Below are 57122 nucleotides of genomic sequence, written 5' to 3' on the forward strand. Positions count from 1 at the left end.
ATGGTGTCGTCACTGTTGGATGTGATTGTTGCGCGGTCAGGATTGTTCGGGGAGTTCCACGTGTCGTTGTGCCCGAATTGAATGAGGACAAAATCGCCGGGCTGCATCCGTTCGAGCACGTGCGCCCACGATCCTTCCTCGATGTAGCTGCGACTGCTGCGGCCTCCGCGTGCCTCGTTGTAGACGTGGATCCGCGCAGGATTGAAAAACGCCTCGAGCTCGGAGCCCCACCCCCACGGACCGCGTTCGCCGTTTCCCGTGCCGGTCTTCATGATTGAGTCACCGACAAGGAACAAGGCTGGATGTCGCGTGGGTTCTGCAGGGAGTGATGGAGCGAGCTCGCCGGCATGAATCGCACCGGCCAGGAGCAGGACGCCAAGGTAATGGACCACGGAAGGACGCATTGCCTTATGCGGGGACACCGGCAGCCGAGGCGGGCTCGATCTGACGAAGCTTTTTCCGTTCAAGTTCGCGGTAGCAGTCCGGCAGGTCGAACGATTGCAGCACTCCTGGGACGAACGTGGAGAGGGGCCACTGGTAGCGCTCGGTTTCCGCCACGTCGGCGAAACTCGTGAGGGCGTGCTTCAAGGTCACCTGCTTCACGCGATCGTGCAGCACTGCGGCAAACGTGCCCGGGATTGCGCCCCAGCCCCGTGCTACGAGGTGAATTTCCTCGTGGCCATAGGCCCCCATCCAGTCGATCACGCGCAGCACATCGAAGGTGCGCTGGCCGGCGGACGGGTAGTCGAACATGAGTCCGATGCCCGCGTGCAGGTAGTCGGTGCCGCCCTTGCGGGGATTGCCGGGCGTGGAGAGCACGGGATGGGACTCCCCGATGCCGCGCACATCGCAGGCGTAGAACGCCGATTCCGGGTTGGAGGTGCACAATTCCTTGAGCCAGGGCTCGGTGCGCAGCTCCTCGTCCGCCGACTCATGGGAGACATAGAGAATCGCGTGCTTGGGTCCGCGTGGAGGGCGCGATACAATGGGGGTGTCATTCAAGCGGTAGGCGTAGACATGGACGTCCGGCTCGGTCTCGAGGAGGTATTCGCCCTGACTGCGCCTGGGGTAGCCGCGCGGGTGCGGCTGGCGCATGATGCGGAATTCACACACACCCTCGCGGGCGGGCAGCTTGAGCGACGCCACGAGCTGTTTCCGCAGTGCATCGCCGCTCAACGACGATCGCGACTTGCGCAGCGTTCGAGACAGATCGCTTGCATATGAAAACTCCGTGATTGGCTTGAGCTCGGCCACCTGCCCGTGGGGCAGACATCGGAGGTCCTCCCAGTTCTCACGCTTGAGCTCCGGTTCCTTCTGCACTTGGGGCATGCCCGCGTGGTGGTTGAACCACCGATACATTGCCTCGCGATTGGGCTGGGCGAAGCCGTGTCCACCCGTGCCCAGAAAGAAGGAGAAGTTCTGCGGCGCACCCAGGAGCGAGTAGAGGCGTCGCAGACGGGCGCAGGCCTCTTCAAAGCCGCGGGCATCGAAATAGTCGCCTTCCTGTCCGACCAGGAGCACAGGCTGCGGCGCCATTGCAGCGAGAAAATCGGAGTGATCGAGACCGCGCGCGAGCAGACCCCACGGCCACTGCTCGGGATCCTGCGAGTGCTCGTTCTCGATGTTTCGACGCACCGAGGTCACATTGCAGCTCGGTGCAGCCATCGTCAGACGGAAGTCGAATCCGCAGAGCTGCATCGTCTGATTGCCGCCGCCGGAACTGCCGGTCATGCCGATGTGCCTTGGATCGACCTCCGGCCGTGAAAGCAGGTAGTCCAGGGAGCGGACGCAATCCCACATGAACCAAGTCGGCAGGTTTTCACCGACCAGGGGCATGCGGACCCCGCTGTACGTGTGTTCGCTGGTGCCGGCGCCGACTGTCGCCTTGAACTGCGCGTCCACGTATTGCACGCGTTCGCCCTGTCCGATCGGGTCGAAGGCAAGCGCCACGTAGCCTTGTTTGGCGAGTGCCTGGGCGATCGATGCCGAGCCGGCCTTGCCCGAGGAAAAATGGCCGACTGGAACCATCACGCCTGGCGCGGGGCCTCGGAGGTTCGCCGGGACGTAGAGATTGGCCGTCACAGGAAAGTTGGGGCGGCTTTCGTAAATGACTTTTTCGATCCGGTAGCCATCGCGTTCGAGCACACCCATGACACGGGCTTTGAGCGGGGTTTTTTCGGGAAGGGGACCGTAGCATTCCCTCAGGCGTGAGCGTACGTCTCTGACGTATCGTTCAGCGTCCGCCTTTGTGCGCAGGGCCGCGCGTCGCGCGTCGGCTTCGCGCATCATTTCGCGCACACGCCGCACATAGTACTCCTGCACCGAACGCGGTGAACGATTCTGTCGGACAAGATTCGCAGAAACCGGTTCGTTGGGATCTGCGCCTCCGTCTTCGCCAGCCCCTTCGGCGGGCGGGCGGGAGCGCCTGCCGGGCCGGACTGGCTCGGCGGCGGCTGCGACAGAAGGGAGCGCCACGCTGAAGAGGCCAAGGCCACTTCGCGTCAACATCTCGCGCCGGGTGAGGTCATTCATGGGAGGAATCAAAGCTCGAAGGTTGTGGTGAAGACGAAGGTGCGCGGATCGATGATGCGGAAGGTGTGACCCTCCCCGTTGGGATATGCTCCGACAGCCTGGAGACGTGCGTGGGACTCCTGGATGTTCCGGACGTTGAGCTGGAAACGGGCGCGAATCTTGTCGCCGAAGAAACGAGCCTGGTACGTGACAAAGGCGTCGAAATAGGTGTGCGCCTTGTCCCAGATCGGCCGGCTCGGATCGTACTCTTCCGCGATGTCGATGTTGCCGTTGATGGGTATGCCGTAGTAGCCGATGGCTCCCTTGCTTTCGTAACGCACTCCACCGCCGACCGTGAAATTGCGGGCGATGCGATGATCGGTGATTCCGGAGAGCTTGAAGCTTGTAGCCAGGTTGAAGCGCCATTCGCGGATCTGCGGACGCGCCGTGCCGCGGGTTGCCCTGTCGATCCTGAGCGGAGAGATGATGGTCCGGGTAATGTAGCCCCGGGCCGTTTCCGCTCCGGGTGACGGAAATTCCCCGACGTAGGAGGTGTCGAGCCACTTGGTGCCTGTGCGCGGATCAACTATGGTCTCCCATTGCTTGAACCGCTGTTCAACCCACTGCGCATTGCTTGGCGATTGAGCTCCGTCAATCGACTCGGCTCGAGTCACGTTGGCACGGAGCGTCCAGAAATTGTTCGGATTGTAGTTGAGCTCATATTCCTCGCCCTTGGCATCGATGTCGGTGATGTCGGCAACCGTCTGGCCCGCATACGCGTCCAGATCAGCCTGGGTGAGGCCCATGATGGCGTAGACCTGCGTCTCGCGGGCGGCGTCGGAGGTTCCCGGGTTGAGCTGGGTGATCCAGTTGCGTGCCTGACGCTGCAGGGTGAACGGCTGGGTGGTGCGTGTGTCCGCGAAGTCAACCTGGAGTGTGCGATTTGCTATGTTCGTGCTCTGATCCGCGCGGGCATTGATCTGGTGCGTGGTGTAGTGGTTCGCACGCAGCATGAATTTGCGGCCGAAACTGATTGTGAATCCATAGGGCGTGTGCAAAATTTAATTCCCACTTTCGTTTGGCAGGAGAGTGTAGTTCCAATCGGGGAGCACAGGGTGTCGATGAAGACTGATTTTGTCGATTTGGTCCGGGGCGAGTTTGATGCCGGTCAGGTAACGCTTGGGATTCAGTTCGCAGGCGACGGTGAGCCCGGAATCGGTGCGGGTCTGGCGGATGAGACGCACGATCGTCGCATGGTCGCGCAGCGGCTGGCCGGCCCATTGTTTGCTGATTTCGGAGAACAGCCTGTGTTCGATGGGATTCCACTTGGAAGCGCCGGTGGGATAGTGGCAAACGGTGACGCACAGCGCGAAGGGGTCGACGAGCTTCGTTTGCAGGGCGTGTTTCCAGAGCCGGCAACTGGCGCCGTTGCTGCCGCCATTGTCTGCGAGGATGAGCAAGCGGGATGCGTTGGGATAGCGGCGACGGCCGTCGTGCAGCCACCAGTGCCGGATCGACTCGGCGGCGAAGTCAGGGGTGTTGCGGGAGGTGCCGATCGAGACGTAACCGCGATTGGCCGCGCCATCGTAGATGCCATAAGGGATGGCGATGCCCAAGCCGAGCGAAGGGAAGTCGTGGTCGTGCACCGGCAGTGGCGCGCGACTCCACACGCGGCCCGGATTCTTGAACTGGCCGACCAGTTCGCGTTTTTTGGTGTCGACGCTGATGATGGGAGCGTGCTCCGCGGTGAAGCGGCGGCGCTGCCGGGTGAGATAACGGAACTGCCGATCGCGCTCAGGACAGGACTGGCCGAGGCTCTTGCGGTTGGCGTGCAGTGCGTAACCAAGTTTTTCCAACAGGCGGCGCACCGTGTTTGGACAGACCCGCAGGTGCAGCCGGCGCAATTGCCGGCTGATCTGACGCAAACGCAGACCGGTCCACAATCCGCGCCGGCCCATCGGATCGCCGGCGGTGTCGGCGGTCAGCAGCGAGCGGAGGTTCGTCAGGATCTCCGCCGTTTTTTTTCCACCGGCTGGCGTCCGGCTCCGGCCCGGCGGACGCGCCCGTGCAATACCTGGCCGGTGAGCAGTTCGCGCCGGCCGCGTGCCACGGTCGCCGCATCCAGGCCCAGCAACCCGGCCATCCGTCGGTCCCCGCCATGACCGCGCTGCAGGCTTTCCAACCCGGCGTAGAGCCGGCGCTGCTGCTCGTCGAGCAGGCCGTAGAAAAGGGCGACTGCCGCCGGCAGTTCGTCGTCCCGGCCCTGCCTGGCCGCCCACTGCTCCTGCCAGCGGGCGCGCTCGGCGGCGCCGTGGAGGTAACGGTCCGGACAGGGCCGGCGCTGCAAGCGGTCGCGTTGCACCAGCTGGCGCAACGCATCCTTGCACGGCACGCCGACGACGGCATCCAACTCCTCGGTGAAGTACCCGGCCGGCGCCTGAGTGGTGAGCACGGCCACGGTGTCGAGCAAAGTGCCATGCCGGGAAAAACGAACGTCCTGATACGACCAAAGTCCCTGAGCATCATAACGAGCGATCGAGTGGAGAGTGTAATACGCTCCCCGATGCGAATAGCTGGTGGTGTAGTCCAGCGTGGCGAGTTTGCGGAAAACCGTGAGGTCAACCTCGGTCCCCAGCGCCGCTTTCAGTTCAGGCAAGGTGGCCACGGCCTGACGTTGGAAAACCTCGACGAGTCGCTCCGCAGAATAGTGAATCCGATTCATAATGTTAGCTTAACGCCAAAACCCGGCGAGTCGAGCGTTAATATAACATCCACTCCATCTCAATCACCACACGACCGGCCCTCGTGTTTCTCCTCTAACCGGATCCATAGATCTGCCCAGTCTTTCTTCCGAGCACGCCCGTCCAATTGTACTCTTTACGCTCCATTGAATGAAGTTATTTTTGCACACGCCCATAGTCCTTCCCGTTTGAGGTGGGGTTGGGCAAAACCTGCTGGAGGATATTGATGGCCGGATCCTCGGGACGGAAGCTGTTGGACTGGTTGTAGTACAGGCCCGTGCCCTGCAACACGGAGGCAAGTTTGGCCGTCCATCCGGTTCCGTTGCTGGCATTTTCAATGTATCCCCAGTCGCGGAACGGCCGCACCACTGCGCCGCTCGTCTTTGTGTCGCCCTCGCGGATATCCCAGTCTCCACGCCAGCCGTCCATTCTCGCATAGTCGAAATCGTAACCATTGGGCATGAGGAACGCCCGGTTCTGGCGCTTGTTTCCGCTTTGGTCATGACGGCGTCCGAAAGTGGTTACGAGGCGGCCTCCGAAGAAGGTGCTCTGCAGCATGGCCCCCTTCGTCTGGATCAGATTGACCGTAGAATCGGCATTTTCACCCGCGCTTGCCTCCGTGATGCCGGCCTGGCCGAAAGTCGCCGGGTCAGTCACCCACTTCTTTGCGATCGGATCATACCAGACAAAATTGTAGTTTCCATACTCGGCCCGCGAAGGAGCGTAGTCCACATTCTGGCCGTTGGCGTCTCCCACATAGTAGTGGTAATAGGGTCGGGTGGCCAGTTGGGAGGTGACGAATCCGTTGGTGTTGGCCTGGTTTCCCTTCGGCTGGCCTGCGGGCGCGTAGATCGGATGGTCCGAGATCATCGCATCGCGAAAACGATAGACGTGATTCTTGGACTTGCGCTCTTCATAGTATCCGAGCACCTGCTGCTTCCCAAGAAACCGGAGCCATTTCGACTTTTCCTTCGTCAAATCGAGGATGTAGGCGAGCTGTGCGCGGTAGCTGTCCTGTTCGTAGGGTGTTTCGGTCCAGACCGGTTCAGCGATGCCGAGATAAGGTTTCAGGAAGAAGGGATTGGCACTGCCGTCGAGCAGGCGGCTGTTGGGATCGACGTAGAGGTAGCCGCTTGTGCCCACGGGCGTGGTTGAGCCCACGGTGGTCTTGCGGGTGCGGTCGGCGTCCTCCCTCTGCCAGGCAAACTGGAACGCAGCCGTATGGCGGCCAGTGTCGAGGAGGAACTGTTCGAACTCGATCGTCGATGTTGCAACCTCCTCCCGTTGATAATTGGGACCGGCGAGATTGATGTTTGCGTAGTCGAAGATCGAGCGATCGGAGATGCCTCGGACGACCGCGAACAGGGGCCGCCCATCGCGAACCGGCTCCGCTATGCTCTCGAGGAGGCGGTTGACTCCTGCGATGCTGCTGGGACCGTTGGTGGCGGTGGCGCCGGGCATCCGGCTGATTTCCCAGAGCTTGATTCCTCCGTTGTCGACGAAGAGAACCGGCCCGGGCCTGTTCTGATTGCCGAGCCCCGGGGGATTTGTCGTGCCCGTGAAGGGTGTGGCGACGCCGTTGATTGTGGCGATCTGGGTGACCGGATCCCATGTGGGGCTGCCGAGATCGCGCCAGTAGGAGACTCCATCACGGGGAGTCAGGGTATTGGCCCGGGTGCCGTCCGCCAGGTACGACTGGAAGGAGGCGCGCAGCGAGGTCCACTTGAAGGGCTGGACACGCATCATCGCGTTGAGCCGCCGTGTATTGTAGCCGGAGGGCTTCTGGTGATATTCGTCGTGCTGGTAGACGGCGCTGATGCGGGCGGCGAGTTTCCCCGGAATGAGCGCGCGGTTGAGATCGAGCGACGTGCGCCACCCGCCAGTGTCGTCGAAACGGAGCTGTGTGGTCGAGATCGCCCGGTTCAGGTTGGCGGAGGACGCGACCATGTTCACCGTGCCCGAGCCTTCGCCGAGGCCGAAGATGCTGGAATTGGGACCTCGGCTGATTTCGACGGCGTCAATGTCGATGGGGTCGACAGGCACCCTGCCGCTGGTGGCGAAACCGGATCGCGTGATGTTTGCGGAGCCAATGCCGCGGACTCGATTTGCGGACTCGCGATCAGACAGCACGCGGTCAGTGACGCGGCCGTTGCGATCGATCGAGAACTCCGTGTAAGTGCCCGCACCTTCGGCCCCTGCCTCATAGGCGAAGATGTCGTTTATATCGAGCATCGCGAAGTCCTCCATCTGCTGCTTGGTGACAACCGAGATCGAAGAGGCGAGATCCTCGAGGCTGGAATTGAGCCGGGTGCCGGACATGGTGTTCGTCGCGAGGTAGCCGGTTGTCGATTCCGTCACCTCGAATGGGGAGAGCTGGATGACATCCGGCTTATCGGGTGGTGTGTCGGTTGACTTTGCCTGCGCGTGAGAGTCGTTTCCTGAAAGCACGCCGAGCAATGCGGCGAGCAGGGTGAGGGATAGTTTGGGTTTCATGGTTGTCGGTGGGGAGTCAGGGGAAATGGACGGTGGCTCAGTCGCGGGCGGTCGCCGTTCTTTGCCGGCGCCGCCCGTCAGTCGTTTGGGTCGGGGGCCCTTGTCACGGCGACGGCCCCGCGGTTCCTGCCGGGGGTTGCGATGAGCTTTGTGCCGTTCAGCATTCTGTTGAGGGCCTCGCGCGGTGTGAAATCGCCCTTTATTGGATTTGTCCGGGTGCCTTCAATTTCTCGGGCGGAATAGAGCAGCTCCAAGCGGGCTTGCTGGGCAAACTGCTTGAGCGTGATGTGGGCGTCTCCGGCTGGAACATCGAACGCTCGTGTGGCTGAATCGCCGGTTTCCGGCGATTCGCCATTGAGGGCCGCGCCTGCACTGAATCCGAAGCACAGGATGCAGGCGATGTGGATGGCGCGTGTCAGAATTTGATGGCAGCGTAGGTTGGGCATGAATTCATGGGCGCAGAAGCCCTCGACACACCCCACTTAGACGAACCAACCCGGATGGCCTAACTAATCATGGGCGCGGGTTTCCCAAAAAATATGGGAATGCAGGTGCGGCTGCCTTCAATCCTATCGCGCCGCGATCGGATTCCGTCGCAAAAGTATCTCATCGCCCTGGCGTTCGGCGACTATGCCAAAGCTCTGCTCAAGCACTTCGATGAAGGCGTCGTAGCCGTGCGGTGCAAAGCTCCCACCGAACAGTTCGGCGCCCAGTGACGCATCGCCGATCACGATCTGGCTGCGATTGTAGCGATTGAATTCAGTGACGACGTCCGCGAGAGGCGTGTCGGAAAACTCGAGCCTGCCCTCCTGCCAGGCCAGGGTGCTCTCCAGGCGTTCTGCGGGCAATGTGGCGACCCGTACGATGGGAGCTTCGCGTGTGTCATTGGCGGGAAGGGAAACGGTGGCCTGCTCGCCGGCGACGAGCAGATGTGCGGAAACAGGATCACTTTTCTCTTCGGCAGCAGTGTTGGTTGGCGCGGCCTTTGCCGCAACCGCCTGTTTCAGGCTGACTTTGCCTTCCTTGACGAGGACCTCGACGGAGCTGGGACGGTAGCGCACGTTGAATGCGGTGCCAACTGCACGAACGGAAACCGCGCCGACGTCGACCCAGAAGGGTCGCTGGGGATTCTTCGCCACCGAAAAGAATGCCTCGCCCCGTTTGAGATTAACACGCCTTTCCGCCGCAGTGTAAGCCACCTCAACCAGGCTGTCGGTGTTCAGTCTTAGCACGGAACCGTCCGGCATCTGCATGGTTCGCGTGGCTCCAATCTCTGTTGCCAGCGATGCGGTGTAGTTCTGTGGCGCGCGATCCGGCCGCAGGCTGAAAATTCCGCCGGCGATCATCAGGCAGGCCGCGGCGATGGATAGCGCGATGACCCCGCCGCGGCGTCTGGACTGCGAAACAGGTTCGGGGATGGCCGAAGTCTCGAATGGAATGACGTTGGTTGCGAGCGGTGGGGACTCCCGGAGCTGGTCCAGGAGGCGGGAAGTCTTGTCCATCTCCGCGAAGACCGCAGGATGCCGGTCATCGCGCTGCAGCCATTCAATGAATTCCTGCTGCTGGTCGTCGTTCAATCCTGCCCGCAGCTGCAATGTCCATTCTGCCGCTGCGCGTTCAATCGCGTGGGCATCATCGGAGGACGGGAATGGACGGGGTGTCATCACGGGACTCTCCCCAGCACGCCCCGCTCGCTCAGGTAGGTGCGGCAGCGCATGAGACCGATGACCATCTGTGCATTCACCGTATGGATGGAGAGTCCCAGACGTTCGGCGATCTGGCGATTGGAGAGCCCCTGAATCCTCTGCAAGGTCATGATTTCGCGGCAGCGGGCGGGCAGCTGGCGGATTGCCTCGCGCAGAATCTCAATCTCCTGCGAGCGGCTGACCTGCTCTGCAACGTCGCTTCCTTCAGCTAAGACGTACGAGGGCTCCCCGCTAACTAAGGGCTCGGTTGAGACCACGCGGTTTCGGCGCACCAGATCAAGGGCGACATTGCGCGCCGTTGTGAAAAGAAAGGCCCGGGTATTCGCTATCGCCCCGGCACCGCGGGCGCGGAGCAGCCGCAGGTAGGATTCCTGAACCAAATCGTCCGGATCAACCAGCGAGGGAAATCGCGCCCGCAGCCACGCGCGCAGGGCGTTGGCATGAGGACGGACTTCCTCTTCGAACCAGCGGGCGGTTTCCAGATCTTGGGATGACACGGGGTGCGGAAGCCTGCCGCCACCGAGGTTGAATGTTCAAGAAAAATGATTGCCGCCGGAGCCCGCATGCTGGGCGAGGATATCCGTCTTGGGACAATCCAATTGGGCGTTGAAGCCGGACGCGGGGTGGATGACGCTTGGACGTGAGCCAAAGTACCGAGCACCTGATTCGATGAAACTGCATTTTCTTCCGCTGCCTGTGCGCCGATTGCTTGGCGTCAGGGTTCCGTCTCCCAAACCAGCCTTTCATCTGCTCGATCAACCCGGTTCGCTTGGACCCTTGATCGCCGCGCTGGACCGGGTGGATGAGGTGACGCTCGATACGGAGGCGGACAACATGTATCACTACAAAACGCGGATCTGCCTGCTGCAGTTCTTCGTCGATGGGGAGATTTTTCTCGTGGACGCTCTGGCGCCAGGTGTGGACACGAAGAAAATCTGGCCGCGTCTGGCGCGCAAACATCTGGTGATGCACGGCAGCGACTTTGACCTGCGCCTGCTTCACTCGGCATGCGGCTTTCGCGCAAAGAGCATTTTCGACACCATGCTTGCGGCACAGTTGCTCGGCAGGCAGCGGGTGGGTCTCGCCTCGCTTCTTGAGGAGCATTTTGGCGTCGCATTGGACAAGACGGGCCAGAAGGCAAACTGGTCGAAGCGTCCGATTACACCCAAGCTTCGGGACTACGCCGCCCGCGACGTCGCCCATCTGCCCGCTCTTCGTGATCTGCTCACGCGGGAGTTGGTGAAACGAGATCGATTGGAATGGCTGGACCAGCAGTGCCGGCGTCAGATCGATGCGGGCTCCGAAGGTTTCGCGCCGCCTGACGAGAATGACTGGCGCATTGGAAAGTCGGAACGTTTGCGCGGCAAGGGCCTGACCGTGCTGCATGCCGTCTGGCACTGGCGGGAGCAGACCGCGCAGCGCCTCGATGTGCCGCCTTTCAAGGTGTGTTCGAACGACGTGCTGATTCACTATGCGCAGGCGGCGGAGGATGGCGGCGGTGAGGCGGCGATTCTGGCCGCGCACCATCTGGGAAGGCGCCATGACCGGCTCATCACCTCGCTCACCGCCGCGGTGCGCTCGGGGCTTCAACGCGATCCGCATTCGTTGCCAAGACGCCGGGGGCGCGATCCCAGCCATGTTCCGCTGACGCCTGAGGAGATGTCGCTTCAGGACCGTCTGAAGGCCGAAAGGGACCGGGTGGCAGCGAAGCTTGAGATTGAACCGACGCTCATCGCCAACCGCAGCCAGCTCGCACAGATTGCGCGCACTCCGGACAGGATCGGCGATGTGCTGCTGCCCTGGCAGGCCGGGCTAATTTCGGTGCCATCGGAGTAGGGCGAGATTTCCGCGAGGGCTACGGAGTGGGATTGACGATCAGGACCGTCGTCACGTCCGTACCGTTGCTTTCAAGGCGGCCCTTGTTGTTTTGCGCCGGCTCAAAGCGATTGTGGGAGTCAGTGCCGGCTGACATCAGCACCTTGCCGACGCCTGAAACTTCGATGGCCCGGGCATTCGGCTGCTCGAGATCTCCGCCGAGAATACGCAGACCGTTCTCCGGATTGGGAGTGCCCCCGAGCAGGAGAACGGGGCGGGCGTTGTCGAACGCACTGATGTCGCGCACACGAATGTTAAAGGAAAATGAGACGCCGGGCGCATAGATGCCGGTGTCGCCGGCGATGTCATTGAACGCGCCATTTCCGATGAAGAGACCCGCAAACTGATTGGTGGGGCTCTGGATCGCCAGGCGTGCGAGGTCCGCATGGCCGTCGTAGGTTTCGCCGTCCTTGAACAGTGCCTGATTCACCGCGGTCAAGCGGCCAATGGAGAATGCGGAGAAGAATGAGTTGGGTCCTGTTCCCTGGAGAATGACGGAGGCGTGGCCCTTCATGTACTGCACGTTTTGATTGTACTTTGCGGGCAGTGCAGGGCCGGATGCATTGTCGAGAGTCACAGTCAGGGAGCCGGGTCCGGAGAACTCCAACTGAACAATGTCGTCCTGAAGATCAATGTACGAGATTCGGGTGGTTTTTCCCGGATCCGCCGTGACGGTTGCAGCCGGGCCCGTCAGCAGCACCTGCGTGTAGACGTTGCCATTCGGATGATTGATTGTCCGCCAGGAAGGATCGGAGAAGGCGGGCCCCGCAAAGAGCTCCGCGGTGGAAACTGCAACGATGGCGCCGATGCTTCTCACGGTGCCTTCCGAGTTGCTGACCGCGACCGTGTAGACGCCGGCGACATCGGGACCGGCGTTGCTGCGGGTCAGAACGGAACTCGTCTCCCCGCTCAATGCTCGACCATTTCTCCGCCATTGGTAGGAAGGTGCGGGTGTGCCGCTCGCGGTCACCGACAGAGTCAGCGTGCCTCCGACATTAACGACGGTCGTCGCGGGCTGGGAGGAAATGGAGGGCGCGACGCTGGCTGGTCCCGACACATTGATGGTGAACGGATAGTTGGTCGTGTCGCCCCCTATGGCATCGTGTGCCTGGACAGAAAACGTGTAGCTTCCCGTGGTTGTCGCAACGCCGGTAAGTTTCAGCGTCTCGGAATCCAGTCCGCTGAAGGAAAGGCCCGGCGGCACCGAACCACTGTGTGTCCATGAGTCAGCGCCCGACGTCGTGCCTGTGATTGCGAAGCCGATCGTGACATTCGCACCCACGGAGACGTTCAGCGGGCTTGGCGACGTCGTGGCGAGCTGCGTCGCGCCGGCGAGCGTGTGAACCGCGCCAAGTGCTGCGGCGCTGGTGAACACTGAGCGGAGAATCGCACTTGCTGGAGAGAGGGTGGCTGCAGCGAATGAGAACGATCCGAAACGAAGCGCCGGCATGCGTTGAAGCAAGGCGACCAGCAGCATTGCGGGAACGTTGAACCAGACAAAGCGGCGTTGAAAGGCGTGGGAAAGTGTCATGATGACTGCGTTGAAAACGTGCCGTGAGTGGAGCACCTCGATCTGAGGCTCCGTTCTTGAAGGGACCCTTCCCCATCCATGCGCACCTGAAAAGCGAAAGACGGTAACAGCCCTGTTACCGCCTGGATTTTTCAAGCCATGGTTCGCGGGAATTTCCCGGTGCCATGGCCGGCGAAAATTCGACGGGCCATTACGTTCGCTGTTCAGAACCTCATTGAAAGCTGGGCGGCTCCGGTGTGCTGCAGGCGGTTTCGTCCTGCCTCCTCTTGAAGCGAATACTGCACCTTGACCTGAAGGTTGGCTGTGAAGCGGAAGCTTGGTGCAAAATCGAACCGCCAGATATCACGACCCCACGGAACCAGAGCACCGCGACTGTCACGAAGTCTGTCAAACGTCTGGCGATTCACCCGCACAGCCGCGGCCAGCCGGGGCGCGAGTCTGTACTTCATCTCAAGGAACGAGGACACGGTGTCCGCCAGGCCGACCCGCGGGATCTCAAATCGCCCATGGATGATTTCGACCCATGCCTGCAGATGTCTCCACGCGTAGGTTGCGTCGATCGCAACCACCGTCTGACGATAGTCGGCAATGCTCGCCCGGGCGACGATGCTTCGGCGCGCAGTGGGCAGCAGGTACCCGCCCGTGCTGGCGGAGAAACCGAAATTCCAGATCAGCGAGGGACGATAGCCGATGCGCGCGCTGACGGTGGGATTCTCCCAGGCATCCCGATGCAGATTCCAGGCTTCGGGACGTGAGGACAGGGAAGCGTTCTTGAATTCGGCCGCGAACTCAAAGTGGTTGGAGACACCGAAGATGGCTGCGCCCGTGGCATAGTTCGGACCCCAAATAAGCGGAAGCCGAAGAATTCGATCGGCGTTTTCCCTGGCGGCTGTGGAACTGCCTCGCAGGTGCGCCCAACCGAGCAGGATTTCGGTTGAACGGGCGGCTGCGGAGTCCCACATCGCCGTCAGGTGTTCGTAAGCCAGCGGAGCTGTGACAAAGGGGCTCTCCCAGGAGCCGTGCCGGAGATTCCAGCGTCCGACCACGGTCGAGAACTGGCCGAGCTGAACCCCGAGCCGTCCGTTCCTGCGAAGCTTCACGCGCAAGGCAAATTCATCGATGCGCCCTTGGAGATGCTTGTCCGAGGGATCAAATCCCCGGTCAAGACGCGCCTGGGCAAATGCGTAGAGGCGCGGGCCCCAATAGGCATCGAGGTTGAGTGAAAGACGGGGGCTGAAGAGCCTCCTGCTTGAAGTGACGATCAGGCCGGGTGGCAGGGAGGTGAAGGCGTAAGCCTCAAGATCGAGCGTGCCGCTCAAGCGGGCGGTGGCGGTCCCGGAGGGCGATTGAACCGTGAGAGCCTGCGAGATCCGTTCGAAAAGCTCCTCGGATCTCGACGGTGCCGCCGCGAGGAGAAGTCCGAGAAGGAGCGCGTTGCGGATTGCCTTCATGCAGGCCTGGTGGATGTGGCGGAAGGATGCTCCGCCTGGAAGCACACTTCAAACATTGTCCAATCCTCCGAGGATTGAAGCAGGCGCAGGTCCCCACGGTGAAGCCTCGCGAGTTCCCTGGCCAGATTCAAACCGAGCCCGTAGCCGGGGATGTTTTCGCCAATCGCGGCGCGATGGAACCGCTCGAAGATGTGACTCTGCCCTTCGCCACTGATTGCGGGTCCGGTGTTGCCTATTCTGACGCGGATGGCGTCGCTCTCCTGATGCGCCGAGACACTGATGCGGCCTTTCGGGCGGTTGTATTTGCGGGCGTTGTCGAGCAGGTTCTGGAGGATGAGGGCAATGTACTTCCGGTCTCCTGAAACAGCGAGGCTTCGCGGGTAGTTGGATTCGATGGTCAGGCTCGCGACCTCCGGCTGCACACCCAGGTCGTCGAGGGCGGCATCAATGACAAGGCTGATGTCAACGGGTCGGAAGTTGAGTTTGAGCCGGCCCGCATCCATGCGGGACAGGAGCAGGAGATCCTCGATCACGCCCGACAGTCGATAGGTCTGGTGGATGAGAGCGCTGATTTCGTCGACTGTCTCCGGTGCGAGTTCGCTGTTCAACCGCAGCTCTTCCAGCCCCGCGCGGAGAACGGCGACGGGTGTTTTCAACTGGTGCGAGGCGTCCGCGGAAAACCGCGCCGCGCGCTGGAGCTCCTCGTGCGTCGATTTCAGCGCGGCTTCGGCCTTTTCCCGACCGACTCGATTCTGGGCCGAGTCGTCGGCGAGGCGCTCAACGGGCAGGGTCAGCCTGCGGGAGAGAAAGTGACTTGTCGTCAGCCCTGCGGCGAGAAGAAGAAATCCAACGCCGATCACCTGCCATCGCACGCGCGACTTCTGCGCGGCCAGTGTGGACAAGGGGTACACGTAGACGTCATGAGCGGGAGGGTAAAGGGATCCCGCATTGAGCTGCCTGACAAGAACCAGGTGGGCCTCACCCGCGAAGGTTTGGCGGAGGCCGTTTTCCGGAAACATTCCTGCACGAAGCGCTTGCCGGATCGTGGCGGCCAGTGCGGACCTCTGCTCCGTGCTGATCGACTCCATGTGCAACCTGTCTCCGAACCAGAGCCCGCGCCGGAGCTCCTCTCCGGGTGTGCGCACTGCCAGCGCGCTGGCGTCAAAACCGAGCACGAGCGCGGCGATTACGTCCCCGTGTTCAAACGAGACTATCGGCGCGGCTATGACTTCCGCGAGTGACGTGGAGCCGTCCGCCTCATGCCGGTCGATGTAGCCGATTTGAACGGAATACGCAGGCGGCTGGGGAAGCTCGAGCCTGAAGGCATCCGCGGTCGTGAGAGTGCCGGCTCCGCTGGCTGTGAGAGCGGGAATAAGTTTCCCGTTGCGATCCAGGAAGCGATAGAATCTGGCGCGCAGGGAATGACCCGCCCGGGGCCCGGATTCACTGTCGCGGCCCAAATCCATGACATCCCGGAGTTCGTCCTTGGCGCTTGGATACAGGAGATCCAGGGCGTCATCCTCGATCGCTGCGTGGATCCGTGCCCGGCGCACGAGCGTGCGCACGCGTTCAAGCAGCGCGGCCTGGCGCAGCTCCTGCGAGCGATGCAGGTTCGCCATCTCGCTCTGGAAGGACTGCCGCAGCTGCTCCTCCACCCGCTGCGTCAGCGCATGCTCGGCCAGGACGATGGCGATCGCGGTCAGCGCCGTGACCACGAGCATGATTGTGATCATCACCCGGATGCGGTAGCCGACAGCTCGGAATCGCGCGTCGGCGGGGGCGGGGTTCACGGGAAATCCACGCGATGCACGCTGCCTTCGATGATTTCGACGGGCTGCTCGCGCATTGTCCTGCTGTCCAGCCATGCCTTGAGCACGTACCTGCCCGCCGGCACGCCCTCCAAGCGGAAGAGTCCAGCCTCGTCCGTCAGGGTGAAATGCGGGGTGTCCAGGATGATGATCAAGGCGCGCATGTGCTCATGGATGTCGCATCGCAGGGTGACGAGTCCCGGAGTGTCAAACACCTGCGACGGAATGGGGCGCTCGTCGGGGCGGTAGCGGCCAAGGTCGAAACGCTTGGGAGACGAGTAGGAGAAGATGTTGTGGTAGGTGTCGTCGAGATTGGGGAATTCGACCCGCGTGCCGGCACGGATCGGAAGAATCGCCGGATGAAAGGCCAGGTCTTTCTGTTCCATGCGTGCCGTTGGCTGGATGGCGGGCGGCGGAAAATGCCCTTCGAGGAAAACGACGGCGAGCGGTGGACTCACCGCGAGGATGCCGCTTTTCGCGACGATCTCGTAGCGCTGGCTGGGTACGGAGACTGTTCGCTTCTGTGGAAGGGCAACCCGCCCCTCAATCGCGGTTCCGGCCAGCAGCGCGGAACCCGCGGCCAACGCGCTGGCGGCGATCTTCAGCATCCTCGTCAATGGGATGTGGTGGCCGTGCGTCACCGGGAACGGGGTTGCGGAGGGCTGCGCGTGGGTTCGGTTGATTCGGGCGTTTTCATGCTTTGTTGCACGCGCCCGGCCTCGTGATTCTCGCACACGGAATAACCGACCCCCCGCATGGTGTGTATCAATGGAGCCGAGAAGGGCAGGTCGATCTTCTTGCGGAGCCGCGTGATGAATATCTCGACTGTCCTGGTGTCGTAGGTGTGTTCACGCTGCCATACTCTTTCACAGAGTTCCGTGCGGGAGAAATAGCGGCCGGGTTCCTGCATGAGAACCTGAAGCAGCTCAAATTCGCGCGGGGACAGCGTGATGGTTTCGCCTGCGCGGGTGATGCGGCGATGAGGAACGTCCATGACAAGATCCGCGGTTTTGAGGATGTCGGATGGCGCTGAAGCCATGCCGCGGCGCCCCATGGCTTCAATGCGCGCGATGAGTTCGTCGAGTGAGAATGGTTTCGGCAGATAGTCGTCGGCGCCGGCTTTGAGGCCCTTCACTCGGAGTTCGACCTCGCCGCGAGCGGTTAGAATGATGACCCGGCTGGGATTTCCCCGGCGCCGCAATTCCGCAAGGAGGGAGAAACCGTCCATGCCCGGAAGTCCAAGATCCAGCACGATCAGGTCGGGCAGCAGACTCAATGCGGCCGCGAGGCCCTCCCTGCCGTCGTGGCGGATCGTGGCGAGATGCCCGGTGCGGATGAGCGCCCGTGAAACATGCCGGGCGAGTTCCGCCTCATCCTCTATGATCAGGACATGCATGGGGAAGGCCGGGCACTATCCGTGGGATGAATGGTGAGCGGTCCGATGAACGCATCGCTCGTGCACAGGAATCTCCATCAGTTGCATCCGCACCCGCTGCCGCCGACTCCCCTCCCTCCAGTCGTTGATTCACGGGAGAAGTAGATGTGTTCGTTCATCGCGGTGGCCAGCGGATCGCGGTCCGGCCGCATGGCGTAGCTCGCCAGCGTGCCGCGTTCCCAGGGCTGGACCGTCGTGGTCGTGCATCCGGACGCGAGCACGGCGGCGATGGCAGCCAGCACAAGGAGGGCGATCCGATCGATGGATGGACGATTCATGAGGCTGGGGGCTTCTCCTTGAGGAATGCGGATATCTCGTCCCGGAGTTGATTCTCGGACTTCTGGCCAAAGTAGCCGACATGAATTGACCGCACCCTGCCGTCGCGGCCGATGACATATGCTGTGGGCATGGATTGCACCTTCACCGCTTTGACCAGGGATTGAATGCGGTCATGTACCACGGCGAAGCTGGGCTTGAGTCGCTGGACAAATGCATTGTAGGCGGCGGGCGAGTCATCCACGCCGACAGCTATGACAACCAATCCTGCGTCGCGAAACTCGCCTTGAAGCCGCGAGTATGCCGCGAAGGAGGCCTTGCAGGGCACGCACCACGAGGCCCAGAAATCCAGCAGGACGACCTTTCCCTCTGTGGGTGGAATGGTCGTTGAGTTGAGGTCGTAGCTTCCCCAGAGAGGCATGGCATCGCCCACCTTCAGCTCGGCGTGGAGCGAGCCGGCCAAGGGCAGGACTGATGTCAGGAGTGCAAGAGCGAAAAGGGTTCGAATGATCGACATGAAGCGCGAGGCGATCCTTTCAGACAATTGACGGGTCGGGGAGTTCATCGCGAGGATTGATCAGAAGTTGAACCGCACTCCCACGGTCGTGACGGATGCTGCCGGATAGGCGGACGGCGAGGTTACCCGGTCGCGGCCGCTCATTTCGTAGCGTTCGAATGCGGCATCCAGATGGATCGATTCGCTTGGCATCCACACAAGCTTGAGGCCATAGGTCGCCGTCTGCAACGCCGAGAGTCGATAGTCGGCTGAGTAGTGGGGTGCGTTTCCCGCAGGCCTGCGCAGGGGAGTGATTGGGGTGTCATCGAGCGAGACATGGTAGAAATCAGCCGCATCCTGCTGGAAAAGACGGATATAGGGGCGCAGGACGACATGCTCGCCCAGGTTCTGAAACCATTCGACCTGCAGCAATTGCGAATCTGTCCCGTAATCGTCCGCATGGATTCGAACGCTGGCGTCCAGCGCCGCATGCAGCCTGGGGAAGGCGCGGTTGAATCCGCCCAGCAGCACCCACTTGGTCCGCGAACGGGGGCGGTTCTCCGCGAAAGTCAGCGGAAGGAAGAAGCCTGGAATGATTTCCGTGTCTTTTTGGATGAGCTTGTACGGATCGCTCAGGTAGCCGGACGCCTTCCCGTAACTGAGATTGACGGTAAACGAAGTCAGTGGGTTGAGCAGCCGGGTTAAACCGAGGATCGCATCGAGTGAGCGCTTCTTTTCCCAAGGCACCTGCAAGGGCGACTTCACGTCGTCATCAGTGGCAGCCAGACCCAGCAGCAACGCCGTGTTTTTCTGGTTGAAATCGAGAAGTGCATTCAACGAACCTCCGATCGAATGGTAGTCGCTCTCCCGGCTCTGCGCGACGCCGGCCATGAGATTGACGCGCTGGAATTGATGGCCGAGTTCGAACGTCCACGCACGGCGCTCCTCCTCGAGATGTGAAAACGGCACCGGTTCGCCCGGGGCCGGGGGCGGCCGCCCATCGGGTGTGGCGCCGGAGATCGCATCGAGCACGCCGGAAGCCTTCAAAGTGGTCGAGGACCCCACGTGCGCCTCCACTGCAGCGCCGTACACTTTCACGGCAATTCGCCCGTCCGACTCGCGATAGTCCTGGAACTTGCAGTAAATCGAATTCTCAGCCCGGGAGTTTCGCGACAGAAGATTGACGAGGAACGCAGCGAACAGGGCGCGGGCCAGCGGCAGTGCGAGGCTGCGGGGAAATGACGGCTGCTGCATTGCCGGGCAGTTTCGCCGGAGCACCGACCACCGAAAAGTGGCGAACGGTAACAGCCTTGTTACATCTACTTGCCGCGGTTCTCCGCCGCCGCCTTCGCCACCGCATTTTCCGCAGCCTCGAATCGGATGAGCGCCATGGGATCCATGATGCGGATGTCCGACGCCAGGCGCTGGTAGTGTTCAATCTTGGAGTGTGCCACGTAGAGCATCGCCTTTCGATCGTCGTCGGTGCGATACCCGGGAGTGAGCTGGAGCGACTCCAGTTTTCGAGCGCTCTCCTTGTAGAACGGCACGACGGTCCCGGTGATCCAGTCGGCGACCTCGGGTGAGAGTCTTCCGTTCTTCATCTTCGCAAAGAGAATGTTCTGTTCGGCGCGTATGGCCATTTCCCTCTTGTGGGCAGCGGCGCCGTACGTCCGCTCAAGTGCGACACGATCGCGGAAGATGTAATCGTAGCGTGGAGCGACCGCGACTGCGATGGCGCTGAGCGAAGCTGTCGCGCCTGCGGCAAGCAGCAGACGGCCGCGCTGTCGCAGCGCACGCACCGCGGGGTCCGGCGGGAGCGCGAGGATCCAGCCCAGGCCGAAACCCGAGACAAAGCCGCCGATGTGGGCGGCGTTGTCAATGCGCGGGTGGATCAGGCCATAGACCAGATTGTAGCCGGCGAAAATGAGCACGCTTTTCAGGATCGGCCGCAAAATCAGCGAGGGCGTGGACGCCTTTTCCTTGAGCAGGAATCCGAGGAGCATGCCATAGACGCCGAACACTGCGCCCGAGGCGCCCGCGCTCCAGGTTCGATCCTGATTCCAGAGAAGCGAGGCAAAGCTGGAGAGGATGCCGCTCGCCATGTACCCAAACGCGAACGGAAGCCGCCCGAGGAGGCGCTCGACCACTCGTCCCGCGTCGAGCAGCGCCCACATGTTCAGTGCGAGGTGAACAATGCCATAGTGGACAAACATCGCCGTGACGAGCCGCCACCATTCCCCCTGCGTCGTGGCCGCGCCATTGTTGGCCGCAAAGTCAATGTAGGGCTGCATGCTGGCGGTCTCGATCCAGCCCGCGCCCAGGAACCCCATGACAACAAAGGCGAGCGCGTTCAGCGCGATCAGAATCGTGGTGACCCCCGGGCTCGACCGCCCGGCGCGATCGAGCGAATCCAGTCTCGCGTGGAACGCAGAGATCTCGTGAAACGCCGCGTCCGTCTCCGCGGGAAGTGACCGCCGGATCATGCCGGCGTCCCCGGGCGTCGCGCATGTGAATCGAATGCTGCGACCGGAGGGCGAACCCGGAGCGCCACCTGTATCAAATTCCAGGATACAGCCGTTTCCCCGCAGATTCCTGATGTCGGACGAGGCGAACACCCGGCGCATGGCGCGCGGAAACAGTCCGTTCCGCCTGCCCCGAAGCTCAAGAATGGGCTCCATCGGAAAAATCTCCAGCTCACCGCGCCCGATCAGCTCCTGCCCGCGGAGGCTGAAGAAGCTCCCGAAGTCGACCGAGTAGGTGCCGGGAGAAATGTGTCGTGGCGCGGATTCTGGCATGAGGGCGGGAAGCATCAACCTGACTGGGATCGACGCTGCGCGGGCGGAAGGATCAGGAGGCGGGCGCTTCCGGTGCGGCGTCGCCCGGGTCGTCTCCTCCATGGGCATCCTGCTCCTCCTCGGTTTCGACGATTCGGGCGATGCTCAGGAGCTTGTCGCCTTCCGCCAGCGTGAGCAGCTTCACGCCCTTGGCGCCGCGGTTGGTCTCGCGGATGTCCTTCACCGGACAGCGGATGCTCTGGCCCTTGACGGTCAGGAGCATGACCTCGTCATTGTCCCGGACACTGAGGGCGCCGGCGAGCTTCACCGAGCCGTCCTCCGGCAGATCGATCGCCCACACCCCGCTGCCGCCGCGGTTGATGAGGCGGTAGTCCTCGAAACGCGTGCGCACGCCGAGTCCGGCCTCGCTGGCCACGAGGAACTTTGCCTTGTGGTCGACGACTTCGATGCACTGGAGGAAGTCGCTTTCGAGTTTGAAACGCATGCCCGTGACGCCTCCAGTTGCCCGGCCTGTGGGGCGGAAAAGGTCGCTTCCGGTTTCAGGGTCGCGCTCGCGAAAGCGAACGGCCAGGCCCTCGTGCGAAACGAGAATCAGTTCATCGTCGCCGGTTGTGAGGACCGCATCGATGACGGTGTCGCCTTCCGCAAGGTTGATGCCGATCAATCCGCTCTCGCGGGTTGCGTTGGTGAAATCGGAGAGGGCGCTTTTCTTTATGATTCCGCGCTTTGTGGCCATCACCAGGTAGCGATCCGCGGCGAAATCCTGCACGCAGAGCATGGATGCGATCTTTTCGCCCTCATCGAGCCGAAGGAACGACGATACGGACTTGCCCTTCGACGTGCGGTTGCCCTCCGGAATGTCATACACCTTGTTGGCCAGGCATTGGCCGCGGGTGGTGAAGAACAGGATGTAGTCGTGTGTGCTTGCGGTGAACAGCCGTTCGACGAAGTCGTCCTCGTAGGTTTCCGTGCCGATGACACCCTTGCCGCCGCGCTTCTGCGAGCGGTATTCGGCGACGGGTGTGCGCTTGATGAATCCGAGATGGGAGACGGTGATGACGCAGCCCTGGTTCGGGATGACGTCCTCCATGCGGAAGTCACCGAGCGCGCCGACGATCTCCGTGCGGCGGGGTGAGGAGTACTTCGCGCGCATTTCGAGCAGTTCGGACTTGAGGATTCCGTTCAGCTTTTCGGCGGACTCCAGAATGCTCCGCAGCTCCTCGATCAGCTTGATGAGCTCGAGGTACTCGGCCTCGATCTTGTCACGTTCGAGTCCGGTGAGCTGATAGAGGCGCAGCTCCAGTATGGCGATCGCCTGACGGTCGGTCAGGGGATACTTTGCCATCAGCTTTTCCCTGGCGTCATCGCGGCTGGATGAGGAGCGGATGATGCGGACAAAGTCGTCGAGGTTGTCGAGGGCGATCTTGTAGCCCTCGAGAATGTGCGCGCGGTCCTCGGCCTCGCGGAGCCGGAAGCGGGTGCGTCGGGTGATGACTTCCCGGCGGTGCTCAAGATAGCAGTCGATCAGTTCCCTGATGTTCATCTGCTTCGGGCGCTTGTGGTCGAGCGCAAGCAGGTTGACACCGAAGGACGATTCGAGGGCTGTCTTCTGGAAAAGCTGGTTGATGACGACGCGGCTTTGCTCGCCGCGCTTCAGCTCGATGACGATGCGCGTGTTCTCGTCGGATTCGTCGCGCAGGTCGCGGATGCCCTCGATCTGCTTGTCGCCGACGAGCTCGGCGATGCGCGAGACGAGGTTGGAGCGGTTGACGTTGTAGGGGATCTCCGTGACAACGATCTGCTCCATGCCGCCCTTGAGCTCCTCGGTGTGGGCCTTGCCGCGGATGCGGACGATGCCGCGGCCGGTGCGCAGGTAGCTGTCGATCCCCTCGCGGCCCGCGATGACGCCGCCGGTGGGAAAGTCCGGTCCGCGGACGATCTGGACAAGCTCGTCGAGGGTCACGCTTGGGCGATCGATGATGGCGCAGGTGGCGTCGATGATCTCGTTGATGTTGTGCGGCGGGATGTTGGTGGCCATGCCGACCGCGATGCCCGTCGAGCCGTTGAGCAGAAGATTGGGCAGGGCGGCGGGAAGGACCGTCGGCTCGGTTGTCTCCTCGTTGTAATTGGGAACGAAGTCGACGGTCTCCTCATCGATGTCGCGCAGCAACTCCTCCGCGATCGCCGCCAGGCGTGACTCGGTGTAGCGGTAGGCGGCGGGCATGTCGCCGTCGACTGAACCAAAGTTGCCCTGCGGATCGATCAGCGGGTAGCGCACAACCCAGGTCTGGGCGAGACGGACCAGCGTGTCGTAGACCGAGGCGTCGCCGTGGGGATGATAGTTGCCGAGCACCTCGCCGACCACCTTGGCGCACTTGTTGAAGCTGCGATTGTGCAGCAGGCCCAGGCGCAGCATGGCGTAGAGGATGCGGCGCTGCACGGGCTTGAGTCCGTCACGGGCATCAGGCAGCGCGCGGGCGACAATGACCGACATCGAGTAGTCGATGTAGGCTGTCTGCATGATGTCGGTGATGTTCGCCGTGAAAAGTTTCTCGTTGGACGCGTACATGAAAAATTGGAAGGAGAGGCAGAGTTAAACGCGAAGGCGCGAGGGCGCGAAGGAACGCGGGGAAGTTGAGGTGGCCATTGCGTCGGATTGGAAGTCCAGGTTCAGGACTCTGTGGATGCCATCCTTGAGCAGGGGTGCGTTGAAATTGATGAGAAGGCCGAGGGGAAGCTGGAGCAATTTAAGGTAGGTGAGCACCTGCACCCGGTGGATCGGATCAATCACCTCCACGGCCTTCAACTCAACGAGGAGCAAACCGTCGATGATCAGGTCCAGTCGGTAGGCGTGAGGGATTGTTTGCCCGCGATAGACAACGGGGACCTGTTTTTCGCGTTCGATCGGAAGTCCAAGATAACGAAGCTCAATCGCCAGACATTCCTGATAGGCGCTTTCGAGCAACCCTGGACCAAGCGCACGGTGAACTGCCAGCGCCGCATGGCAGGTCTGGGTGACCAGCGCCTCGATCCTTTCAGGAACCAAAACCCGTTTCATCACTTCGCGTTTCTTCGCCTCTTTGCGCCTTCGCGTTTGATCCGCATGTCAGACGTCGAGGTACTGGACGTTGAGGGCGTTGTCCTCGATGAACTGACGACGGGGCGGCACCTCGTCGCCCATCAGCAGGGTGAACAGCGCATCGGACTTGGCTGCGTCGTTGATCGAGACCTTGAGCAGGCGCCGCTTTTCGGGGTCCATGGTGGTTTCGAAGAGCTGCTTCGGGTTCATTTCTCCGAGGCCCTTGTACCGCTGGATGCTCAGGCCCTTTCGCCCGTTGGCGCGAATCTGGGAAACAATGTCCAGCGGCGAGTGCAGCTCGATGCGGTTTTCCGATTTCTGACCGGGATTCTCGACCATGAGGAAGCGGGCTTCCTCAGTCGGGCCGAAACGGCGCACATCGAGGCCTGATGCGGCGATGGAGTTGAGAAGCTTGGACATCTCGGTGCTTTCGAAAATTTCGTGCACAGTGATGCGCCGGGCGGGCGCGCCGCTTTTTTTCTCGCTGACGGCGGTTGATTCCGTGGATTCCGAAAGGCCGGCGTCGAGTTCATGCTGCTGCACAAACAGCGCGCGGGCGTTTTCATCGTTCAGGAATTCATGGGCCTCCTTGTTGCCTTCCCGGATGCGCGCGATGTAGCGCGGCAGCGCGCGTGTGGTGCGATCATGGCTGCCGAGATAGTCGGCAAGGTTGGCGCCGTATCGTGTGACGCCTGCGCCGAGCTTTTCCAGGGCCGCCAGCGCTTCGACGATTCTGTCAATCTGCTCCGGCGAAAAGACGTGCTGGTCCTTCAGGCGGGTGAGTGTGACGTCCTCGGAACCGAGCTCGAGGAGGATGCGGTTGAGCTGTTCGTCGTTGTCGACGTACTGCTCGCGCTTCTTGCGCTTGATCTTGTAGAGCGGTGGCTGGGCGATGTAGACGTAGCCGCGCTCGATGAGCCCACGCATCTGGCGGAAGAGGAACGTGAGCAGCAGCGTGCGGATGTGGGATCCGTCAACGTCGGCGTCCGTCATGATGATGATCTTGTGGTAGCGTGCGCGCTCGACGTTGAATCCGCCGACCGCTTCGTCGCCCTCGCCGATTCCGGTTCCGCAGGCGGTGATGAGCGTGCGGATTTCCTCGTTGGCGAGCACCTTGTCGATCCGGGCCTTCTCGGTGTTGATGAGTTTGCCGCGCAGCGGAAGGATTGCCTGGAACCGACGGTCGCGGCCCTGCTTGGCCGAGCCGCCGGCGGAGTCGCCCTCGACAATGTAGAGCTCGGTGAGGGCCGGATCGCGTTCGGAGCAGTCGGCCAGCTTGCCGGGCAGGCCGCCGCCGGAGAGGGCTCCCTTGCGCACGGTTTCGCGCGCCTTGCGGGCCGCTTCGCGCGCGCGCGCGGCGTTGAGGGTCTTTTCGATGATGCGCTTGCCAATGGCGGGATTCGCCTCGAGGAAGAATTTCAGCTTCTCACCGACGATGCGCTGCACGATGCCGTCGACTTCTCCGTTGGAGAGTTTGGTTTTCGTCTGCCCCTCGAAACGCGGCTCCGGCACCTTGACGCTGATGACGGCGGTCAGGCCCTCGCGAACATCGTCGCCGGTGATTGAAGGGTCCTTCTCCTTGATCAGATTGTTGCCGCGGGCGAAGGTGTTGATCACCCGGGTCAGCGCGGTGCGAAAACCGCTCAGGTGGGTGCCGCCCTCGATGTTGTAGATTGAATTGGCGTAGGCGAAGACCTGGTCGTTGTAGCTGTCATTGTACTGCATCGCCACGTCGACGACAATGTTGGGAAGGCTGGCGTTCACCTCGTTGGGCACGCTGTCGCCGAACGTGATCGGTTTCTCGTGAACAACGTTTTTGTTGGTGTTCAGAAAGCGCACGAACTCGGTGATGCCGTCCTTGAAGAAGAAGGCGTCGGTCTTCTGGGCGCGATCGTCATTCAGCTCGATGCGGATGCCTGGATTGAGAAACGCCAGCTCGCGCAGCCGCTTTGCCAGAATGTCGTATTGAAACTCACGGGTGGTCTTGAAGATCTCGGGATCGGGCTTGAACGTGATCTTTGTCCCGGTTTTCCTTGTATCGCCGATCACCTGCATTTTTTGCGTGGTGATGCCTTGGGCGAATCGCATTTGGTAGACCTTGCCTCCGCGACGGACCTCGGCTTCGAACCATTCCGACACGGCGTTGACGCACTTCGCACCGACGCCATGCAGGCCGCCGGAAACCTGATAGGCGCCCTTTCCGAATTTTCCTCCGGCATGGAGATTTGTCAGGACCAGCTCAAGGGCGGGAATTTTGTAGACAGGATGGATGTCGACAGGGATGCCGCGGCCGTCGTCCTCGACTGAGCAGGATCCATCCAAGTGAACCGTGACCCGGACTATGGTGGCGAACCCAGCGAGCGCCTCGTCGATCGAGTTGTCGACGACCTCAAAAACGCAGTGGTGAAGGCCGCGCTCGTTGGTGTCGCCGATGTACATGTCGGGTCGCTTGCGAACCCCTTCCAACCCCTCCAGTTTCTGGATTTTTGATGCGTCGTAGTCGGCGGCGCCGGCCTGTGCCTTGGAAAGTTTTTGCTCGTCGGAGGAATCGGACATGTGGCTGGGAAAAGATGAAAATGGCAGAGGTAAATTGCATCCGAAAACGGGAGCGGGGACAACGACTATTTACCCGTTTTTGTAGTCCGAAATGAGGCTGCGCCAAAGTCGTCAAATGGGTCGTTTTTTTGCGGACTGTTCATTTTAGGTTGCGAGCCTAAGATTTTGCAGAAGCCTCGGCCTGGTGAAGCTTTCAGTGAAAGTCGACTATGCCTGCCGGGTTCTGGCCCACATGGCGCGTTTGCGGGGAACCGAGACGCTGGCTCACATTGAACAGTTGGCCCGAGTTGAAGCCGTTCCTGCAAATTACCTGGTTCAAATTCTTACGGAATTGCGCAATGGCGGGCTGATTGTCAGTCGTCGCGGGAAGCAGGGTGGCTACGCGCTTGCGCGACCGCCTGAGGAAATCAGCCTCTACGACATCTTGAAGGTGATCGAAGGAGATGTTTTGGAGCTCAATACCGCCAGCGTCGGGCAATCAGGGCGTCGCGTGACGGAAGTCTGGCGCGAGGTGCGCACGAAGCTTGAGGAAAGCTGCCGGGCGTGCACGCTGGACAAGTTTGCATCGAAGGCAGGTGATGCAATGTACTATATCTAATTGATCTGCAATTATCTGAAGGTTGGCGATCCTCCCAGCGTTCCATGACACCCCAACTCGAAAAACTCCTCATCCTCCAAGGGCGCGATCGTAGACGTCTCGATTTGGAGAAGGAGTTGAAAGGGGTGCCCGGCGATATTGCAGCGATTGAGCGGAAGATTCTGGTTGAGCGCACGGCGATCGACACGGCCAAACTCGAATGGCAAAAGCTGGAGTCGCGCAGGAAGGATCTCGAAAACGAAATCGCCACCGCCGAGCAGAAGGCAGCCAAGTATCGCTCCCAGCAGATGGAAGTTCGCAAGAACGACGAGTTTCGCGCCTTGGGTCATGAAATTGAGACAGTTGAAACACAGATAGGAGCGCTCGAAGAGGCAGAGTTGAATGTCCTCTATGAAATCGAGGCGGCGAAGGCGAAGTTTGCCGGTGCGGAGCGGGAGTTGAAAAATAATATCTCGGGGCATGAGGCGCGAATCCGTTCCCACCGCGACCGAGAAAGCGTACTCGCCGCGGAGCTGGAGGCGGCGAAGCGGGACGTCGCCGAGGCGCGCTTGCCGCTTGGCGAGCCCTTGCTTAGGATTTACGATCGGATCGCTTCGCGTCACATGCCCGTGTGCGTGCCGGTTTCTGGAGGAAAGTGTGGAGGGTGCCACCTCAAGGTTTCGTCCGAGGTGGAGTCAGCCGTGCGCCTCAAGGCCGATCCGAACGGCCAGATGCCGGTGTGCGACCAATGTGGGCGGATAGTGTACGCGGAATGACGCGGTGACGAGCTGCGCCACCGAACTGCAACGGACGGGCGGGAAATTGCGGTTGGAGTTGCTTCGGATGTCTTGAATTGGCTGCTGACTTGCCATTTTGGATCTCTCGTGTGATCGCTGTTCTTCCGCGGTTGCACTGCGAACGCGGTCTTGGTTTTGGGGCCTAGTCGTCGCTCCAGGTTCTTTGATCCCATGTGGGCGGAAAACGCCGCCCGCTGATTTGCATTCCTGGAGAGGAAAGTCCGGACACCACAGGGCACGATGCCGCACAAGCCTTACCGCAAGTGCGGGCGTCACGTTTCAAGGCGTGGCGACGGAAAGTGTCACAGAGAATCAAACCGCCGGTTCAGAGCTTCGGTTCTGGGCTGGCAAGGGTGAAAAGGTGGGGTAAGAGCCCACCGCGCCGAAAGCAATGGAGGCGGCACGAAAAACCCCATCGGGTGCAAGGCAAAATAGGCAACTGAGCGGCCCGCTCGATAGTTGCGGGTATGCCGCACCCCGCGCAAGCGGGGCGTCGGTGAAAACCGGCGAGAGAAATGACGACTGAAGCGCCGCGAGGCGTGGAACAGAATCCGGCTTACCGGCCCCAAAACCAAGCCGCATGCGCCTTCCCAACACGTGAAAATCTTGGTCGACGCATTCATGGTCATGACACCCGCGAGGGAGTCTCAACGGCGAGTTTGGCTCCGGAGAAGCGATTTCGAAAATTGAGAATCTCGGAATTCAACCACAAAGATTAGGGGCCGACCCCTTCGAGGTTCGCGAAGCTATGGAGCTATGGGGTCAGCCCCTAATCTTTGTGGTTGATGGAAGTCGCTGTCGAGATCCTCTTTGTCGAGAACGGCATTTTTCGATGGTGTGGCTAGCCGGGGAGTCAAAACCTGGGGCGTAGACTTGTGACGAATGGTTGCGCGTTTCATCGCTGAGGAATACATCGGTCCGCGTGGCTTCGGGGTCGATGCCATGGCGCGTGCGGTGTGAACCGGATCTCCGGGGGAGATTGCCCGATGCATCGGTTTTGGGACAGCGGCCGTCGGATTTCCCCCTTGACTCAGGACGCTTCGTCTGGGTTTTTGGCCGGCTATCAATCTCACTTTCTGCTATGGCCAACACCAAATCCGCCATCAAGGCCGCCCGTAAGTCCGCCCGTCTCACCACCCGCAATCGCGCGGTTCAGACTCGTTTGAAGACGCTTCACAAGAAGTTTGAGCAGGCGGTGGCCAAGGGAGACCTCGAGGGAATCAAATCGGCTGGAAGCCTTTATGCCTCGGCCATGGATCGTGCGACCAAGTCCGGCGTCGTGCATCGCAACGCCGCCGCCCGCGCGAAGAGCCATATCGCCAAACATTCCCGTCCCAAGGCCGCTGCCGCAAGCGCGAGCTGACGCAGTTTCAAGTTTGAGTAGAAATCGCGCTCCGGGTTGAACAACCCGGAGTTTTTTTGCGGGGATTTTCTCCCGGGTTTCAGGAGATTCGGATTTGCGTTCTCCCAGTTGATTCCGCGGTTCGCGGTGATCCTGAATCCAGCAGGATCACGCACAGGTCCATGAGGCGCGCGCGCAACGGTTCAGCCCGGGCTGCGAAACGACGCTGATGCTGCTCAAACTCGTTTCGTCCCGCGGCTGTCTCGATGGGAATCGGTTGAAAACCCAATTCGCGCAGGTCGTAGGGGCTCGCGCGCATGTCGACTTCCCGGATGTCGCACGCCAGCTCAAAACAATCCGCGATCAATTCTGATGGCGTGAACGGTGCCAGCTTGAACGCCCATTTGTAGAGATCCATGTTGGCATGCAGACAACCGCGTTGTTCAAGAGCGGGAGCGGTTTCCCGGGTCGGTTTGTGGCGGTTCAGCGGAGCTGCGGATCCAGTGAAAAATCGGAATGCGTCGAAATGCGTGCAGGCCAGCGCACCGCGCTCGACCACTGCAGCGATGCCATCCGCATCGAAGCGCAAGGGCCAGGCGTTGTGGCGGATTTCATCCGGAGACTGCCGGTAGACCATGGCCCACTCGTGCAGGCCGTGACAGCCGAAGTACGCCGGCCGCGCGACCATGGCCGCGAGAAGTCCGTGTAACCAGGAAACGAATACACGGCGCTTTTCCGGGAGGTGCGTCGGATCGAGGAGGACTCCTCCCATGGTCTCCTCATATTCGGGCCAGCGAAGGAAAGCGCGCGCCTCTTCCCCCTCGAGCAGAACATCCGGTCCGGGATGCCACTGCCGCAGCCATGCGGGTCGGAACGCGTAGTAGCTGAAAAGAAAATCCCACACTGGATGCTTTTCCCCGCGTGCAGCCCGCTCCTGGTGTGGATCGAGCCATGATCGCAGGCGCTGTTCATGCGCATCACGGCGCCGCTGCCACTCCGGGGTTGGGATGCGGGTGATTTCGCGGCGTGAATTTGCTGCTGCCACCATGGCGAGACAGGTCCGGTCGCCCGTTCAGGCTTCGTCCGGGGGACTTTCGCGATGGAAAAGTGCGGTGGCGCCGACCGATCCCACGCAACTGCTGCCGGTGGAAGCCGCAAGCAACGCCGTGAGGGACCTGCGTTCGCTTCTATCCGCCGCGGTGAAGCGCACCTTGACGAGATCATGCGCGGCCAGCAGGCGATTGAGGGATTGGACGACCGCGTCGGACCCCCCTTCGCGTCCGATCTTGAGGGATGCATCGAGCGTCTGGCCTCGACTGCGCAGGCGGCTCTTTTCGGCACCGGTCAGTGAGGTGCTCATTTTAGACGGAATGCATTGGGCGGCAGGTTTTCATTGGAAGTCGATCAACTCGACGTGGAAAATCAGGCCGGCCTTGGGTGGAATCAGTTTGCCCTGACCGCGCTCCCCGTAGGCGAGCCAGTAGGGGATCACCAGGGTGCGCTTCTCGCCGCGATGCATGGTCAGGAGCGCCTCGTCCCAGCCCGCGATGACCCGTCCGATGCCAACTTGGAATCGCAGTGGGCCCTGTCCGCGATCATAGCTGCTGTCGAACTTGGTGCCGTCGAAGAGGCGGCCCTCGTAGTGGGCGGTGACCCATTGGCCCTTCTTCGGTGTCGCGTCGCCCGTTCCGGGATCGCGTATGACGTAGCGCATGCCGGATTTTGTCTCGTGCGCGCTCGCGAAATCCCGGGCGAGAACGTCGGCTTCCGCACGGCTCCATTGCGGTGTCCTGGCTGCGAGGGTCTCGCGCATTGCGCTGTTTATCGGTGTGCCGGGATCCTTGCGCGCAAGCCAGCCCTGCCGCACGACAATGGCGATGGTTGCAAGAATCAGGCCGAGGCCGCCGAGGACGATGAAGTTGCGCATGAGGAGGAAAGGACACGAAGCGGCGGGCGTATCAACATGGAAAATGAGAACGTCTCCTTGCCGGACTCAGGCACGGAGAGGCCATGAGGGCCCGATCATCGGGCGTGGCCATCATTGTTCAATGAGGATTGGGCGGACAAGAATGTCCGCCCCACAGTGTGCACGAGCAATCGCGGTCGACGAAGCTGAGTTAGTTTAGTGATCGGTGGGTTTCTCCCAGTGTCTTGCGCGGGAAAGGGCCTTTCTCCAGCCGTCGAGAAGACTGTTGCGATGGGATGGTTTCATCGCGGGAGCAAAGCCCCGGTCGACCTGCCATTGTGCGGCTATTTCGGCGGTGTCCTTCCAGTAGCCGACGGCGAGTCCGGCGAGGTATGCGGCTCCAAGCGCGGTGGTTTCAGCCACGCGCGGACGCACGACGGGCACACCGAGCACGTCGGCCTGGAACTGCATCAGCAGATTGTTCGCGCAGGCGCCTCCGTCCACCCGCAGTTCCTTCAGGCGGATGCCGGAGTCCGACTGCATGGCATGGAGCACGTCGTAGACCTGGTAGGCGATGCCTTCGAGCGCGGCGCGCGCGAGGTGCGCGGCTGTCGTGCCGCGTGTGACACCCGCCAGCAGTCCGCGCGCATATTGGTCCCAATGCGGAGCGCCGAGCCCGGCAAACGCGGGCACCAGGTAAACGCCGCCGTTGTCGGCGACCTGTGCGGCGAGTGATTCGACCTCGGCGGACGACTTGATCAGGCCGAGTCCGTCACGCAGCCACTGCACGACGGCACCGGCGATGAAAATGCTGCCTTCGAGCGCGTATTCCGTGCGGCCGCCGATGCGCCAGGCAACGGTCGTGAGCAGATTGTTCTTCGATACGATGGGCTTCGACCCCGTGTTCATCAGCATGAAGCACCCGGTGCCGTAGGTGTTCTTGACCATGCCGGGGCGCGTGCAGACCTGGCCGAAGAGAGCGGCCTGCTGGTCCCCAGCGATGCCGGCGATGGGAATCGCGCCGCCCCACAGGGTGCATTCGCCATACACCTCGCTCGAACCCCGCACCTCCGGTAGCACGGCGCGCGGCACGCCGAGCAGCTTCAGGAGTCCGTCGTCCCAGGCGCAGGATTTCAGATCGAAGAGCATCGTGCGCGAAGCGTTGGAGACGTCGGTGGCGTGGACTGCTCCTCCCGTGAGATTCCAGACAAGCCAGGAGTCGATGGTTCCGAAGGCGAGCATTCCGGCGCGTGCGCGGGCCATCGCGCCCGGGACGTTTTTCAGAATCCATGCGAGCTTTGTACCCGAGAAATACGCGTCGAGCACCAGACCGGTCCTGCGGCGAATCCCGGCGGCATGACCTGCCTTCCTCAGACGGTCACAGGCACCGGCGGTGCGGCGGTCCTGCCACACGATCGCGTTGCAGATGGGCTTTCCTGTCGCTCGATCCCATACGACGGTGGTCTCGCGTTGATTTGTGATTCCGATGGCTGCGATGTCCGATCCATTGAGACCGGCCTTGCGCAGCGCCTCGGCGGCGACGGCGGCCTGGGAAGCCCAGATCTCACTGGCGTCGTGTTCGACCCAGCCTGGTCTGGGAAATATCTGGCGAAACTCCTGCTGTGCCACGGCGACGATGCCGCCGCTGTGATCGAAAATGATGGCGCGTGAGCTTGTCGTACCCTGGTCGAGAGCGAGGATGTATTTCATGGGAGTGCTGACCAAAAGATCTTGAAGAACATCGCGCCCGCCACGCCGCCGATGATCGGACCGAGGACGGGAATCCAGGCGTAACTCCAGTCGCTTCCGCCCTTGTTTGCGACGGGAAGCCAGGCGTGGGCCAGCCGCGGGCCAAGGTCGCGCGCGGGGTTGATGGCGTAGCCGGTGGGTCCGCCGAGCGAAAGGCCGATGGACCACACGAGCAGCCCGACGAGAAACGGTGCAAAGCCCATTTCGAAGCCGCTGTTTGGCTGAAGGTTCTCCGGTCGCAGTATCGCCAGCACGCCTCCGACGAGGACCGCGCCGCCGATGATCTCGCAAAGCAGGTTGGCGAACGGGTGGCGAATCGCCGGCGCTGTGCAGAAGACCGCGAGCTTGCCGCCCTGGTCCGTGGTCGCCGCCCAGTGCGGAAGATACGCCAGCCACACGACCACTGCGCCGGTGATCGCGCCAAGCATCTGGGCGCTGACGTAGCCAGGCACGAGCGCCCACGAGAATTTTCCGATGGCGGCGAGGCCGATGGTCACAGCGGGGTTGAGGTGCGCGCCGCTGAAGGAGTTCACCGTATAGACGGCGATCGTGACGGCCATCGCCCAGCCGGTCGCGATGACGATCCAGCCCGAGCTGTTGCCCTTGGTTTTTCCGAGAACGACGTTGGCAACGACGCCGTTGCCAAGCGTGACGAGGAGAGCGGTGCCGATCAACTCGGCGGTGAATGGAGTCATGGGTGGTGACTTTTTTGGGGTTAACCAAGCGCCGTTGGCGGAGGCGGCTTCCGATTGGAGCGGGTGGACGGAATCGAACCGACGATACCTCTTTGGAAGAGAGGAGTTTTACCACTAAACTACACCCGCAGGAAGGGCATCACGATTTTCAAGGTCGTTGCGGACGTCAAGCCTGGTTGACGCAGGCCATTGGCGGGCTGTGAGCAGTCGATTGCATCGCGTTCTTGTCGAGGTCGATGTCGCCCGGCAGCGTCGCATGGCCGGCTGCATTGCCGGATCGCTTGAACCTTGTCCTTTTTGATTCGATTGAAATCGCCGCGCCGCTGCCTCGCACGGATGCGCGTGCGATGCACGTGCTCGAGGTCCTGCGCAGGGCGGAGGGCGACTCTTTCGATGTGGGGCAGGTGAACGGTCCGAGGGGAAGAGCGGTGCTGCGACGCATCACTCCGGAGCACCTCGAATTGGAATTTGCCTGGGGTGTTCCGATGCCCCCGCGGTTGCCATTGGCACTGCTGGCTGGCCTGCCGCGGCCCCAGACTGCGCGGAAGATTCTGGTGGATGCGGCGACCCTTGGGGTGACGACGCTGCAGTTTGTCGCAACGGAGCGCAGCGATCCGAACTACGCGGCAAGCACGCTGTGGACATCCGGAGAGTGGCGACGTCACCTGCTGGCAGGCGCAGCGCAGGCGTTTGACACACGTATTCCAGACGTGAGCTGGGACAAGTCGCTCAAGCAGACGATGGGGATTGTTGCGGGTGCGAACGATTCAGGCGAGAGGGAACGCATCCCGCTGCTGCTGGCGCTCGACAATTACGAAGCGAGCATGCGCCTCGGCGAGGTCGACGTCGGGCCGTTGCGTCCGGTTTGCCTGGCATTGGGACCGGAGCGGGGTTGGGGTGCGGGCGACCGTGAGATCCTGCGGGAAGCCGGATTTGTGCTGGCCCACCTTGGCGAGTCTGTTCTACGCACGGAGACTGCGGTCGTCGCGGCGCTGGCGATCCTGGCAGGCAGGCAGGGCCGGATGTAATGGGACGAAGCCTGAGCAGTGCTGAAGGGAAGCCCGGCGGATGAAGCGCTTGGGCTCAGCCTGGTGCCAGCTCGCGCAGGCGGAAGACCGAAATACCGGGCTGCCGGGGCTTGGTGCCGCCGATGCGTTTGAACGCCATCCATTGGGGCGATTCGAGAGTGATTTCACCCGGAGTCTCGAAAAAAAGGAGCGGATCGTCCTCCGGATTCACCCAGTCAGCGAGGCGGGCAAGCAGCGCGGGCGACAATTCAAGAATCAGGTCGTACGGCGGATCGACGAAAATCAGGTTGGCGGGAGGGTCTTCGAGTGACGGTTGCCAGGAGGCGACATCGTGAGCAGAGATGCGGGCGAGGTCATCGGGGGATTTCCCCAGCGACTTCGCAACAGCCTGAAGGTTTCGTCGGAGAGAGGTGAGGCTTCGGGCATTTTTCTCGACGAATGTGCCGCGCGTGGCACCCCGGCTCAGAGCTTCGAGCCCGTAGGCACCGCTTCCGGCAAAGAGATCGAGAAACCTGGCACCGATGATTCTTGAGCCGAGGCTCGAGAATAGAGCCTGACGCAAACCATCAGTTGCGGGACGCACGGTGTCACCGGATGGCACCACTAGGGATATGCCTTTTGCAATTCCACCGCTGATGCGCATGTTCTACCTCAAAAGAATGAAAAAACTCCGAGCTGGGATGACTCTTTCAGCGAACTTCATTCGTAGTGAAAGATATGCGGTTCATACTTTTGGAGAAGTTTCCATTCAATCTATTGCTGATGCGCCCACCCGTTCGCCACGTCGACCCGAGATCGCGTCGCGTGTAAGTTCGAATATCCCGATGATGGATAGATTGATAAGAATCCTGTTTCCAGTGCTGCAGCTCATGCGAGTCGGCGCAGTTCGTCGATTGGAGTGCTTTGAACCTCTGTTGTCCCACAGCGCTTCGGTCAATTCCGATTCGGGGAGATGAGATTGAGTTGAAGTTTCAGTATTTCTGGAACCTCTGGCCCATTGCTGGGTTGAGAGGTGCAACATGACGATTGCATCCCGCTCCCGATATATTTTAATTAGGAGCCTAACTATTCCTTGTGTCCGGACTCGACTACAGTGAGCCATGATGGCTGTTGTTGAACCCGTTTGCCAATTTACCAACCATGAACCGCCCGCCAACCCTGATCGCCCGCCACCGCGTCGCCGCGGGCATTTTGGCCGGGCTGTTGTGCGGGCCTGTCCTTCCGAGGACTCAAGGGGAAGAGTTGAATGTCTGGCCGTTTTTTGTCGGTCAGTATTCGGACAAGAAGGCGGGAGAGGCGCAGTCCTGGACCGCGATGGGGCCGCTGCTTTTCATGCGACCCGTTGCTTCAGATTTCCCGCCAGGAGCCATGGATCGTGTGGAGGGCTTTCGACCGATCTACCTGACGCGGAAGGATCCGGAAGGCAGTCTGAGGGAGGCCTTCGGAGTGTATCCATTCTTCACCTACCGCAAAGGTGAGGCCGGTGCGCGGCGATGGAGCTTTTTCAACCTGATCAACCTCAGCACGGTGCCTTCGGCGGAAAACGGGCCCGCGACACAGGCGTCCGTGCCGTACCGCGCATTTGATGCCTGGCCGTTTTATTTTTCGCGGCGGACCGGGAATCCTGAACTCGACTACCAGGCTGTCTTCCCGATCGCGGGCGAGGTTAAGCAGCGGTTCGGGCAGGATCGTCTCAACTGGGTCTTGTTTCCGCTCTACGGGCGCTTTGAAAAGCGCGGTGTCACAACGACGACGGCGCCCTGGCCGTTCATCAAGGTGGTGCGCGGCGGAGGCAATTCAGGATTTGAGATCTGGCCGCTGTATGGTGAACGGGGGAAACCCGGCGACTACCGCGAGCAGTTTGTGCTGTGGCCGTTTTATTATCGCAATCAATCCGGACTCAACAAGGCGCAGCCGGATGAGAAGCTGGGCATCCTGCCCTTCTATGCGCGTGATCGCGCTCAAGGGTATCGCAGTGAAACCTGGTTGTGGCCATTTTTTGGATACGTCGACCGGACGGAGCCGTATCGCTACCATGCCCGGAACTATTTCTGGCCGCTTTTCGTCCAGGGTCGTGGCGACGATCGCATGGTCAACCGCTGGGCGCCCTTCTACACGCGGTCGGTGATCAAGGGTGTCGAGAAGGAGTGGGTGCTCTGGCCGCTCTGGCGTCGGCTTTCCTCCCGTGAGGGCGAGGTCGACCAGACGAAATCCCAGTTTTTCTACTTCCTGTACAATGCCACGGAGCAGAGAAGCGTTGGGAATCCGCAGGCGGCTCCCGCCTACAAGGCCCACCTTTGGCCGCTGGCTTCGGTATGGGACAATGGTGCCGGTCATCGTCAGGTCCAGGTGCTGAGTCCACTCGAGGTTTTTCTTCCGCAGAACCGGCCGACGCGCCTGGCCTGGTCGCCGCTGTTTGCGCTGTACCGCTATGATCGGCAGCCCGACGGCGAGGTGCGCCATTCTTTTCTCTGGAATGGAGTCACCTATCATGGCGAGCCCGCGAAGCAGGCGCATGAGTTTCACTTGGGACCGTTGTTCAGCGACACCCGAACAACCGCGGGCAGGCGTGTTGCATTGCTATGCGGTTTGTTTGGATTCAAGCGTGAAACCGGTCGAGGCTGGCGTCCGTTCTTTGGGGAATTCAAGGCCGCGGGCACAAAGCTGTCACACACCACCGAACCATGAAACGCATCACCGACCTACTTGAGGCTTTGGGAAGCTCACTTCTGCTGGCGGGGAGGGCTTTCATTTCACTTCCGGCCGCGCCACGCATCCTGAAACGCGTGTCGGAGCAGGGGTTTCTTGTCGGCTACACGACGCTTCCGATAGTGGCGATTCTCTGCTTCTTCATCGGTGCCGTGCTGGCGCTGCAAGCCGGCATCACGCTTCGCGATTTTGGAGCGAAGCAGTTGATCGGCACGCTTGTCGGCGAATCCATGGCTCGCGAACTGGGGCCTGTCATGGTGGCCATCCTGCTTGCGGGCAGGGTCGGGTCCGCGGTAACAGCCGAACTGGCTTCCATGAAAGTCTCCGGTGAAATCGACGCGTTGGTCACGATGAACATTCCGCCCGCGCGCCTGCTGGTGCTGCCGAGGCTTATTGCCGTGATGCTTGTGATGCCCCTGCTCACCATGATGGGAAACATCATCGGCTGGTTTGGCGGGGCCATTGTCAGCGCGCAGGTGAAAATGATCGGGGTGCCGACGGAGATGTATTTCCAGAATCTGAAGCAATACCTGTCCGTGGAGGACGTCATGGACGGGCTGATAAAGGCGGAGATCTTTGGCTTTGTGATCATGCTGATCGCATGCACCACGGGGCTGAGAACGCGGGGCGGGCCGCGCGAGATCGGATTCGCGGTCACCAAATCGGTAGTGTACTCGCTCATTGCGATCCTGACGCTGGATTACTTCATCACCAAGGCCCTGTCATGAGCGCGCAATTTTCCTCCGCATCACTCCCGCAACGGGGAGGCAGGCTCCAGAAAGCCCGCCGTCCGGTGCTCGTTCGCGACGATCGCAATGCGGTGCCTGTCGACGTGGAGAATCTTTCAAAGTCCTATGGGAGCCAGCAGGTCCTGATCGACGTCAACTTGGGAGTGCAGCCGGGGGAGATCTTCACGATCATGGGGCCGAGCGGCTCGGGGAAGACCGTCCTTCTGCGGCACATAGCGGGGCTGGAATCGCCCACCTCGGGAAGCGTGAAAATCAGCGGGCATGACCCCCAGCTTCCGGAAACGCGGGACAGGTTTGCCGTGGCGATGGTTTTCCAGAGCGGGGCGCTCTTCAATTCGCAGAGCGTGTATGACAACCTGGCGCTCTATCCGCTGGAACACCGGCTCTGCCCGAAGCCGGAGATTCGTGATCGTGTCATGCGCGCGCTGAAGATCCTGTCGATTGAGAATGCAGCGCACAAGTTTCCCTCGGAGCTGTCGGGAGGCATGAAGAAGCGCGTGGCGATCGCGCGTGCGCTGGTGATGGAACCGCAGTTGATCCTCTTCGATGAACCCACGAGTGAACTGGATCCCCTGATGAGCGCGACGATCGCCGAGATCATTGCGACGCTCAAGGAGGAGATCGCTGTCACCACAGTCGTGGTGTCGCACGATCGAGCTCTTGCGCTGACGATCTCGGACCGCGTCGCGCTGGTGCATCAAGGGCGTCTGCGCGCGGTGGAGAAGCCGGATTCCCTGGCGAAAAGCCAGGATCCGGTCGTCAAAGCCTTTCTCAACCCTGAGATCGACATCAGGAATCCCCGTTTCAGGAAATTGGAGACCGAGAACCATGACTAACGCACAAATGTCGGCCCGTGTGGGCCTGTTTTTTCTCCTGGGGGTCGCCCTCATCTGGGTGACTTTCGAGGCGCTCACCAGCGGCCAGGTAAGACGCGATCGAGGGTATCGCTTGATCGCGCACTTCAGCAACCTCAAGGAGCTCAAGGCGGGCGATGAAGTGCGCATGGCCGGAGTGAAGGTGGGGGCCGTTGGGGAGACGCGGCTCGCAGGCCGCCAGGCCGAGGCGGTTCTGCTGATCAATCCCAAGGTCCAGGTCGCGCAGGATTCGGTGGCCACAATCGCGATGGCGGGCCTGCTGGGCGCAAACTACGTGTCGCTAGATCTCGGCACCCAGGGCAACGGCTACCTGCAGGCGGAGAATCAGATCCGCACCGTGGACACCCCCGATCTCAACACGATCGTGTCGCAGCTTGGCGACATCGGGAAGAAGATCGATGGCGCCCTGAGCCAGTTCACCGGTGCCCTGAGCGGCGGAGGCAAGGACGGACCGGGATTGATCGGGAAACTCGACAAACTGGTCGACGAAAACAGCGCGAGGATCGGCCAGATCACGAGCGACCTGAGGGACATCACGAACAAGGTGAACACCGGGCAGGGGACCCTCGGCAAGCTGGTGAACGACACCGAGGCGTATGACACGCTTGTGAAAACGCTCGGAGACATCCGCGGCGCGGCCACGGATGCGAAGACCTTCATCACGAACACGCAGGGGATCATCGACCAGGTGAAGAGCGGCAAGGGCACCCTGGGCACGCTGATCTACGACGAAGAGGCCGCAAAGAACATCAAGGTTGTGACGAACAATCTGCGCATCCTTTCCGAAAAACTGACGACAGGGGAGGGAACGCTGGGCAAACTCATCAACGATGACAGCCTGTTCAAGGAAGCCCAGGGCGTGATGCGCAAGGTGGATCGCGCCGTGGACGGGCTTTCAGACCAGGGGCCGATCACGGCGGTGGGAGTCGTGGCTGGCGCGTTGTTCTGAGGTTTGTCGGAAGCGGGCTCAACGCAGATACCGGTCGAGGAAATCCAGCACAATTGGCCGCAGGTCGCGTGGCAGCGGACGATTACGCCAGGTTTCCAGCGTGAACGTGTGGCCCACTCCATCGAGGAGCATCAACTCATGGGGCACGCCCTGGCGGTCGAGCACCCGGGCCAGTTCCTCTGACTGTGGAAAGTCGACGGTCGCGTCAGCCCGTCCGTGAAGGATGAGGACCGGCGGTGAGCGTGGCGTCACGTGGTTGACAGGCGATCCCAGCTTCAGGACCGGCGCATTCTCGTCATCCGTGCCGAAGACCGATGGTGCGCTGCCCAAGTGGAGCACACCGGTGGATTGACCCGTCGGGTCGGTCTTCTGGCGCGTGAGAATGTTGGTGATCCCGTACATGTCTATAACACAGCGCACGGAGCTGGAAACGCCGGCATAGGGTGCGGTCGGCTCCAGCTCCGGCTGGTCCGCAGTGAAGCCGACCATGAGAGCGAGATGTCCGCCGGCGGAGCCCCCGGCTGCGGCGATGCGTGCGGCATCAATTCCATAGCGACCGCCCTGCGTGCGGAGAAAACGGACGGCATTCTTGCAGTCGTACAAATTCTGGGGCCAGGCTCCCCTGCCAAGGCGATAATCGATGCTCGCGGCGACGTATCCGGCCCTGGCCATGGTCGTGCAGAATTCCTTGGCGCGGCCTTCGCTTTTCGTGCCGTTGATCCAACCACCGCCATGAATCCACACCACTGCCGGGCGCGCCTTGCCGTGAACGCCTGCTCCGGATTCGGCGTCGGGAAGGTACAGGTCGAGCTTCTCCTTCCGCCCCGGCTCCAGATAGTCAATATCGCGCTCCACCCGGACATCACCCGCTTTCGCGCCAGGCAGGGCGAGCATGCCCGCCGCCACGATGAGAATTCCAAAGCAAACCGGCGACCTGCGCCAGTATCCCGCTCGCGGGTGGGGCATCCTTGTGACCGCGGACTTTGCCAGCATGAGGGATGACATGGGCTGCAATGTGGCGAAACGCTCCACCTTCGTCGAGCCAGACCCTTTTCATGTTTTTCGGACGCGCCTGTCGCGCCATGATGCTCCAGCCGCGGTGCAACCGATGGTGCGCAGAATGCGGATGCCCGACCCAAGGAAGTTGAGATTGTTCGACGGATCGGTATTGACAGGATCAATTGAAAATGCATTTTCAATGTATGCCGTACACGACCCTTACCGTCAGACACGAGGTGGCCAAACGCCTGAAAGGCGTCCGTTCCACCGGAGAGAGCTACAGCGATGTGATCACCCGCCTCATGGACAACCAGCCGGCAAAGTGTGCCGAGGAGTGGCTCGCATCCCTCGCACCGATGGAAGGCCGCAGCCTATTCACGCCCGAGGAGCGCGAGCAGCTGGTCAAGGATCAGCGCACGACCCGGGACTCGCGTTCGCGCCGCAAGCCCCATGCTTCTGCTTGATACGAGTGCGTTGATCGCACTTGAGCGTGAGCTCGCGGAGCGAACGATTGGCCCCATTCGCTCCTACCTTGGTCGGCACAAAGGTGAGGATCTCGCCTGCAGCACTGTCACGGTGGCCGAGATTGCCTCCCGCGCGAGCGAGGCTGCAACGCGTGTTTTCCTGCAACGCCTCCGGAAGATTCCGGTATCCGAAGCTGTCGCCTACAGGGCGGGGGTTCTGGACAAGGAGATGATGAAAATTGGGCGGAGGCTCGGCGAGAACGACAATTGGATCGCCGCGACTGCGCTGCTGAATTCGGCGACCCTTGTCTATTTGGATGGTGAATTCGATCGGGTGCTCGGATTGAAGCGCGCCAAGCTCCCTGTTTCGTCATAGCCGTCCTTGGTGTCAGCGGCGAGAGAGAAGTCATGGTTTTGTGGCGGGTAGGAATCCACGTCTTCTTGGGGCGATTTTCTTGCTTGGTGGAGGCAGGTGGAGGTTCTTCGAATGGGTGGTTTTTCTTCCTGCTGGATGGGTGGTGGATAGTGAGTGAGGGTGGGATCGTCGAGCGGGGTGAAGGTGGTGAAACTGGTCGGCGATGCATGCGAAGGGATCGTGCAAGTGCCGCCATTGCGGGGAGTTCTTCGTTCCGGATGTGCGCAATCGCGCGCGCCAGCGGTACTGCTGCAAGGTGCCGTGTCGCAGGGCGCGCAAGGCCGACAGTCAGCGTCGATGGCTGAGTCGTCGGCAGAACGCGGACTACTTTTGCGGACCGGAGAATGCGGCGCGAGCGCGGGCGTGGCAGGCGGCGCATCCGGGGTATTGGAAGCGGCGGCGCAGGCGGAAAGTTGTCTTGCAAGACCGCCTGGATTCACAACCTGCTGCGAACAAGCGTATTGCGCCACAAGACGAGGAACTTGTCTTACAAGACATCATGGCGAGGCAAACCCCTGTGATGGTGGGGCTTATCGCGCATCTCACCGGAAGTGTCTTACAAGACGACATCGCACAAATGACGCGCCGGCTGCACTCCCGGGGCCGGGCCGTATTGGGCAAGGACATCCCGCGGCCCGCCTATGGAAAAACACTTGATTGCAATCAACCGGGTGCGGCGCGTGCCTCACCAGTTTAGCTGGGTGGACCATCGACTGGTCCGCGGAAACTACCTGATGAAGGCAACGGCACCAGCGTGGGCGCTGTACCTTGTGCTCGTCACCGTCGGTGACGAACACGGGCTGAGCTACTACGCCGACCGCACACTCGCGCGCCTGCTTTCCCTGGGTGAGGAGTCGATCGGTGAAGCGCGCCGCCAGCTCATCGATGCAGGTGTGATCGCCTACGAGGCACCGTTGTATCAGGTGCTCGGATTGGAGGTGGCGTCGTGATCGGCTACGAACACTACTGCCAGATCAAGGCCGCGGCGGCGTCCGGAATGAACATGACGCAGATTGCGGCCGCACTCGGGCTGCATTGGCAGACTGTCAGGACATGGCTCAAGCGCGGAAAGTACGAGCGCAGTCGCGGCGCGCAAAGACCCCGCCGCTCCAAGCTCGATCCGTACCGCGCGGCGATCGCACGGCTGATCGAGGCGCATCCGCTGAGCGCGATGCAGGTTTGGTGCAGGCTCAAGGAGCAGGGCTACGAGGGCAGCTACTCGATCGTGAAGGAGTACATTCGCCGGATACGTCCACCCCGCACGGAGGCGTTCCTGACGCTGAAGTTTGCGCCCGGCCAGTGCGCCCAGGTCGACTGGGGCAGCTTCGGCGCGGTCGAGGTGGACGGCACCAGGCGCGCATTGAGTTTCTTTGTGCTGGTGCTCGGTTACAGCCGGTGGCTGCACGTCGAGTTTACACTGGGTCAAGGTCAGGAGTGGTTCCTCGGCGCCCACCAGCGCGCGTTCGAACTGCTCGGTGGCGTGCCGCAGGAGGTGATGGTCGACAACTGCAAGACGGCCGTTCTTTCGCACGCGCCCGGGACCGAGCCGGTGTACAACCCGCAGTACCTCGATTTTGCCCGGCACCACGGCTTTCGGATCAAGGCCTGCGGGCCGGGTCATCCGCAGTCCAAGGGCATCGTCGAGAGCGCCGTCGCGTATGTGAAGAAGAGTTTCCTTTCGGGCCGCGCGATCACACGGTTTGCCGAACTCAATCCGGCCGTGAAGCTGTGGCTCGACACGGTGGCCAACGTGCGCGAGCACGGTGAAACGAAGGTCCGCCCGCTCGACCGGCTGGCGGAGGAGCGCGTGCACCTGCTTGCGCTCAGCCCCCAGCCCTACGCCGCGGTCCAGACACGCACCGTGCGCGCCTCCCGGCGCTTCCGCGTCACGATCGACACCAACCGCTACTCGGTTCCTCCAAGACATGCGGGAGCGCTGCTGACCGCGCAGCTTTCCAGCGAACTGGTGCGGCTGTACGCCGGCACGAGCCTGGTCGCGGAGCATGTCCGCCGTTTCGGCCGGAGGCTGGACATGGAGAACCCCGATCATGTGCGCGAACTGGAGGCACAGAGGAAATCCGGCGCCCGGCAGCGGCTGCTGATTCGATTCCTCGAACTGACTCCCGCAGCCGGACCGTATCATCGTGCGCTTGTGGAGCGGCGCATGAATGCCGGCCATCACCTTCATCGCATCGTCGAACTGATCCCCGCCTACGGCGCCGAAGCCCTCGCGCACGCCATCGAGAGCGCCCACCAACTCGGAGCCTACTCCAGCGACTACATCGTGAATCTCCTCGAACAGCGCGCACGGCGACTGCCCGAGCCCGGCCCCTTGCATCTGACCCGCGCTCCCGGAGCGCTCGAACTGGAACTGCCCGCACCCGATCTGACCCCCTACACCCATGAGCAACGCCATGACCTTTGAATCCCAGCTTCAGTATCTGAAGCTCTCCCACCTGAGCCGTCATCACGAGGAGCTGACCGCCGACGCCGCAAAGCAGCGCTGGTCCCATGCCCAGTTCCTGCGCAGAATCGTCGAGGCCGAGGCGCACGATCGCCAGCAGCACGCACTCCTTCGCCGGATCAAGGCAGCTCGTTTCCCCGTGAAGAAAACCCTCGATCAGTTCCAGTGGGACTGGCCCCGGCAGATCAACGAGGCGCAGGTGCGCCATCTTTTCGAACTGCGCTTCATCGAGGAACACACCAACGCGGTCTTCTGCGGCGGCGTCGGCCTGGGAAAGACACACCTGGCTTCCGCACTCGGTTACGCAGCCTGCCAGGCAGGACATGCCGTGCTCTTCACCACGGCCGTCGACGCCATCAACTCGCTGCTCGCAGCCCAGGCGGCGCACAGGCTTGCCCTTGAACTCAAGAAGTACGTCGCACCAAAACTGCTCGTTCTCGACGAGGTCGGCTATCTTCCCCTCGACAAGGCTGGCGCCGACCTCCTCTTCCAAATCATCAGCCAGCGCTACGAGCGAGGCTCGATCATCGTCACCACCAACAAGGCCTACAAGAGCTGGCCCACGATCTTCAACAACGACGCCGGCATCACCTCCGCCATCCTCGATCGCCTCCTCCACCACGCTCACACCGTTGTCATCGAAGGAAAATCCTACCGCATGAAGGACCGCCGCCCAGAAGAATCCCCCTCCTGATCCATCCACGCCGCCGATGGCGCTTCCCGCCATCGGCGTCCTTTCCCTCCTCTATCGACTTCTTATCCGCCAGAAATCCATGATGTTCGCTCAGTCGCTCACATGTATCGTGCTCGATCGCCCGAATCCGCTGGGTGGACTCAAGGTGGATGGACCCCTGCTGGATCCCGAATGGCGCAGTGGAGTGGGGGCGTATCCGATTCCGTATGTCCATGGGCTGACCCTCGGAGAGCTTGCGCGTTATGCCGTCGGCACGAGTGGCGTGATGGACCTGTCCGATGAAGTTCGTGCAAAGGGATCGCTCATGGTCATTCCGATGCGTGGCTGGCGCCGGGCGATGCGCTGGCCGGATACGGGACTGAAGTTCGTTCCGACCTCACCGAACATCCCGGATTTTGATGCAGTGGTGGGTTATGCCATGTGCGGGCTGGGCTGCGAGTACAGCGGCTTCACCCATGGGATTGGCACGCCCCATCCCTTTCGCAGCCTCGTTTACAAGGACATGAATGCCTCCGAACTCATGAACGAAATGAGTTCATGGAAATTGCCGGGTCTTGGATATCGACTCATTGCCGGCGCAGCGGTCAAGGGTGCGCCGGTCACCCGCGTGTGGGTGGATGTCGTGGACTGGGATGCGTGGAATCCGACGGAGCTGAGCTTTCACCTGCTCCGTCTCGCGTGCCGCTACGATCCGCCAAACCCTTTTGCGAAACTGGGGCCGCACGAGGTGAGGCTGTTCAACATTCACGCTGGATCCACCGAGTGGTGGCAGGCCCTTCTGATCAGGGGGGCGAATGTCGACGTGGAGGCCTTTCAACGAAAATGGAGGGGAAGGGCCGATGCGTTCCGGCAGGAAACGCGAAGGTTCTGGCTGTATTGAAATTTGACGCCTGCGCGCGGCGCGTCATTCACGGTGGCAGGCGTGGAGACGCGCGATCCATGCCGTTTTCAACCATCATGTCTCCACGACTCCGGGTTCTGGGAATCCTGTTTTCGAGTTCGATTGTGCTCGCGGGTGCGGGCGCGGAGTCCTGGCTCGAGGCACAGGTTGCGCTTGCACGGGCTGGATTTTCCTCCGGTCCCATCGATGGTGTTCCGGGCCCACAGACCCAGGGTGCGCTCCGGGCGTATCAGGAAAGGGAAGGCATCCCGGTCACCGGCGCTCTTGATGCCGTGACGCGGACGCACCTGACCCTGGATTCTCCCGCGCTCACCCAAGTTACGGTCACCGATGCGGATCTGGCGAGCCTGCAGCCGCTGAGTCCGACGTGGCTGGGCAAGTCACAGCAATCCCGGCTCAGTTTTGCGACGATCCTGGAACTTGTCGCGGAACGTGCGCGGGCAAGCCACAGACTCGTGCGCAGTTTGAATCCTGAAATCGACTGGGAGCATGTCTCCGCAGGCACGGTTGTCACAGTGCCTTCGGTTCCCTCCGTCGCCGTGGAGGGGCCCATTGGCGAAATCCACATCCACCTGGGTCTGCGCACCCTGACAGCCCGAGATCACGGCGGGCGTGTGGTGATTCACTTTCCAGTCAGCATTGGCCGCGAAGTGGCCAAGCGTCCGGTGGGCGAACTGCATGTCACGGTGGTGATACCGAATCCGGATTATACGTTCGATCCCGCGGTATTTGTTGAATCTGAGGAGGGTCGTGAACTCGGCCGCAGGCTGATCCTGCCTCCCGGCCCCAACAATCCCGTGGGTGTTGCGTGGATCGGCCTCAATCGTCCCGGCTACGGCATTCATGGAACGCCCACTCCGGAGCAGGTGGGCCGAACCGAGTCCCATGGATGCTTCCGCCTTGCCAACTGGGATGCGGAAACGCTGCTGCGCCTGGCGTGGGTGGGGCTGCCCGTGTTGGTTGAGCCCTGAAGTCTCCGTGATCAGGACCGGCGCTTGGGGATGCGCAGAGCCCACGCGGGAATGGTCAGCCAGTCGTTTCTGTCCCCTGTGTAGGGAGCGTGCGCGATGCGCATCAACGTGCACAGGCAGATGCTGTCGAACGCCGCCTGCTTGAGCTTTGCAAGCGCGGGGTTGTCCCGGAGCGCCTGCGTGATGTGAATCGGATAGAACCTCGTATCGAGATCGGATTTCTGAAGTTGCGTGACGATGTCCTGGATTGCCTCCAGGCATTCGTGCGGCACCGGGCAGAAAGTCTTTACGACGCCGCGTGTGTCGTGGAAGTGCCAGCCATCAGTGATGAGATAGCCGCATGCGAACGGAATGGGAGCCCAGGATGTGCCGAGGAGCTCTGCGCTGGCCTGCGCCTGCTTCTGGCTCGCAAAGAGTGCGAGCGCGGGGTGGTAGGGTGACGCGGGAAGGGAGACCGATTCGACATTCCCGGTTGCACTGACGTTGTCCGCAGCGGGGGTTGACGAAGGTTTCGCGGAGGGCCGCAGGGACTTGAGAAATGAACTTGGACTTTTTGCCACAGGTGAACACGGGAGCGGATGCAGCGCCGTCTATCCCATTAATTAACGGCAGTTGATGCCACTGCGGGAGTAAAAACGCGTAGTCTGCGGTATGGACCCCGGCTGAAGTGGGGGTTTCTCCTGATGCGCTGGTTTTGGGTTGTCATCCCTCAATGATGTCGGATCCCGTCGGCCACAGCCTTCGATCGGGGTTATTGAACTTGCGCCGTAGTTTTCACGAATAGGACGCAGATGGGTGCCGGCAGATTGATCACGCCCCTCGTTTGAAAGGTCAGTTTTCCGGATTCCGGATCCACTTTGTGCACCGAGACGGTGCTTGAATCCTGTCCTGCGGCGAGCAGCCATGCGGCTCCGGGTGCAAGATTGATGTTTCGTGGGTAGGCCCCGCGGACAGGTTGGACCTGCACGACTTTCAGAGCTGCGGTCGCGGGATCCGCATGGAACACTGTCACCGAGTCATTGCCCCGATTGGAGGCATAAATAAAACGCCCGCCGGGATGAACCAGGATTTCCGCCGCGAGGTTGGAGGTTTCCTGCGCTTTCACGTCCTCGCTCAGGGTGGGGACTGTCGCGAGTTTGCGCGCGGTGCCTGCTGCGGCGTCCCATTCAAACGTCGTGACTGTGAGAGACAGCTCTTCCAGCAAATAGATGAAACGCCCGTCCGGGGAGAAACGCAGGTGGCGTGGTCCGGCGCCGGGAGTGGATTGGGCGAATCCGTGCGGAGTGATTGCAGGCTTATCCGGATCGACCCGATAGATGACGATGCGATCGGCCCCGAGATCGGGAACGAGCGCGAATCTCCCATCTGGAGAAAAGCCGCACCAATGGGGGTGAGGTGAGTCCTGGCGCCTCGCGAAGGTCCGGGATGCTCCCAAGTGCCTGGTCAGTTGTGCGGATCCCAGGCGGCCATTGGCGTCCAAGGGAAAAAGCGCGACCGATCCCCCGCCGTATTGAGCCGTCAGCAGGAACCTGCCGGACGGATGCACGGCGATGTGAGCGGCAGCACCGTCCCCGATGGGGGACTTTTCGATGAATGCGAGAGAGCCGTCGGCATTGATCCCATAAGCGGCCACCACTGGAATGCTGTCGAGGGTTGCCACTGTGTAGAGAATTCGACCGCTTGGGTGCAGCGCGAGAAATCCCGGGTTGGATGCGGCAGCAACACGCGTGGCTGGTTCGAGTCTGCCGGATGAAGTGTCAAACTTGGAGTGGTAGATTCCGTCGGCGCCGCGGCCGCCAGTACCAAAATACACATGAAAGACTTCGGCGTAAGCCCGTGAACTATTGATAAGAAGCAGCAGGAACGAGAAGAGGAGTCCGACGCGAAAATTCATCCAAGGGTTCATGTACTGCAGATCTATCCGAAGGATTGGCGGGAACCAAGCTGCAACCCCAGCTGGTCTTGGGATTCGGTGACAGTCCTGTGAGAGGAAGAAAAGCTGCTTGGAGTCGGAGCACTAGTTTCAAGTTATTGGCCGCAATTTTGGCGTGCGGGATCGGGAAGCAGGGAACGCACGTGGCGCGGTTTTTGGCGATAGCCTGACCGGTGTTGGAGCATAAGTGTCAGCGCGCCGCTTTTGGCGTCATCTTATTTCGTGCACATCGATTGTTCGATGACATTTCTGAGGTTGACGGAGGAAGATGCGTTTGGCTTCGTTTGAACCTTTCCAATCGTTCCACGTCTCTTCACGCGTACATGACACGGGTCCATAAATCAGCCCTTCTTGCCAGCCTGTTTGCACTCGGCATGCCGGCTTATGCAGCGGGGGATTCCCATGGTGTTGTACCGGCGGCAGAGGTGCTGTTTCAGCTGGGGCCAATGCCGGTGACGAACAGCATGGTGACGAGCTGGGTGGTCGCTGCGGTTTTGATCATTGCCATCCGCCTGGCGGTAGGTCGCCCCAAACTTGTGCCATCCCGCGGTCAATCGCTGATTGAAAGCCTGGTGGAGGGAGTGATGGATCTGACGTCGCCGATCGTTGGCAGCAAGGTTGCCCGAGCCACCTTTCCGCTGCTGATGGGATTGTTCATCTATATCCTCATCCAGAACTGGAGCGGGCTTTTTCCCGGAGTTGGCACGGTGAAGATATTCGACCACGATGGGCACCTGTGGCGTGACTTCGTTCGTCCGGGCAATGCGGACATGAACAGCACGATCGCTCTCGCTCTCATTTCCTTCCTGGCCTGGATCTATTTCGTCGTCCGCTATGCGGGCCCGAAGGTCATCATTTATGACATCTTCGGCAACAAAGCTGACAAGAAGGAAGTGCCGGCTGCGATCTACTACTTTCTCTTCCTCATTTTCTTTGCGGTGGGCATCATAGAGCTCATTTCCATCGCGTTTCGTCCGGTGTCCCTCTCCTTCCGTCTTTTTGGCAATGTGTTTGGCGGTGAGAACCTGCTGCACACCATGTCCGGCATGCTGAAGTGGGGACTTCCGATCCCGTTCTACTTCCTTGAGATTCTCATCGGCTTTGTCCAGGCCTTGGTCTTCACGCTCCTGGTCAGTGTCTACATCGGGCTGATCTGCAATCATGGCGACGGTCATGAGGAAGGTCATGGGACTGGGGGGCACGGTCACGACAAGGCTGCGGGAGCGCATCATTGAATTTCGTCTCATTTCCGCCGGGAGCGTGCCAATGCTGCGCGCACGGCGGTCAATCCAACCAAAAACCCAACTCAATATGATCAGCACAATCCTAGCCGAAGTTTCCGGCAGTATTCAGGGCGCGCTCGGCTGTCTCGGCGCCGCTCTTGGCGTAGGTCTCGTCGGCACCAAGGCCGTTGAAGCGGTCGGTCGCAATCCCGGCGCTTCCGGCAAGATCCTGGTTCAGGCCATCATCGGCATGGCGCTCGCTGAGGCGGTGGCGTTCTACGCCTTGTTCCTCGGCAAATAATCCGTGAGTTCAATCACCGTGCGGGGCGCCTGGCGCTTCGCACGGCCCCTTTTCCGCCATGCTCTCCTCGATGCTATTCGTCGCTGCCGTTGAAGCCGCAGGCCAGGCCCACAATGCGTCCTCCGACATCACCAAGATCGCCCAGGATTTCGGCATCGATCTGCCCCTCATTCTGGCGCAGGCCGTCAATTTTTCGGTCGTTGCCGCGCTTCTCTGGTATTTCGCCTTCAAGCCGGTGATGGCGACGATCGAGGAGCGCAAGGCGAAGATCGCCGCCGGTCTCAAGTTTGCCGACGACGCCAAGGCCCAGCTCGCCAGCGCCCAGCAGGAGAACGCAGCGATGCTGAAGCAAACGCAGGCCGAGGCGGCGCGCATCATCGATGAGGCGCGCAAGACGGCCAAGGAGTTCGCCGAGCGCGAAACCGCGGCCGCGACCGAGCGCGCCAACGGCATCATCACCAAGGCCCAGCAGGCCATTGATCTCGAACACAGGAAAATGCTCGAACAGGCGCGCGGCGAAATCGCCCGCCTTGTCATTGCGACGACCCAGCGGGTGCTCGCGAAGGAGCTGACCGACGCGGAACGCGGCCGTTACAATGACGCGGCGGCGCGTGAACTCAGCAGCGTCCAATAGCGACCCACCATTCGGTTTACGCCACCCGCGAGGCTTTCCAAATTTCGTTTCAATGTCCGCGCAAAAGAAGCAAGTCCAGCAACTCGCCCGCCAGCTTTTCGCGCTGAGCCTTGCCGACGGCAGGCTTTCCGCCGAGCGCGTCACGGGTGTTTTGGAATACCTGGACAAGCATCCTCCGGCACACCCGATGGCGGTGCTTGTCGCCTACCGCCGCCTTGTCGCCGCGGAATTCGCGCGCGGGCGCGCCGTGGTCGAGCACGCCGGCCCTCTGGGCGCGGGAGTCCTGGCTTCAATTGAAACAGCCATGACGCGCCGTTATCAGCGCCCCATTGCAGCGGTCGCCAAGGACGCCCCCGGCCTGCTTGCCGGCGTGCGTGTGCGCGTGGGCGACGATGTCTACGAGTCGTCCGTAGCCAACCAGCTGGCCGGCCTTTCTGTGTGATTTTCCCTCCCTTTCATCAAAAGCATAACCTTACCGCCGCATGAGCACGGTTCTCGAACAAATCGAACAGCAGATCGCCAGACTTTCCAGCAAGGCGGTCCGGAAGAACACCGGTGTCATCCGCACTGTCGCCGACGGAGTGGCCAAGATCGACGGCCTGTCCGACGTCGTGTACAATGAGATGGTGCAGTTTCCCGGCGGTGCCGTCGGCATCGCGCTCAATCTCGAGCAGGATGAAGTGGGCTGCGTCGTTCTCGGCGACATTTCCCGCCTGAAGGAGGGCGACGAAGTCCAGACGACGGGCCGGCTGCTTTCGATTCCCGTGGGCAAGGGCTTGCTCGGCAGGGTCGTCGATGCGCTCGGAAATCCCGTGGATGGCAAGGGCCCGATCGTGTCCAAGGAGACCTATCCCGTGGAAAAAATCGCGCCGGGCATCATTGTGCGCAAATCGGTCTCCCAGCCGCTCTTCACCGGCATCATGGCGATCGACTCCATGATTCCGATCGGCCGCGGTCAGCGCGAGCTGATCATCGGCGATCGCGGAACGGGCAAGACGACCATCGCGATTGATACCATCATCAATCAGGCGAAGATCAACAAGGTCGGCCTCGCGAGCGGCGACAAGAATTTCCGCCCGGTGTATTCGATCTACGTCGCGATCGGGCAGAAGAATTCCAACATCGTGCGCACCATCGGCGCGCTCGAGGCGGCCGGCGCCCTGGAGTTCACGGTCATTGTTGCGGCGCCCGCCGCCGACAATCCCGCCAACCAGTACCTCGCGCCGTACTCGGGCGCAGCGGTGGGCGAGTGGTTCATGGAAAATGGCATGGATGCGCTCATCGTTTATGATGACCTTTCCAAGCACGCCGTCGCCTACCGCCAGATCTCGCTCATTCTGAAGCGCCCCTCCGGCCGCGAAGCCTATCCGGGCGACGTCTTCTATCTCCATTCGCGCCTGCTCGAGCGCGCCGCGCGCCTCGATGGCAAGGGCTCGCTCACGGCGCTGCCGATCATTGAGACGCTTGCCGGCGACGTCTCGGCCTACATTCCGACAAATGTCATTTCGATCACCGACGGCCAGATCTTCCTGGAGACGGATTTGTTCAACCAGGGCATTCGTCCGGCGGTGTCGGTTGGTCTTTCCGTGTCGCGTGTCGGGTCCGCCGCGCAGATCAAGGCGACGAAGCAGGTTGGCGGCAAACTCAAGGGCGAGCTTGCCCAGTTCCGCGAGCTTGCCGCGTTTGCACAGTTCGGCTCGGACCTGGATGCCAAGACCAAGGGCCAGCTCGATCGCGGCGCGCGCATCGTGGAGCTCTTCAAGCAGCCCGCGTTCAATCCGGTGCCCATCGAGCAGCAGGTGGTCACGCTCTGGGCGATGCAGAAGGGGTACTACGATGGCCTGGACATCAAGAAGGTCACGGCCGCCGCTGTTTCACTCCGCGAGTTCTTCAGCACCCGAAAGGATGCCCTGCTGACGGAAATCCGCACGAAGGCCGCGCTCGACAAGGATCTTGAGGCGAAAATCAAGACGGCGATGGACGATTGGAAATCGTCGTATGCCGGCTAGGACGCTGATCCGGTTCCAGCAACGCCAGCCATTGAGTCACTTCTGAAATGCCTTCAACCCGCGACATCCGACGCCGCATCAAGTCGGTCAAGAACACGCGCCAGATAACCCGGGCGATGGAGCTGGTGGCGGCGTCCAAGATGAAAAAGGCGCAGCATGCCGCGCTGGCTGGGCGTCCCTATGCCCAGCTCATGGCGAACATGCTGGCGGCGCTGGCACCCCGTGTGGAGGGATCCCAGCATCCCTTTCTTGCCAGACGCGAGGTGAGGACGCGCGGCATTCTTTTCATATCCACCGACAAGGGCCTGTGCGGGCCGCTCAACTCCAACCTCTTCAAGCTGGTCACGGACATCAGGACGCCGGCGAAGTTCGTGGCAGCGGGGAAAAAGGGCGCGCAGTTTCTGGCCCGCACGAAGCGTGATCTGCTCGCCGACTTCAGCATCAGCGACCGGGCGGCCTTCTCCGAGGTCCGCGTGGTCGCGGAATTCATGGTGAAGCTTTTTCTGGAAGGGACGATCGACACCGTCGAGGTCATCTATGCGCGATTCAAGAACACGCTGGTCCAGGAACCCCTGGTTCGCCCCGTGCTTCCCTTGAGCAACCTTCGCCAGTTCATCGACGCGCTGCAGCACCATGCAGGCGTGGTTGCCGATGAGTTCAACGACACGCGCGACATGCTTTTCGAGCCCAATGCGCAGTCGGTTCTGGATTCCCTGCTCCCGTTCTACGTCAACCGCCACCTGTATCAGCTCGTGCTGTCCGCCAAGGCTTCCGAGCAGAGCGCCCGCATGGTGGCGATGAAGACGGCGAAGGACAACGCGACCAAGCTGCTGGGCGACCTCACACTCGAGTACAACAAGGCGCGCCAGGCGGCGATCACCCAGGAGATTCTTGAAATCGCGGCAGCCTCGTTCGCGGCCTGATACCATTCACCCTCTTTCCTTCAAACGCCCTTTATGAATACCGGCAAGATCGTCCAAGTCATCGGCCCCGTGGTCGACGTCCAGTTCGCCGAGAACACCATTCCGCCCATCTATCAGGCGCTCACCATCGAGTTCGAAGTGTCCGGTCGGAAGGAGATCCTGACGCTGGAGGTCCAGCAGCATCTGGGCGGCGGCCTTGCGCGTGCGATTGCGATGTCCTCATCCGAGGGGCTTCGTCGCGGCATGGTTGCCGTGGATACCGGCGCGCCGATTTCGGTTCCCGTGGGCAATGGCGTGCTCGGCCGCATCTTCGACGTCACCGGCAACCCCGTTGACGGACGCGGCCCGGTTGCGCATGAGAAGCGCTACCCGATTCACCGGCCCGCTCCGGCCCTTGCCGAGCAGGACACGAAGTCGCAGATTCTCGAAACCGGCATCAAGGTCATCGATCTCATCTGCCCGTTCATGAAGGGCGGCAAAGCGGGTGCGTTCGGCGGCGCGGGAGTCGGCAAGACGGTCGTCATTCTCGAGCTCATCAACAACATTGCCAAGGCGCACGGCGGCTACTCGGTGTTTGCCGGGGTGGGTGAACGTTCGCGCGAGGGCAATGATCTTTATCACGAGATGTCCGAGGCGGGTGTCATTGACCAGAAGGACCTCAGCAAGTCGAAGGTCGCGCTCGTGTACGGCCAGATGAACGAGCCGCCGGGCGCCCGCATGCGTGTGGCCCTCTCCGCGCTGGCGATGACGGAGTATTTCCGCGACGAGAAGAACCAGGACGTGCTGCTCTTTATCGACAACATCTTCCGCTTCTCCCAGGCCGGTTCCGAAGTGTCGGCGCTGCTCGGGCGTTCGCCGTCCGCTGTCGGGTACCAGCCCACGCTGTCGAACGAGATGGGACTCCTCCAGGAGCGCATCACGTCTACAAAGAAGGGATCAATCACGTCGGTGCAGGCCGTGTATGTTCCGGCGGACGACCTCACCGATCCCGCTCCGGCAAACACCTTCGCCCACCTGGATTCAACCATCGTGCTGGAGCGCTCGATTGCCGAACTCGGCATTTATCCGGCGGTCGATCCGCTCGCCTCGGTGTCGAAAGCTCTGGAGCCGTCGGTGGTCGGCGAGGAGCACTACCGGGTTGCGCGCGAGGTGCAGCGCATTCTTCAGCGCTACAAGGATCTCCAGGACATCATCGCCATTCTCGGTCTCGACGAACTTTCGCCGGAGGACAAACTCACGGTCTATCGTGCGCGCAAGCTGCAGCGTTTCCTTTCGCAGCCGTTCTCGGTTGCGGAAGTCTTCACCGGCGCGCCGGGCAAGTACGTTCCCGTCAAGGAGACGGTCCGCGGCTTCAAGATGATCCTCGACGGCCAGCTCGATGAGGTGGCTGAAGGTGACTTCTACATGAAGGGTGGCATCGACGAGGTGCTCTCTGCTGCAAAGAAGTAGGACTGCCTCCCTGTTTTCACATGCCGCTAGCACTCGAGATCGTCACCCCTGAAGCCCGGGTTTATTCGGATACCGTCGAGACAGTGGTCATTCCCACCGTCGATGGAGAGATCGGCATTCTTCCGGGTCATATTCCGCTGCTTACGCAGGTCGAGGAAGGGGAGCTGCGCGTTGCCAGAAACGGCGTGACGGAGCTGCTCGTGATCGGCAAGGGGTTCGCGCAGGTGCAGGGTGACCGGGTCTCGGTTCTCGCGGAAAGCGCGATCACGGAGGAGAAGATCGATGTCAATGCGGTCGAGGAGGCCCGCAAGCGGGCCCAGGCTGCGCTGCTGGCGAGCAGTGATCTGGATCCTGGAGAGATCGAACGCCTCGAGGGTGTGATACGCTTCGCGGTGGCTCAGTTGACGGCGAAGTCCCGCCGCCGGAACTAGCCCGTTCCGTTCCCACTGTCGCGCTGCGGCGCAGTTTGCCGCCTGCGCGGAACACCCGCGGAGCACCTTCGTCCCACGGGTGAATTCAACGCACTCAGCGGACCTCAGAAGGCAAAGGTCGAGCGCAGGGTGAAAATCCTGCCCTGCGGCGCCACCCACGCGGCAATGGATCCATCGGGTTGAGCCATGACCGGGACAAGGTCGTCCTCGTCGAGGACGTCGCGAATGTTGAGCTGCACGTTCCAGTGTACCCGATTGTTCCATAGTTTCCGGCTGTAACCAATCCATGCGTCCACCTTGAAGTCGGACGGTCCCATATACGGCTTGGCGAGATCCGGCACCTCCAGTGTCTTGCCCTCCACCTGGGCATCGATGATCGGGTAGCCGATGCCGACCTTGTCCTGCCAGCGCGCCGCGCCGCCGATGTTCCAGCCATGAAAGCGCGAGGTGCGGTCGAAGGTGTAGTTGGTTATCAGATTCCAGCGCCATTCGCGCAGTTCGGACACATATTGGCCCTCGCGCGCAGCAAGGGAGTTGACGTCGTTGAGCAACCGTTCGTAAACACGAACCTTTAGAGATTCGCCGGATTCATCGGACAGCAGGTTGCCCGTGGCGCCGCTTGTCCATTCACCGATCCGCTCCGCTGCATACCTTCGGGTGACTGGAGCGATGTTCGCACGCTTCGCCTTCTGCTGGCTTACGTTGAATGCGATGCGCCAGTTGCTGGTTGGGTTGTAGGCGCTCTCAAATTCGAAGCCTTTTGAAGCCGTGCTTTGAGTGTCGGACATGTTTCCGGGCAGCTGGTAGGTCACATTGACTCCGCTGACCTGCGAGGGCGTCTGGACTTCCTGCCAGTTGACGAGCGCTTTCACCGTTTGGGACGGTCCCTTCCATCCTGCCGCGGCGAGCTGCGCGGGCGTGTTGTAGCGGATGATGCGGGCATCAACGTCAATCAGCGTGCCGCTCAGCCCCAGCGATGCGCGGTTGGAGGCGCTCGTGTACCAGTTGAAGCGCGCCTGCAGCTTTCCGTCCAGCAGCTCGAGGCTGAAGCCGCGGTCCTCGGTCTCGCCTCCGGGAGGTGCGATGGGCGTGCCGTAGATGTCGATGCGCGCGTCGGCCGGCTGGAAGTTCTGGGACTTGCTGTAGTGAACTGAAAAATCGATGCCCTTCGGGAAACGAAGA

At 61.4% G+C, this 57122-nt stretch carries 54 protein-coding genes, 1 tRNA gene and 1 other RNA gene (2 of these 56 cut by a window edge); 25 read left to right on the top strand and 31 right to left on the bottom strand.

Going from position 1 to position 57122, the window contains the following annotated elements; translation table 11 throughout:
• The 8 genes from HS122_06990 to HS122_07025 form a co-directional block, all read right to left on the bottom strand.
• A protein-coding gene (locus HS122_06990; GenBank protein ID MBE7538141.1) for a rhamnogalacturonan acetylesterase crosses the window boundary here: on the bottom strand, positions 1 to 404 show its 5' portion. Its footprint begins 391 nt before the window's first position; 404 of the gene's 795 nt are visible here — the first part of the coding sequence; it begins with the start codon at positions 402 to 404; the stop codon falls past the left edge of the window.
• Between the two features lie 4 nt (positions 405 to 408).
• On the bottom strand, positions 409 to 2289 hold the full coding sequence (locus HS122_06995) for an acetylxylan esterase (protein ID MBE7538142.1): 1881 nt from the start codon (positions 2287 to 2289) through the stop codon (positions 409 to 411).
• A 251-nt stretch (positions 2290 to 2540) separates the two neighbouring features.
• On the bottom strand, positions 2541 to 3524 hold the full coding sequence (locus HS122_07000; protein ID MBE7538143.1) for a hypothetical protein: 984 nt from the start codon (positions 3522 to 3524) through the stop codon (positions 2541 to 2543).
• 48 nt (positions 3525 to 3572) lie between these two features.
• Complete coding sequence (locus HS122_07005) at positions 3573 to 4790, bottom strand: ISAzo13 family transposase (protein ID MBE7538144.1); 1218 nt, start codon at positions 4788 to 4790, stop codon at positions 3573 to 3575.
• Positions 4791 to 5408: 618 nt separating this feature from the next.
• Positions 5409 to 7745, bottom strand: a complete 2337-nt coding sequence (locus HS122_07010) for a TonB-dependent receptor plug domain-containing protein (protein ID MBE7538145.1) — start codon at positions 7743 to 7745, stop codon at positions 5409 to 5411.
• Between the two features lie 77 nt (positions 7746 to 7822).
• The gene (locus HS122_07015) at positions 7823 to 8191 is read right to left on the bottom strand and encodes a hypothetical protein (protein MBE7538146.1); all 369 of its coding nucleotides are present in this window, start codon (positions 8189 to 8191) and stop codon (positions 7823 to 7825) included.
• Between the two features lie 123 nt (positions 8192 to 8314).
• Positions 8315 to 9409, bottom strand: coding sequence for a FecR domain-containing protein (locus HS122_07020; GenBank protein ID MBE7538147.1), 1095 nt, complete (start codon positions 9407 to 9409; stop codon positions 8315 to 8317).
• Positions 9409 to 9948, bottom strand: a complete 540-nt coding sequence (locus HS122_07025; protein MBE7538148.1) for an RNA polymerase sigma factor — start codon at positions 9946 to 9948, stop codon at positions 9409 to 9411. The genes HS122_07020 and HS122_07025 overlap by 1 nt, the downstream gene beginning before the upstream one ends.
• Positions 9949 to 10120: 172 nt before the next feature.
• Here HS122_07025 and HS122_07030 point away from each other — a divergent pair, with 172 nt between their 5' ends.
• On the top strand, positions 10121 to 11287 hold the full coding sequence (locus tag HS122_07030; GenBank protein MBE7538149.1) for an HRDC domain-containing protein: 1167 nt from the start codon (positions 10121 to 10123) through the stop codon (positions 11285 to 11287).
• A 19-nt stretch (positions 11288 to 11306) separates the two neighbouring features.
• Here HS122_07030 and HS122_07035 read toward each other — a convergent pair whose 3' ends face one another.
• The 12 genes from HS122_07035 to gyrB form a co-directional block, all read right to left on the bottom strand.
• Positions 11307 to 12857 (bottom strand): immunoglobulin domain-containing protein, encoded by a 1551-nt coding sequence (locus tag HS122_07035; protein MBE7538150.1) that lies wholly within the window; start codon positions 12855 to 12857, stop codon positions 11307 to 11309.
• A 203-nt stretch (positions 12858 to 13060) separates the two neighbouring features.
• Positions 13061 to 14308: a hypothetical protein gene (locus HS122_07040; GenBank protein ID MBE7538151.1), complete on the bottom strand. Its 1248-nt coding sequence runs from the start codon at positions 14306 to 14308 to the stop codon at positions 13061 to 13063.
• The gene (locus HS122_07045; GenBank protein MBE7538152.1) at positions 14305 to 16098 is read right to left on the bottom strand and encodes a HAMP domain-containing histidine kinase; all 1794 of its coding nucleotides are present in this window, start codon (positions 16096 to 16098) and stop codon (positions 14305 to 14307) included. The genes HS122_07040 and HS122_07045 overlap by 4 nt, the downstream gene beginning before the upstream one ends.
• Positions 16095 to 16724 carry a hypothetical protein gene (locus tag HS122_07050; protein ID MBE7538153.1) on the bottom strand — a complete coding sequence of 210 codons (630 nt, stop codon included), beginning with the start codon at positions 16722 to 16724 and terminating at the stop codon, positions 16095 to 16097. Before HS122_07050 ends, HS122_07045 begins: the two co-directional genes overlap by 4 nt.
• Positions 16725 to 16753: 29 nt before the next feature.
• A complete protein-coding gene (locus tag HS122_07055) occupies positions 16754 to 17512 on the bottom strand; it encodes a response regulator transcription factor (protein ID MBE7538154.1) in 759 nt (252 codons plus the stop codon).
• A 77-nt stretch (positions 17513 to 17589) separates the two neighbouring features.
• A complete protein-coding gene (locus HS122_07060) occupies positions 17590 to 17829 on the bottom strand; it encodes a DUF4266 domain-containing protein (GenBank protein ID MBE7538155.1) in 240 nt (79 codons plus the stop codon).
• The gene (locus HS122_07065) at positions 17826 to 18392 is read right to left on the bottom strand and encodes a TlpA family protein disulfide reductase (protein ID MBE7538156.1); all 567 of its coding nucleotides are present in this window, start codon (positions 18390 to 18392) and stop codon (positions 17826 to 17828) included. Before HS122_07065 ends, HS122_07060 begins: the two co-directional genes overlap by 4 nt.
• 12 nt (positions 18393 to 18404) lie before the next feature.
• Entirely contained in the window at positions 18405 to 19577 is a 1173-nt protein-coding gene (locus HS122_07070) for a DUF3570 domain-containing protein (protein MBE7538157.1), read from the bottom strand.
• Positions 19578 to 19642: 65 nt separating this feature from the next.
• Positions 19643 to 21118 carry a rhomboid family intramembrane serine protease gene (locus tag HS122_07075; GenBank protein ID MBE7538158.1) on the bottom strand — a complete coding sequence of 492 codons (1476 nt, stop codon included), beginning with the start codon at positions 21116 to 21118 and terminating at the stop codon, positions 19643 to 19645.
• Between the two features lie 52 nt (positions 21119 to 21170).
• Positions 21171 to 23687 carry a DNA gyrase subunit A gene (gyrA, locus tag HS122_07080; protein ID MBE7538159.1) on the bottom strand — a complete coding sequence of 839 codons (2517 nt, stop codon included), beginning with the start codon at positions 23685 to 23687 and terminating at the stop codon, positions 21171 to 21173.
• A gap of 24 nt (positions 23688 to 23711) precedes the next feature.
• Entirely contained in the window at positions 23712 to 24176 is a 465-nt protein-coding gene (locus HS122_07085) for a GxxExxY protein (protein ID MBE7538160.1), read from the bottom strand.
• A 48-nt stretch (positions 24177 to 24224) separates the two neighbouring features.
• On the bottom strand, positions 24225 to 26753 hold the full coding sequence (gyrB, locus tag HS122_07090; GenBank protein ID MBE7538161.1) for a DNA topoisomerase (ATP-hydrolyzing) subunit B: 2529 nt from the start codon (positions 26751 to 26753) through the stop codon (positions 24225 to 24227).
• Positions 26754 to 26937: 184 nt separating this feature from the next.
• Here gyrB and HS122_07095 point away from each other — a divergent pair, with 184 nt between their 5' ends.
• From HS122_07095 to rpsT, 4 genes are all read left to right on the top strand, one after another.
• The gene (locus HS122_07095) at positions 26938 to 27351 is read left to right on the top strand and encodes an Rrf2 family transcriptional regulator (protein ID MBE7538162.1); all 414 of its coding nucleotides are present in this window, start codon (positions 26938 to 26940) and stop codon (positions 27349 to 27351) included.
• A gap of 44 nt (positions 27352 to 27395) precedes the next feature.
• The gene (locus HS122_07100; GenBank protein MBE7538163.1) at positions 27396 to 28106 is read left to right on the top strand and encodes a hypothetical protein; all 711 of its coding nucleotides are present in this window, start codon (positions 27396 to 27398) and stop codon (positions 28104 to 28106) included.
• 195 nt (positions 28107 to 28301) lie between these two features.
• Positions 28302 to 28698, top strand: an RNA gene (rnpB, locus tag HS122_07105) — RNase P RNA component class A.
• 510 nt (positions 28699 to 29208) lie between these two features.
• Positions 29209 to 29490 (top strand): 30S ribosomal protein S20, encoded by a 282-nt coding sequence (rpsT, locus tag HS122_07110; protein MBE7538164.1) that lies wholly within the window; start codon positions 29209 to 29211, stop codon positions 29488 to 29490.
• Between the two features lie 79 nt (positions 29491 to 29569).
• On the opposite strand, the gene HS122_07115 is transcribed toward rpsT, so the two are convergent.
• The 6 genes from HS122_07115 to HS122_07140 form a co-directional block, all read right to left on the bottom strand.
• Positions 29570 to 30517, bottom strand: a complete 948-nt coding sequence (locus HS122_07115) for a 3-methyladenine DNA glycosylase (GenBank protein MBE7538165.1) — start codon at positions 30515 to 30517, stop codon at positions 29570 to 29572.
• Positions 30518 to 30541: 24 nt separating this feature from the next.
• The gene (locus tag HS122_07120; protein ID MBE7538166.1) at positions 30542 to 30829 is read right to left on the bottom strand and encodes a YhbY family RNA-binding protein; all 288 of its coding nucleotides are present in this window, start codon (positions 30827 to 30829) and stop codon (positions 30542 to 30544) included.
• Positions 30830 to 30859: 30 nt separating this feature from the next.
• Positions 30860 to 31396, bottom strand: coding sequence for an FKBP-type peptidyl-prolyl cis-trans isomerase (locus HS122_07125; protein ID MBE7538167.1), 537 nt, complete (start codon positions 31394 to 31396; stop codon positions 30860 to 30862).
• A 195-nt stretch (positions 31397 to 31591) separates the two neighbouring features.
• Entirely contained in the window at positions 31592 to 33085 is a 1494-nt protein-coding gene (gene glpK, locus HS122_07130) for a glycerol kinase GlpK (GenBank protein ID MBE7538168.1), read from the bottom strand.
• Positions 33082 to 33819 carry an aquaporin family protein gene (locus HS122_07135; GenBank protein ID MBE7538169.1) on the bottom strand — a complete coding sequence of 246 codons (738 nt, stop codon included), beginning with the start codon at positions 33817 to 33819 and terminating at the stop codon, positions 33082 to 33084. The genes glpK and HS122_07135 overlap by 4 nt, the downstream gene beginning before the upstream one ends.
• A gap of 55 nt (positions 33820 to 33874) precedes the next feature.
• Positions 33875 to 33948 (bottom strand) — tRNA-Gly (locus HS122_07140).
• A 152-nt stretch (positions 33949 to 34100) separates the two neighbouring features.
• Here HS122_07140 and HS122_07145 point away from each other — a divergent pair.
• Positions 34101 to 34847 (top strand): RNA methyltransferase, encoded by a 747-nt coding sequence (locus HS122_07145; GenBank protein ID MBE7538170.1) that lies wholly within the window; start codon positions 34101 to 34103, stop codon positions 34845 to 34847.
• A gap of 55 nt (positions 34848 to 34902) precedes the next feature.
• Here HS122_07145 and HS122_07150 read toward each other — a convergent pair whose 3' ends face one another.
• Entirely contained in the window at positions 34903 to 35490 is a 588-nt protein-coding gene (locus HS122_07150) for an RsmD family RNA methyltransferase (protein ID MBE7538171.1), read from the bottom strand.
• Between the two features lie 497 nt (positions 35491 to 35987).
• Between HS122_07150 and HS122_07155 the strand changes: the two genes are divergently transcribed.
• From HS122_07155 to HS122_07170, 4 genes are read left to right on the top strand one after another with little or no spacing between them, the layout of a single operon-like run.
• Positions 35988 to 37535, top strand: a complete 1548-nt coding sequence (locus HS122_07155; GenBank protein ID MBE7538172.1) for a hypothetical protein — start codon at positions 35988 to 35990, stop codon at positions 37533 to 37535.
• Entirely contained in the window at positions 37532 to 38284 is a 753-nt protein-coding gene (locus tag HS122_07160) for an ABC transporter permease (GenBank protein MBE7538173.1), read from the top strand. Before HS122_07155 ends, HS122_07160 begins: the two co-directional genes overlap by 4 nt.
• A complete protein-coding gene (locus HS122_07165; protein ID MBE7538174.1) occupies positions 38281 to 39141 on the top strand; it encodes an ATP-binding cassette domain-containing protein in 861 nt (286 codons plus the stop codon). Before HS122_07160 ends, HS122_07165 begins: the two co-directional genes overlap by 4 nt.
• On the top strand, positions 39134 to 40129 hold the full coding sequence (locus tag HS122_07170) for an MCE family protein (protein ID MBE7538175.1): 996 nt from the start codon (positions 39134 to 39136) through the stop codon (positions 40127 to 40129). The genes HS122_07165 and HS122_07170 overlap by 8 nt, the downstream gene beginning before the upstream one ends.
• An 18-nt stretch (positions 40130 to 40147) precedes the next feature.
• Here the strand turns inward: HS122_07170 and HS122_07175 are convergent, their stop codons facing one another.
• Positions 40148 to 41134, bottom strand: coding sequence for an alpha/beta hydrolase (locus tag HS122_07175; protein ID MBE7538176.1), 987 nt, complete (start codon positions 41132 to 41134; stop codon positions 40148 to 40150).
• A gap of 197 nt (positions 41135 to 41331) precedes the next feature.
• Here HS122_07175 and HS122_07180 point away from each other — a divergent pair, with 197 nt between their 5' ends.
• From HS122_07180 to HS122_07210, 7 genes are all read left to right on the top strand, one after another.
• Positions 41332 to 41592 (top strand): hypothetical protein, encoded by a 261-nt coding sequence (locus HS122_07180; GenBank protein ID MBE7538177.1) that lies wholly within the window; start codon positions 41332 to 41334, stop codon positions 41590 to 41592.
• The gene (locus tag HS122_07185; protein ID MBE7538178.1) at positions 41579 to 41968 is read left to right on the top strand and encodes a type II toxin-antitoxin system VapC family toxin; all 390 of its coding nucleotides are present in this window, start codon (positions 41579 to 41581) and stop codon (positions 41966 to 41968) included. Before HS122_07180 ends, HS122_07185 begins: the two co-directional genes overlap by 14 nt.
• A gap of 680 nt (positions 41969 to 42648) precedes the next feature.
• Positions 42649 to 42957 carry a hypothetical protein gene (locus HS122_07190; protein MBE7538179.1) on the top strand — a complete coding sequence of 103 codons (309 nt, stop codon included), beginning with the start codon at positions 42649 to 42651 and terminating at the stop codon, positions 42955 to 42957.
• Positions 42958 to 43004: 47 nt separating this feature from the next.
• Positions 43005 to 44432: an IS21 family transposase gene (locus tag HS122_07195; GenBank protein ID MBE7538180.1), complete on the top strand. Its 1428-nt coding sequence runs from the start codon at positions 43005 to 43007 to the stop codon at positions 44430 to 44432.
• Positions 44410 to 45165, top strand: a complete 756-nt coding sequence (locus HS122_07200) for an ATP-binding protein (protein MBE7538181.1) — start codon at positions 44410 to 44412, stop codon at positions 45163 to 45165. The genes HS122_07195 and HS122_07200 overlap by 23 nt, the downstream gene beginning before the upstream one ends.
• Before the next feature lie 16 nt (positions 45166 to 45181).
• Positions 45182 to 46045, top strand: a complete 864-nt coding sequence (locus HS122_07205; GenBank protein MBE7538182.1) for a DUF1343 domain-containing protein — start codon at positions 45182 to 45184, stop codon at positions 46043 to 46045.
• Positions 46046 to 46104: 59 nt separating this feature from the next.
• Entirely contained in the window at positions 46105 to 47037 is a 933-nt protein-coding gene (locus HS122_07210) for a murein L,D-transpeptidase (protein MBE7538183.1), read from the top strand.
• A gap of 11 nt (positions 47038 to 47048) precedes the next feature.
• Here HS122_07210 and HS122_07215 read toward each other — a convergent pair whose 3' ends face one another.
• Together HS122_07215 and HS122_07220 are read right to left on the bottom strand one after the other, a co-directional pair.
• Complete coding sequence (locus HS122_07215) at positions 47049 to 47597, bottom strand: hypothetical protein (GenBank protein ID MBE7538184.1); 549 nt, start codon at positions 47595 to 47597, stop codon at positions 47049 to 47051.
• 191 nt (positions 47598 to 47788) lie between these two features.
• Positions 47789 to 48931: a lactonase family protein gene (locus HS122_07220; protein MBE7538185.1), complete on the bottom strand. Its 1143-nt coding sequence runs from the start codon at positions 48929 to 48931 to the stop codon at positions 47789 to 47791.
• Positions 48932 to 49293: 362 nt separating this feature from the next.
• Here HS122_07220 and atpB point away from each other — a divergent pair, with 362 nt between their 5' ends.
• From atpB to atpC, 8 genes are all read left to right on the top strand, one after another.
• Positions 49294 to 50205, top strand: coding sequence for a F0F1 ATP synthase subunit A (gene atpB / locus HS122_07225; protein ID MBE7538186.1), 912 nt, complete (start codon positions 49294 to 49296; stop codon positions 50203 to 50205).
• A 76-nt stretch (positions 50206 to 50281) separates the two neighbouring features.
• On the top strand, positions 50282 to 50494 hold the full coding sequence (atpE, locus tag HS122_07230) for an ATP synthase F0 subunit C (protein ID MBE7538187.1): 213 nt from the start codon (positions 50282 to 50284) through the stop codon (positions 50492 to 50494).
• Between the two features lie 70 nt (positions 50495 to 50564).
• Positions 50565 to 51128: a F0F1 ATP synthase subunit B gene (gene atpF, locus HS122_07235; protein ID MBE7538188.1), complete on the top strand. Its 564-nt coding sequence runs from the start codon at positions 50565 to 50567 to the stop codon at positions 51126 to 51128.
• A 52-nt stretch (positions 51129 to 51180) separates the two neighbouring features.
• Positions 51181 to 51570, top strand: a complete 390-nt coding sequence (locus HS122_07240) for a F0F1 ATP synthase subunit delta (protein ID MBE7538189.1) — start codon at positions 51181 to 51183, stop codon at positions 51568 to 51570.
• Positions 51571 to 51610: 40 nt separating this feature from the next.
• A complete protein-coding gene (locus tag HS122_07245) occupies positions 51611 to 53137 on the top strand; it encodes a F0F1 ATP synthase subunit alpha (GenBank protein ID MBE7538190.1) in 1527 nt (508 codons plus the stop codon).
• Between the two features lie 47 nt (positions 53138 to 53184).
• Positions 53185 to 54060: an ATP synthase F1 subunit gamma gene (gene atpG / locus HS122_07250; GenBank protein MBE7538191.1), complete on the top strand. Its 876-nt coding sequence runs from the start codon at positions 53185 to 53187 to the stop codon at positions 54058 to 54060.
• A gap of 33 nt (positions 54061 to 54093) precedes the next feature.
• Positions 54094 to 55509 (top strand): F0F1 ATP synthase subunit beta, encoded by a 1416-nt coding sequence (gene atpD, locus HS122_07255; GenBank protein MBE7538192.1) that lies wholly within the window; start codon positions 54094 to 54096, stop codon positions 55507 to 55509.
• Between the two features lie 20 nt (positions 55510 to 55529).
• On the top strand, positions 55530 to 55940 hold the full coding sequence (gene atpC / locus HS122_07260; protein ID MBE7538193.1) for an ATP synthase F1 subunit epsilon: 411 nt from the start codon (positions 55530 to 55532) through the stop codon (positions 55938 to 55940).
• 104 nt (positions 55941 to 56044) lie between these two features.
• On the opposite strand, the gene HS122_07265 is transcribed toward atpC, so the two are convergent.
• On the bottom strand, positions 56045 to 57122 hold the 3' end of the coding sequence (locus HS122_07265) for a hypothetical protein (GenBank protein ID MBE7538194.1). The gene runs 1700 nt beyond the window's last position; 1078 of the gene's 2778 nt are visible here — the last part of the coding sequence; its start codon lies beyond the right edge, outside the window; the stop codon is at positions 56045 to 56047.

This window comes from Opitutaceae bacterium (genome assembly GCA_015075305.1).
GTDB lineage: Bacteria > Verrucomicrobiota > Verrucomicrobiia > Opitutales > Opitutaceae > UBA6669.

Excerpts from the sequence above, each read along its gene's own strand:
- HS122_07150 (MBE7538171.1), bottom strand. The coding sequence starts at position 35,490 with ATGCGCATCAGCGGTGGAATTGCAAAAGGCATATCCCTAGTGGTGCCA.
- HS122_07020 (MBE7538147.1), bottom strand. The coding sequence starts at position 9,409 with ATGACACCCCGTCCATTCCCGTCCTCCGATGATGCCCACGCGATTGAA.
- atpD (MBE7538192.1), top strand. The coding sequence starts at position 54,094 with ATGAATACCGGCAAGATCGTCCAAGTCATCGGCCCCGTGGTCGACGTC.
- atpB (MBE7538186.1), top strand. The coding sequence starts at position 49,294 with ATGACACGGGTCCATAAATCAGCCCTTCTTGCCAGCCTGTTTGCACTC.
- HS122_07050 (MBE7538153.1), bottom strand. The coding sequence starts at position 16,724 with ATGCTGAAGATCGCCGCCAGCGCGTTGGCCGCGGGTTCCGCGCTGCTG.
- HS122_07205 (MBE7538182.1), top strand. The coding sequence starts at position 45,182 with ATGGCGCTTCCCGCCATCGGCGTCCTTTCCCTCCTCTATCGACTTCTT.
- HS122_07060 (MBE7538155.1), bottom strand. The coding sequence starts at position 17,829 with ATGAATCGTCCATCCATCGATCGGATCGCCCTCCTTGTGCTGGCTGCC.
- HS122_07195 (MBE7538180.1), top strand. The coding sequence starts at position 43,005 with ATGAACATGACGCAGATTGCGGCCGCACTCGGGCTGCATTGGCAGACT.
- HS122_07100 (MBE7538163.1), top strand. The coding sequence starts at position 27,396 with ATGACACCCCAACTCGAAAAACTCCTCATCCTCCAAGGGCGCGATCGT.
- HS122_07210 (MBE7538183.1), top strand. The coding sequence starts at position 46,105 with ATGCCGTTTTCAACCATCATGTCTCCACGACTCCGGGTTCTGGGAATC.
- atpC (MBE7538193.1), top strand. The coding sequence starts at position 55,530 with ATGCCGCTAGCACTCGAGATCGTCACCCCTGAAGCCCGGGTTTATTCG.
- atpF (MBE7538188.1), top strand. The coding sequence starts at position 50,565 with ATGCTATTCGTCGCTGCCGTTGAAGCCGCAGGCCAGGCCCACAATGCG.
- HS122_07125 (MBE7538167.1), bottom strand. The coding sequence starts at position 31,396 with ATGCGCAACTTCATCGTCCTCGGCGGCCTCGGCCTGATTCTTGCAACC.
- HS122_07180 (MBE7538177.1), top strand. The coding sequence starts at position 41,332 with ATGCCGTACACGACCCTTACCGTCAGACACGAGGTGGCCAAACGCCTG.
- HS122_07240 (MBE7538189.1), top strand. The coding sequence starts at position 51,181 with ATGTCCGCGCAAAAGAAGCAAGTCCAGCAACTCGCCCGCCAGCTTTTC.
- glpK (MBE7538168.1), bottom strand. The coding sequence starts at position 33,085 with ATGAAATACATCCTCGCTCTCGACCAGGGTACGACAAGCTCACGCGCC.
- atpE (MBE7538187.1), top strand. The coding sequence starts at position 50,282 with ATGATCAGCACAATCCTAGCCGAAGTTTCCGGCAGTATTCAGGGCGCG.
- HS122_07245 (MBE7538190.1), top strand. The coding sequence starts at position 51,611 with ATGAGCACGGTTCTCGAACAAATCGAACAGCAGATCGCCAGACTTTCC.
- HS122_07185 (MBE7538178.1), top strand. The coding sequence starts at position 41,579 with ATGCTTCTGCTTGATACGAGTGCGTTGATCGCACTTGAGCGTGAGCTC.
- HS122_07070 (MBE7538157.1), bottom strand. The coding sequence starts at position 19,577 with ATGCAGCAGCCGTCATTTCCCCGCAGCCTCGCACTGCCGCTGGCCCGC.
- HS122_07075 (MBE7538158.1), bottom strand. The coding sequence starts at position 21,118 with ATGCCAGAATCCGCGCCACGACACATTTCTCCCGGCACCTACTCGGTC.
- HS122_06995 (MBE7538142.1), bottom strand. The coding sequence starts at position 2,289 with ATGATGCGCGAAGCCGACGCGCGACGCGCGGCCCTGCGCACAAAGGCG.
- HS122_07010 (MBE7538145.1), bottom strand. The coding sequence starts at position 7,745 with ATGAAACCCAAACTATCCCTCACCCTGCTCGCCGCATTGCTCGGCGTG.
- atpG (MBE7538191.1), top strand. The coding sequence starts at position 53,185 with ATGCCTTCAACCCGCGACATCCGACGCCGCATCAAGTCGGTCAAGAAC.
- HS122_07190 (MBE7538179.1), top strand. The coding sequence starts at position 42,649 with ATGGAAAAACACTTGATTGCAATCAACCGGGTGCGGCGCGTGCCTCAC.
- HS122_07040 (MBE7538151.1), bottom strand. The coding sequence starts at position 14,308 with ATGAAGGCAATCCGCAACGCGCTCCTTCTCGGACTTCTCCTCGCGGCG.
- HS122_07085 (MBE7538160.1), bottom strand. The coding sequence starts at position 24,176 with ATGAAACGGGTTTTGGTTCCTGAAAGGATCGAGGCGCTGGTCACCCAG.
- HS122_07200 (MBE7538181.1), top strand. The coding sequence starts at position 44,410 with ATGAGCAACGCCATGACCTTTGAATCCCAGCTTCAGTATCTGAAGCTC.
- HS122_07055 (MBE7538154.1), bottom strand. The coding sequence starts at position 17,512 with ATGCATGTCCTGATCATAGAGGATGAGGCGGAACTCGCCCGGCATGTT.
- HS122_07030 (MBE7538149.1), top strand. The coding sequence starts at position 10,121 with ATGAAACTGCATTTTCTTCCGCTGCCTGTGCGCCGATTGCTTGGCGTC.
- gyrA (MBE7538159.1), bottom strand. The coding sequence starts at position 23,687 with ATGTACGCGTCCAACGAGAAACTTTTCACGGCGAACATCACCGACATC.
- rpsT (MBE7538164.1), top strand. The coding sequence starts at position 29,209 with ATGGCCAACACCAAATCCGCCATCAAGGCCGCCCGTAAGTCCGCCCGT.
- HS122_07175 (MBE7538176.1), bottom strand. The coding sequence starts at position 41,134 with ATGTCATCCCTCATGCTGGCAAAGTCCGCGGTCACAAGGATGCCCCAC.
- HS122_07065 (MBE7538156.1), bottom strand. The coding sequence starts at position 18,392 with ATGAACTCCCCGACCCGTCAATTGTCTGAAAGGATCGCCTCGCGCTTC.
- gyrB (MBE7538161.1), bottom strand. The coding sequence starts at position 26,753 with ATGTCCGATTCCTCCGACGAGCAAAAACTTTCCAAGGCACAGGCCGGC.
- HS122_07135 (MBE7538169.1), bottom strand. The coding sequence starts at position 33,819 with ATGACTCCATTCACCGCCGAGTTGATCGGCACCGCTCTCCTCGTCACG.
- HS122_07115 (MBE7538165.1), bottom strand. The coding sequence starts at position 30,517 with ATGGTGGCAGCAGCAAATTCACGCCGCGAAATCACCCGCATCCCAACC.
- HS122_07000 (MBE7538143.1), bottom strand. The coding sequence starts at position 3,524 with ATGCTGCGTGCGAACCACTACACCACGCACCAGATCAATGCCCGCGCG.
- HS122_07170 (MBE7538175.1), top strand. The coding sequence starts at position 39,134 with ATGACTAACGCACAAATGTCGGCCCGTGTGGGCCTGTTTTTTCTCCTG.
- HS122_07035 (MBE7538150.1), bottom strand. The coding sequence starts at position 12,857 with ATGACACTTTCCCACGCCTTTCAACGCCGCTTTGTCTGGTTCAACGTT.
- HS122_07120 (MBE7538166.1), bottom strand. The coding sequence starts at position 30,829 with ATGAGCACCTCACTGACCGGTGCCGAAAAGAGCCGCCTGCGCAGTCGA.
- HS122_07015 (MBE7538146.1), bottom strand. The coding sequence starts at position 8,191 with ATGCCCAACCTACGCTGCCATCAAATTCTGACACGCGCCATCCACATC.
- HS122_07155 (MBE7538172.1), top strand. The coding sequence starts at position 35,988 with ATGAACCGCCCGCCAACCCTGATCGCCCGCCACCGCGTCGCCGCGGGC.
- HS122_07220 (MBE7538185.1), bottom strand. The coding sequence starts at position 48,931 with ATGAATTTTCGCGTCGGACTCCTCTTCTCGTTCCTGCTGCTTCTTATC.
- HS122_07160 (MBE7538173.1), top strand. The coding sequence starts at position 37,532 with ATGAAACGCATCACCGACCTACTTGAGGCTTTGGGAAGCTCACTTCTG.
- HS122_07165 (MBE7538174.1), top strand. The coding sequence starts at position 38,281 with ATGAGCGCGCAATTTTCCTCCGCATCACTCCCGCAACGGGGAGGCAGG.